General features: G+C 53.7%; 48 protein-coding genes and 2 pseudogenes (2 of these 50 running past the window's edge). 37 read left to right on the top strand and 13 right to left on the bottom strand.

All coding sequences use genetic code 11. The features are described from left to right. The 4 genes from NFS35_RS07540 to NFS35_RS07525 form a co-directional block, all read right to left on the bottom strand. Positions 1–76: the start of a hypothetical protein gene (locus NFS35_RS07540; protein ID WP_251206512.1), read on the bottom strand. The gene continues 731 nt to the left of window position 1, outside the view; only the first 76 of its 807 coding nucleotides appear in the window; the start codon lies at positions 74–76; its stop codon lies beyond the left edge, outside the window. A 145-nt stretch (positions 77–221) separates the two neighbouring features. Then, positions 222–401, bottom strand: coding sequence for a CbrC family protein (locus NFS35_RS07535; RefSeq protein WP_251206511.1), 180 nt, complete (start codon positions 399–401; stop codon positions 222–224). Between the two features lie 449 nt (positions 402–850). Continuing rightward, positions 851–1,882, bottom strand: a complete 1,032-nt coding sequence (locus tag NFS35_RS07530) for a sensor histidine kinase (RefSeq protein ID WP_251206510.1) — start codon at positions 1,880–1,882, stop codon at positions 851–853. Continuing rightward, positions 1,879–2,562 carry a response regulator transcription factor gene (locus tag NFS35_RS07525; protein WP_251206509.1) on the bottom strand — a complete coding sequence of 228 codons (684 nt, stop codon included), beginning with the start codon at positions 2,560–2,562 and terminating at the stop codon, positions 1,879–1,881. Before NFS35_RS07525 ends, NFS35_RS07530 begins: the two co-directional genes overlap by 4 nt. Positions 2,563–2,864: 302 nt before the next feature. Between NFS35_RS07525 and NFS35_RS07520 the strand changes: the two genes are divergently transcribed. From NFS35_RS07520 to NFS35_RS07480, 9 genes and pseudogenes are all read left to right on the top strand, one after another. Further along, on the top strand, positions 2,865–3,578 hold the full coding sequence (locus tag NFS35_RS07520; RefSeq protein WP_251206508.1) for a response regulator transcription factor: 714 nt from the start codon (positions 2,865–2,867) through the stop codon (positions 3,576–3,578). Positions 3,579–3,662: 84 nt separating this feature from the next. Next, complete coding sequence (locus NFS35_RS07515) at positions 3,663–4,898, top strand: sensor histidine kinase (protein WP_251206507.1); 1,236 nt, start codon at positions 3,663–3,665, stop codon at positions 4,896–4,898. A gap of 187 nt (positions 4,899–5,085) precedes the next feature. Further along, positions 5,086–5,766, top strand: coding sequence for an ABC transporter ATP-binding protein (locus NFS35_RS07510; RefSeq protein ID WP_251206506.1), 681 nt, complete (start codon positions 5,086–5,088; stop codon positions 5,764–5,766). Continuing rightward, positions 5,763–8,087 carry an ABC transporter permease gene (locus tag NFS35_RS07505; protein WP_251206505.1) on the top strand — a complete coding sequence of 775 codons (2,325 nt, stop codon included), beginning with the start codon at positions 5,763–5,765 and terminating at the stop codon, positions 8,085–8,087. The genes NFS35_RS07510 and NFS35_RS07505 overlap by 4 nt, the downstream gene beginning before the upstream one ends. Before the next feature lie 219 nt (positions 8,088–8,306). After that, positions 8,307–8,654, top strand: coding sequence for a cyclic-di-AMP receptor (locus NFS35_RS07500; protein ID WP_251206504.1), 348 nt, complete (start codon positions 8,307–8,309; stop codon positions 8,652–8,654). Between the two features lie 215 nt (positions 8,655–8,869). Further along, positions 8,870–8,953 (top strand): annotated as a pseudogene (locus NFS35_RS07495) (LacI family DNA-binding transcriptional regulator); the annotation flags it as partial. Positions 8,954–9,012: 59 nt separating this feature from the next. Then, positions 9,013–9,657 (top strand): carbohydrate ABC transporter permease, encoded by a 645-nt coding sequence (locus NFS35_RS07490; RefSeq protein ID WP_251206503.1) that lies wholly within the window; start codon positions 9,013–9,015, stop codon positions 9,655–9,657. A gap of 93 nt (positions 9,658–9,750) precedes the next feature. Then, on the top strand, positions 9,751–11,637 hold the full coding sequence (locus tag NFS35_RS07485) for an alpha-amylase family protein (protein ID WP_251206502.1): 1,887 nt from the start codon (positions 9,751–9,753) through the stop codon (positions 11,635–11,637). A gap of 157 nt (positions 11,638–11,794) precedes the next feature. After that, positions 11,795–13,174 (top strand): MATE family efflux transporter, encoded by a 1,380-nt coding sequence (locus tag NFS35_RS07480; RefSeq protein ID WP_251206501.1) that lies wholly within the window; start codon positions 11,795–11,797, stop codon positions 13,172–13,174. Positions 13,175–13,181: 7 nt separating this feature from the next. Here NFS35_RS07480 and NFS35_RS07475 read toward each other — a convergent pair whose 3' ends face one another. Next, a complete protein-coding gene (locus tag NFS35_RS07475; protein WP_251206500.1) occupies positions 13,182–15,746 on the bottom strand; it encodes a response regulator in 2,565 nt (854 codons plus the stop codon). A 189-nt stretch (positions 15,747–15,935) separates the two neighbouring features. On the opposite strand from NFS35_RS07475, the gene NFS35_RS07470 reads away from it, so the two are divergent. The 4 genes from NFS35_RS07470 to NFS35_RS07455 all read left to right on the top strand — a co-directional run bounded on the left by NFS35_RS07470 (position 15,936) and on the right by NFS35_RS07455 (position 18,122). Beyond that, on the top strand, positions 15,936–16,532 hold the full coding sequence (locus NFS35_RS07470) for a response regulator transcription factor (protein ID WP_251206499.1): 597 nt from the start codon (positions 15,936–15,938) through the stop codon (positions 16,530–16,532). A gap of 87 nt (positions 16,533–16,619) precedes the next feature. Continuing rightward, complete coding sequence (locus tag NFS35_RS07465) at positions 16,620–17,021, top strand: hypothetical protein (protein ID WP_251206498.1); 402 nt, start codon at positions 16,620–16,622, stop codon at positions 17,019–17,021. A gap of 13 nt (positions 17,022–17,034) precedes the next feature. Further along, positions 17,035–17,301, top strand: a complete 267-nt coding sequence (locus tag NFS35_RS07460; RefSeq protein ID WP_251206497.1) for a hypothetical protein — start codon at positions 17,035–17,037, stop codon at positions 17,299–17,301. A gap of 5 nt (positions 17,302–17,306) precedes the next feature. Further along, the gene (locus NFS35_RS07455) at positions 17,307–18,122 is read left to right on the top strand and encodes a CotH kinase family protein (RefSeq protein ID WP_251206496.1); all 816 of its coding nucleotides are present in this window, start codon (positions 17,307–17,309) and stop codon (positions 18,120–18,122) included. Here the strand turns inward: NFS35_RS07455 and aspS are convergent. Further along, positions 18,119–19,453: an aspartate--tRNA(Asn) ligase gene (aspS, locus tag NFS35_RS07450; protein ID WP_251206495.1), complete on the bottom strand. Its 1,335-nt coding sequence runs from the start codon at positions 19,451–19,453 to the stop codon at positions 18,119–18,121. The genes NFS35_RS07455 and aspS overlap by 4 nt on opposite strands. 282 nt (positions 19,454–19,735) lie before the next feature. Here aspS and NFS35_RS29875 point away from each other — a divergent pair. Together NFS35_RS29875 and NFS35_RS07445 are read left to right on the top strand one after the other, a co-directional pair. Further along, a pseudogene (locus tag NFS35_RS29875) lies at positions 19,736–20,623 on the top strand (glycosyltransferase family 39 protein); the annotation flags it as partial. A gap of 6 nt (positions 20,624–20,629) precedes the next feature. Further along, positions 20,630–21,628 carry a hypothetical protein gene (locus NFS35_RS07445; protein WP_251206494.1) on the top strand — a complete coding sequence of 333 codons (999 nt, stop codon included), beginning with the start codon at positions 20,630–20,632 and terminating at the stop codon, positions 21,626–21,628. A gap of 36 nt (positions 21,629–21,664) precedes the next feature. Here NFS35_RS07445 and NFS35_RS07440 read toward each other — a convergent pair whose 3' ends face one another. The 4 genes from NFS35_RS07440 to NFS35_RS07425 all read right to left on the bottom strand — a co-directional run bounded on the left by NFS35_RS07440 (position 21,665) and on the right by NFS35_RS07425 (position 26,603). Next, positions 21,665–23,887, bottom strand: a complete 2,223-nt coding sequence (locus NFS35_RS07440; protein ID WP_251206547.1) for an ABC transporter permease — start codon at positions 23,885–23,887, stop codon at positions 21,665–21,667. Positions 23,888–23,907: 20 nt separating this feature from the next. Beyond that, entirely contained in the window at positions 23,908–24,588 is a 681-nt protein-coding gene (locus NFS35_RS07435) for an ABC transporter ATP-binding protein (RefSeq protein ID WP_251206493.1), read from the bottom strand. A gap of 111 nt (positions 24,589–24,699) precedes the next feature. Next, positions 24,700–25,935 carry a sensor histidine kinase gene (locus tag NFS35_RS07430; RefSeq protein WP_251206492.1) on the bottom strand — a complete coding sequence of 412 codons (1,236 nt, stop codon included), beginning with the start codon at positions 25,933–25,935 and terminating at the stop codon, positions 24,700–24,702. After that, positions 25,932–26,603 (bottom strand): response regulator transcription factor, encoded by a 672-nt coding sequence (locus NFS35_RS07425; RefSeq protein ID WP_251206491.1) that lies wholly within the window; start codon positions 26,601–26,603, stop codon positions 25,932–25,934. Before NFS35_RS07425 ends, NFS35_RS07430 begins: the two co-directional genes overlap by 4 nt. A gap of 357 nt (positions 26,604–26,960) precedes the next feature. Between NFS35_RS07425 and NFS35_RS07420 the strand changes: the two genes are divergently transcribed. From NFS35_RS07420 to NFS35_RS07390, 7 genes are all read left to right on the top strand, one after another. After that, positions 26,961–28,880 carry an alpha-amylase family glycosyl hydrolase gene (locus NFS35_RS07420; RefSeq protein ID WP_251206490.1) on the top strand — a complete coding sequence of 640 codons (1,920 nt, stop codon included), beginning with the start codon at positions 26,961–26,963 and terminating at the stop codon, positions 28,878–28,880. A gap of 191 nt (positions 28,881–29,071) precedes the next feature. After that, a complete protein-coding gene (locus tag NFS35_RS07415) occupies positions 29,072–30,463 on the top strand; it encodes a FecR domain-containing protein (protein ID WP_251206489.1) in 1,392 nt (463 codons plus the stop codon). 232 nt (positions 30,464–30,695) lie between these two features. Next, positions 30,696–31,256: a carbonic anhydrase gene (locus NFS35_RS07410; RefSeq protein ID WP_251206488.1), complete on the top strand. Its 561-nt coding sequence runs from the start codon at positions 30,696–30,698 to the stop codon at positions 31,254–31,256. A 326-nt stretch (positions 31,257–31,582) separates the two neighbouring features. After that, complete coding sequence (locus NFS35_RS07405) at positions 31,583–33,775, top strand: extracellular solute-binding protein (RefSeq protein WP_251206487.1); 2,193 nt, start codon at positions 31,583–31,585, stop codon at positions 33,773–33,775. A 393-nt stretch (positions 33,776–34,168) separates the two neighbouring features. Continuing rightward, a complete protein-coding gene (locus NFS35_RS07400; RefSeq protein WP_251206486.1) occupies positions 34,169–35,056 on the top strand; it encodes an arsenic efflux protein in 888 nt (295 codons plus the stop codon). Between the two features lie 81 nt (positions 35,057–35,137). Next, on the top strand, positions 35,138–35,725 hold the full coding sequence (locus tag NFS35_RS07395; RefSeq protein ID WP_251206485.1) for a Fur family transcriptional regulator: 588 nt from the start codon (positions 35,138–35,140) through the stop codon (positions 35,723–35,725). Between the two features lie 188 nt (positions 35,726–35,913). Continuing rightward, the gene (locus tag NFS35_RS07390) at positions 35,914–36,960 is read left to right on the top strand and encodes a helix-turn-helix domain-containing protein (RefSeq protein ID WP_251206484.1); all 1,047 of its coding nucleotides are present in this window, start codon (positions 35,914–35,916) and stop codon (positions 36,958–36,960) included. Positions 36,961–37,233: 273 nt separating this feature from the next. Here the strand turns inward: NFS35_RS07390 and NFS35_RS07385 are convergent, their stop codons facing one another. Together NFS35_RS07385 and NFS35_RS28965 are read right to left on the bottom strand one after the other, a co-directional pair. Next, on the bottom strand, positions 37,234–39,072 hold the full coding sequence (locus NFS35_RS07385) for a sensor histidine kinase (protein WP_251206483.1): 1,839 nt from the start codon (positions 39,070–39,072) through the stop codon (positions 37,234–37,236). Next, positions 39,069–40,712, bottom strand: a complete 1,644-nt coding sequence (locus tag NFS35_RS28965) for a helix-turn-helix domain-containing protein (RefSeq protein ID WP_275564666.1) — start codon at positions 40,710–40,712, stop codon at positions 39,069–39,071. The genes NFS35_RS07385 and NFS35_RS28965 overlap by 4 nt, the downstream gene beginning before the upstream one ends. 315 nt (positions 40,713–41,027) lie before the next feature. Between NFS35_RS28965 and NFS35_RS07370 the strand changes: the two genes are divergently transcribed. From NFS35_RS07370 to NFS35_RS07330, 9 genes are all read left to right on the top strand, one after another. Continuing rightward, on the top strand, positions 41,028–41,945 hold the full coding sequence (locus NFS35_RS07370; RefSeq protein ID WP_251206482.1) for an ABC transporter permease subunit: 918 nt from the start codon (positions 41,028–41,030) through the stop codon (positions 41,943–41,945). Between the two features lie 11 nt (positions 41,946–41,956). Further along, positions 41,957–42,853, top strand: a complete 897-nt coding sequence (locus NFS35_RS07365; protein ID WP_251206481.1) for a carbohydrate ABC transporter permease — start codon at positions 41,957–41,959, stop codon at positions 42,851–42,853. 59 nt (positions 42,854–42,912) lie between these two features. Further along, positions 42,913–44,670, top strand: coding sequence for a type 2 periplasmic-binding domain-containing protein (locus NFS35_RS07360; protein WP_251206480.1), 1,758 nt, complete (start codon positions 42,913–42,915; stop codon positions 44,668–44,670). 182 nt (positions 44,671–44,852) lie between these two features. Continuing rightward, positions 44,853–47,636: a glycosyl hydrolase gene (locus NFS35_RS07355; protein ID WP_251206479.1), complete on the top strand. Its 2,784-nt coding sequence runs from the start codon at positions 44,853–44,855 to the stop codon at positions 47,634–47,636. Positions 47,637–47,651: 15 nt separating this feature from the next. Then, positions 47,652–48,536, top strand: coding sequence for an acyltransferase domain-containing protein (locus NFS35_RS07350; protein ID WP_251206478.1), 885 nt, complete (start codon positions 47,652–47,654; stop codon positions 48,534–48,536). A 167-nt stretch (positions 48,537–48,703) separates the two neighbouring features. Beyond that, positions 48,704–49,807: a Gfo/Idh/MocA family protein gene (locus tag NFS35_RS07345; RefSeq protein WP_251206477.1), complete on the top strand. Its 1,104-nt coding sequence runs from the start codon at positions 48,704–48,706 to the stop codon at positions 49,805–49,807. 143 nt (positions 49,808–49,950) lie between these two features. Then, positions 49,951–51,231, top strand: a complete 1,281-nt coding sequence (locus tag NFS35_RS07340; protein WP_251206476.1) for a Gfo/Idh/MocA family protein — start codon at positions 49,951–49,953, stop codon at positions 51,229–51,231. Between the two features lie 107 nt (positions 51,232–51,338). Then, positions 51,339–51,539, top strand: coding sequence for a hypothetical protein (locus NFS35_RS07335; protein WP_251206475.1), 201 nt, complete (start codon positions 51,339–51,341; stop codon positions 51,537–51,539). Positions 51,540–51,658: 119 nt separating this feature from the next. Beyond that, positions 51,659–52,861: a C39 family peptidase gene (locus NFS35_RS07330; protein WP_251206474.1), complete on the top strand. Its 1,203-nt coding sequence runs from the start codon at positions 51,659–51,661 to the stop codon at positions 52,859–52,861. Between the two features lie 139 nt (positions 52,862–53,000). Here NFS35_RS07330 and NFS35_RS07325 read toward each other — a convergent pair whose 3' ends face one another. Further along, positions 53,001–53,489 carry a hypothetical protein gene (locus NFS35_RS07325; protein ID WP_251206473.1) on the bottom strand — a complete coding sequence of 163 codons (489 nt, stop codon included), beginning with the start codon at positions 53,487–53,489 and terminating at the stop codon, positions 53,001–53,003. Positions 53,490–53,726: 237 nt separating this feature from the next. Between NFS35_RS07325 and NFS35_RS07320 the strand changes: the two genes are divergently transcribed. The 6 genes from NFS35_RS07320 to NFS35_RS07295 form a co-directional block, all read left to right on the top strand. After that, positions 53,727–54,299: a YbjN domain-containing protein gene (locus NFS35_RS07320; protein WP_251206472.1), complete on the top strand. Its 573-nt coding sequence runs from the start codon at positions 53,727–53,729 to the stop codon at positions 54,297–54,299. 14 nt (positions 54,300–54,313) lie between these two features. Next, positions 54,314–55,054: an endonuclease/exonuclease/phosphatase family protein gene (locus NFS35_RS07315; RefSeq protein ID WP_251206471.1), complete on the top strand. Its 741-nt coding sequence runs from the start codon at positions 54,314–54,316 to the stop codon at positions 55,052–55,054. After that, positions 55,051–55,248 carry a hypothetical protein gene (locus NFS35_RS07310; protein ID WP_251206470.1) on the top strand — a complete coding sequence of 66 codons (198 nt, stop codon included), beginning with the start codon at positions 55,051–55,053 and terminating at the stop codon, positions 55,246–55,248. Before NFS35_RS07315 ends, NFS35_RS07310 begins: the two co-directional genes overlap by 4 nt. Before the next feature lie 224 nt (positions 55,249–55,472). After that, positions 55,473–56,501 carry a lactonase family protein gene (locus tag NFS35_RS07305; protein WP_251206469.1) on the top strand — a complete coding sequence of 343 codons (1,029 nt, stop codon included), beginning with the start codon at positions 55,473–55,475 and terminating at the stop codon, positions 56,499–56,501. Between the two features lie 122 nt (positions 56,502–56,623). Then, positions 56,624–57,109 (top strand): cytidylate kinase-like family protein, encoded by a 486-nt coding sequence (locus NFS35_RS07300; RefSeq protein WP_251206468.1) that lies wholly within the window; start codon positions 56,624–56,626, stop codon positions 57,107–57,109. Positions 57,110–57,244: 135 nt separating this feature from the next. Next, positions 57,245–57,671 carry the 5' portion of a Na+/H+ antiporter subunit E gene (locus NFS35_RS07295; RefSeq protein WP_251206467.1) on the top strand. The gene runs 89 nt beyond the window's last position, so the window shows 427 of its 516 coding nt (coding positions 1–427); it begins with the start codon at positions 57,245–57,247; the stop codon falls past the right edge of the window.

The raw sequence follows: 57,671 nt of genomic DNA, 5'->3' as shown, positions 1-57,671 counted from the left end.
ACCTTCTCGTCATAAAATCAATATGTTCCTCTATGATTTGCGCAATTTCTTCCCGTCCGTTTTGATTTTGTTCCATAATTCTATTCCTCCACAATCAGCATTTGTCCACCATACCGCTATCATAACGGCCAATTGTCACAGAAATGTCACAAGCGCAAGTTTTCTTAAAAATTTTACCCAGGAGAGCATTTGTCAAGGTGGATTTCACCCAAAAGATGAAATCACCCGAAAAACTGGGGGCACAGGTAATTCACTTCATCCTTAGAATAGAAAGGCCCTGCGTAGATGACAGAGGTCTCCTGGCCGCAGCAGGGGCAGAAAACCGGCTCGTCCATCCTGCAAAAAGTCCCAGTGGAGAATGGATCAGGGTGGTATTTGAAAAAAGGCAGGTCTGCGCTCATAGAAATCTCCTTTCAGCCTTACAAATCCCAGTTTGTCGTTGCTTTATTATATATCCGTTTTTCCAAAAATGAAAGCGATTTCTTATACTTCCTGTTTATTAATTATTAAAACGAAACTTGAACAGGGCAGCGGCAAGTACCTCATTGGTGAAGATAGCTGTCTGACCACCTCTTTCAACGAGGGACGACACAGCGCCGCCAGCAAAGCGGCAAAGGTACATTCAGGCAACTTATTACATCGCACACAAAAAGGTGTGGTATAATTTTTTTGAAAAACTTTTGGATTTGATGTAGTATTTGCCGCTGAAACCGTAGTATACAGTGGAATCCGAAGTTGAAGCCAGAGAGTCAGCCCGTATCATCCGACGATATTCTTGTAGTGGTAGATTCCATAAAGTAAAAGAACCATGACCAAAGGGCAGCCGAGAAAATCGGTTGCCCTTTTCCATTCATCCATGAGGCAGAAATACGGAAAAAGTTGAGCCATCCCCCACCTTCGAAGCAACCTTGATGTAGCCCCCCTGCATGGTGACAATCTCGCGGGCAAGGTACAGTCCTATGCCGATGCCCTCAATGTCGTGTACTTCTTCTTCCCGGTAAAAGCGTTTGAAGATCATTCCCTGTCTGCCCTCAGCTATCCCTTTGCCGCTGTCAGTTATATCTACTTTTACATAGAACTCCCAACTTTGAACAGAAACCTGAATATCTCCGCCTGCCGAGGTGTACTTCACCGCATTGTCCAGAATGTTGAACAGGGCTTCACTTGTCCATTTCCTGTCGTGGGCCAGCACTATATCTGCCGGACAAGCTACGTTGACATGAATATTCTTCCTTTCAGCGTTCAGCAGAATGCCGCCCAACGCTGCCGCCAGAGTATCATAAAGAGGCTGCATCTTTCTATCCAGTGAAATGATGCCGGTTTCCAGACGAGAGGTTTTTATCATAGCCTGCATGAGAAAGTCCAGCTTTTCGAGCTGGCCGCTGGATGCCATTAAAAACTCCTGCCGTTTTTCCTCTGGCATAGGCTGTTCCAGCAGCGTGGCATTCACCATCTGGAGATTGGCAATGGGCGTTTTTACCTGATGGGATATGTCGGAAATCAATTCCTGCAGGTTGGCACGTTCTTTTGCTATGCTCTCCTGGTTCTCCCGCAGGACTTCATACAGGCGCGTCAGCCGGTGATTGATTTTGTAAAACAGATTTTCTTGCTCATAGTTTTGCGGCGGTGCAGCCGATCCATTCAGCATATCATCCATTGTCCGACACAGGTTGTCCGAGAATAAAACCAGTTTGTGGCGGAGAAAGGCCACAAAAGCGACAACACCGGCAAACACCAGCACAACGAACAGTAACCCCAGCCACACGACCGCCAAATTTTTTGTTAAGAGAAACGCTGCAACGATAGCAGCAATAGAGATTATGCCTAAAAAAGTAGCGCAAAGCGCACAGGCACGGTTGATGGAAAGTCTGCTGGCATTCACTTTTTCAGCCCTCCAATCCACATATAGCCCATGCCATAGACAGTTTTGATATATTGCAGGTCGTTTATCTCAATCTTTCCCCGGATACGGCTGATTGCAACGGTCAAAGCGTGCTCATCCACAAAGTTTTCGTCTGCATCCCACAGTCTTTCAAGAAGCACCTGTCTTGTCAAAACAATCTGCGGATTTCTCACCAACACCTTAAGCAAGCGATATTCCATTGGCGTGAAAATAATTGAATCTCCTGCGAGAGTGGCGGTCAGTTCTGAAAAATTGATGGACAGCGTACCGTCCGTATAGCAGTCGCCGCCTGTCTGCTTCCGGACGCGGCCCATCAGCGCCGAAACCTTTTTGCGGAATACACTGATAGGGAACGGCTTTGTTACATAATCATCTGCACCCAACTCAAATCCTTTCAGCATATCGCGCTCCATGTCGTTTGCTGTCAGAAAGATTACCGCAGTATCAGGACGGCGCTCCTTGATCATCTCACATAAATCAAACCCGTTTCCGTCAGGCAGGCTGACATCCAAAACAATCAAATCATAGTCCTGTGTCTCGCAGAAAGATACTGCCGCTGTCTTTGTCATAGCGGCATCCACAGTATAACCGACTGCGGAAAGATTGTAGCAAAGTGTATTGTTCAAAAGACGATCGTCCTCAACTACTAAGAGCCGCATAGCTTCACTTCCTTTCTCCTCATAAGATAACATAAAAATGTCACAGAAATCTCACTGCGTAAAAAATTTTCTTAAAAATCAGATTTTTATACTTAAATGAAGAAAGACGAAAACCCTTTCGCTGCATCAGATAAGCATTTCGCAGAAACGGTGTTGTTTTGCTGCTTAGGGTAGGTTATAATAAATTATTTATTTATGGCAGCGGCATAAGCTTCTGCTCTGGCACTGCAACTTCGCAACCGAAAAAGAGTCTGTAAAGGCTGCCGCATAGAAATTGCGGGGCATCCGGGGGATGGTTAGAAATGAAAGACAAAAAGATATTATATGTAGAGGATGATTTAAGCCTGATAGAGGGCCTGAAATATACTTTGGAGAAGAATGACTTCCTGGTGGACAATGCCCGTACCGTAGAGGAGGCGTATCGATTCTTCCAGGCAGGCCGGTATGACCTTTTGCTGCTGGATGTGACGCTGCCGGACGGGACGGGCTTTGATATCTGTAGGGAAGTGCGGAGGACTTCCGCCGTCCCGATGATTTTCCTGACCGCTTCGGATGAGGAAATCAGCATCGTAAAGGGACTGGACATGGGCGGGGACGACTATATTACAAAGCCCTTTCGACTGGGGGAGGTCCTTTCGAGAATCAACGCATTGCTGCGCCGCTCCACGCAGTTTTCGAAAAGCGACATGATTTTGGCATCCAATGGAATCAGGATAGATATGTCGGAGCGTATCTGCTGGAAAGGGGAGGCAGAAGTGCCTCTGACATTGGTGGAATACAAGCTGCTCTGCCTGTTTCTGCAGAATCCGGATCGAATCCTGCCGCGGGAGCTGATCTTAGACCGCCTTTGGGATGGGAACGGCAGCTATGTGGATGACAATACCCTTTCTGTCTATATCCGCAGGCTGCGGAGGAAAATCGAAGACGATCCCAATGCCCCCGCGAAGCTCCTGACAGAAATCGGGTTCGGATATAAATGGGCAGGGGAGGAGCGCGAGACGGAATCGGGCATCTGAGCTGAAAGGCAGCTAAAGCCCCATGACAGGTGGTCTGGAGATTCCAATTGTATAACACATTCTTCAGGAGGGATAACAGACAGTATGAAAAGAATGGGAAAAGAGACAAGGAAAATGCTGTGCTGGCTTCTTGCCATCTGCCTGGCCGGGGCTGCGGGTTCAGCCATCCTCTTATCACACATGGCGAAAGAGTTCCAGAGAGCAATGGTGGAGCATGATTATGAAACAGCGGGATATCTGGTGAACCACCCGGACATAAATGTGGCATCCGCGTTTACGAAAGACAAAACGGACTCTGACCTGGAGGCCGGAAAGCAGGCCCTGCAGGGGGCAGGTTACCATGAAGACACTGATTCCGGACTGATTCCCGCTGTCCGCTCTTATCGGAAGCGTACCGCCGTTATGCTTGGCGGTATGCTTTCTATCGTTTTTTCGTCTGTTTTCCTGACAGTCTGTATTTATATCCGGAGACAGGGAAAGGTGATCGCAGAGGCGGATATGGTGATTACCCGGTTCCTGGAGGGAGATACGGACCAGCGCATCGACAGTGAGGAGACCGGGGACTGGTACAGCCTGTTCCACAGGGTCAATGAGCTTGCCACCATCCTTTCCGCCCAGGCGGAGCATGAGAAGCAGACGCGCGTCTTTTTGCAGGATATGATCTCGGATGTGTCCCACCAGCTTAAGACGCCCCTGGCCGCGCTTAAGATGTATGATGAGATCATGGCCCAGGAGGGCGCGGACAGGAAGACGATTCAGGAGTTTAGCCGGAAATCCATGCGGGAGATACGCCGGGTGGAGGATGTGGTCTACACGCTGCTGAAAATAGCCAGATTGGACGCGGGCACGGTCAGAATGGAAAAGGCGGATGAAAATATCGAAATGCTCCTGCGGGATGTGACGGAGCGCTTCGAGACCCTGGCCGCCCGGGAATCAAAAGAAATCCTGCTGTCCGGGGACAGCGATGCTTATTTTTATTGCGATGCCCTCTGGATGTCGGAGGCCCTGGGAAATCTGGTGAAGAATGCGCTGGAACATACCCGGCGGGGCGGGAAAGTGGTGGTCAGCTGGGAGCGGACACCTCTGCTTACAAATATTGTGGTGGAGGACAATGGGAAAGGAATCCACCCGGAGGATATCCATAATATCTTCAAGCGGTTTTACCGGAGCCGCTATTCCCAGGATACCCACGGAATCGGCCTGGGGCTGCCGCTGGCAAAGTCGATTGCGGAGGCCCACCAGGGGACGATATCCGTAACCAGCAGGGTCGGCCTGGGCAGCAGATTTGTACTGAGCTTTTTCCATCCTGCAAAAGAGTAAATCTTACAACATAGTAAGATGAAATTCATGTGAAAGTAAGACACATGGGATATAGTGTAAGAAGAATCTCCAAGATGCCAAAACGCGCCGTCTGGGAAATTCCGGGTCTCACATGGAAGCGCCGCGAGAGAAGCGGCTCTTCCCGCATGAATAAAATGCCCGCCGGAGCGGGCGGATAGGAGCAGGTATGAACATTCTTGAAGTACAGAATCTGTGTAAAATTTACGGAAAGGGAGAAGCGGAAGTCCGGGCTCTGGACAAGGTCTCGTTTACCGTGAGCAAAGGGGAATTCATCGCGATAGTAGGCGAATCAGGCTCCGGGAAGAGCACGCTTCTAAATGTGGTGGGAGCCCTGGACAATCCCACCTCCGGGAAAGTGCTGATTGACGGAAAGGACATTTTTTCCATGCCCGAAAAGAAGCTTACAGTATTCCGCCGCCAGAATATCGGGTTTATCTTCCAGTCCTTTAACCTGATTCCGGAATTGAATGTAGAGCAGAACATCACATTCCCTCTGCTGCTGGATTACCAGAAGCCGGACCAGAGGTACGTGGAGGAGCTTCTGGGGATCCTGGGCTTAAAGGAGCGCAGAAAGCACCTCCCAAGTGAGCTTTCCGGCGGCCAGCAGCAGAGGGTGGCAATCGGGAGGGCGCTGGCCGCCCGGCCCGCGATTATCATGGCGGATGAGCCTACCGGAAACCTGGATTCCAGGAACAGCCAGGAGGTCATCGCTCTGCTGAAATCCATGTCGGCAAAATACAGGCAGACAATACTGATGATCACCCACAATGAGAACCACGCGGACGCGTCGGACAGGGTGCTGCGCATGACGGACGGCAGATTAAAGGATTTGGGGGTGGCGAGATGAAAAGCTATCTTGGACTGATACCCCGGTATGAAAGAATCCACCGCAAAAACAACCGGATCTCCGTACTGTGCATCACGCTCTCCGTGTGCCTTGTGATGGCGATCTTCAGCATGGCGGACATGGCGGTGCGCTCCCAGAAGAACTATTTTATCAAGACAAACGGTGAATACCACGCCGCCCTCCATGCCGTGGGGGAAGAGACGGCAGAGCTGGTGTCGGCAAGGATCGACGTGGCCTTGTCGGGATGGGTCTACCAGGGCAGCGCGGGGACGCTGGAGGGTAAGGCCGTCAGTTTCGTGGGGGCAAATGAAGAGACCATGGACGCGCTGACCGAAATGGACATGATTGACGGCACATATCCGGCACTGCCGGACGAGGCGCTGCTGAATGAAAACGCCATGAGGCAGCTGGGGCTGTCCATTGGCGATGAAGTGACGGTGACGGTTCCGGGCGGCGCGCAAAAGCAGTACCGGATCACCGGCGTCCTTGCGGACATGGGTTCCATGCTGAAAGCGGATATCTGCGGAATGGCGTTGAGCGAAGAGGGCTTCCTTGCCATTGCGGATGAAAATGCGTCAGAGGGCACCACCTACCGCATCCAGTTCAAGGACGAGGCCCGCGTCCGGGAAGCCATAAAGGAGATCAGGGAGCAGTATGGCCTGTCGGACAGCCAGATTTCAGAGAATACTGCTTTACTGGGCCTGATGGGGCAAAGCGAGAGCAATATCATGCAGGCCCTCTACCTGATCGCCGGGATTCTTGCCTTCCTCGTCCTGGTTGCGGGAACGGTCATGATCTCCGCAAGTTTTCATACCAATGTGCTGGAGCGGACGAAAGATTACGGGCTGCTGCGCTGCCTTGGGGCCTCGCGGCAGCAGGTAAGGCATTTTGTGGTCCTCCAGGGGCTGGGGCAGAGCGCCAGGGGCGTTCCGCTGGGCCTGCTTGCCGGACAGATTGTGACATGGGCGGCCTGCCTGCTGCTGAAATCCATCAGCGGAGAGAGGTTTTCAGAGGTTCCGCTGTTTGAGTTCAGCATCGCCAGCATTCTTGCGGGAGTTGCGTCGGGCTTCCTGATTGTCCTCCTTGCGGCCCTTTCCCCCGCCAAAAAGGCTTCCAGGGTCTCGCCTGTGACGGCGGTCAGCGGCAGCTCGCAGCTTGTGCAGAATAAGCGCGCCACAGATACGAAGCTGTTCCGTGTTGAGACAGGCATGGGCGTGTTCCACGCCCTGTCGGGAAAAAAGAACCTGTTCCTGATGACCTGCTCCTTTGCCATCAGCATCATGCTGTTCCTGGCTTTCCAGGTGATGGTGGTCTTCCTGGATCAGGGGATGCCCGCGCTGTCCCCGTCTGCGGGAGACGTATCCGTCACGGCCCCTGCAGGGCTGGAGGCTTCCCTGATAGAGGAAATCAAAGCGATTGAGGGCGTAGACCGTGCCTTTGGAAGAATGGAATACGGCGGATTATCCGTCTCCTCGGATGCCGGGAGCGGCACGGTTACTCTGGTCAGCTATGAAGAAAATCAGTTCAAATGGGCCCGGGAGGCATTGAACGAGGGGGAGATTGAGGCTGTTTCGGCCGGGGCCGGGGACGTCCTGGTCTCCTATCGGGACGGCATGGACTGGAAAGTGGGGGATGTTGTGACGCTTCATGCGCCTGTGGGGGAGAAGCAGGTGAGAATCGCGGGAATCCTCTCTTCCGCCAACGTCTCCGGCGAGGCCGGGAGCCTGGGCTATATGATAGGCTCGGAACGGCTGTTTACTGAGAGCATCGGAACGGCGGGGTACAGGGCCGTCGATATACAGCTTGCAGGCAGCGGCGGCGACGCGGCGGTATCGGCGATACGGAACCTGCTTCCGCCGGAGAGCTTCCTGTCCGATAAGAGGCTGTCGAATTCGGAAGCTCAGAGCTCCTATTATACGGGCGCCGTGTTCATTTACGGATTCTTGATTATCATTGCACTGATTACCGTATTCAATATCTTCAACAGCATGAATGCCAGCGTGGCGGCCAGGACAAGGCAGTACGGCGTGATGCGCTCTATCGGCATGGGGGCCGGGCAGCTCTGCAAAATGATTGCCGCGGAAGCGGCCACCTATGCGATATTGGGATGTATCGCCGGATGCGTCCTGGGCCTGCCGCTGAATAAGATGATGTTCCGGTTCCTGATCGCCGATAAATGGGGGACAGCCTGGCAGCTTCCGGCCGGGTCATTGCTGCTGATTGTCATATTATGTTTCGGGTCTGCGGCGCTGGCCATCATGCGGCCGATCAGAAATCTCCGGAAACTGTCGATTGTGGATACCATAAAACTCCGGCAGTAACGGGCGGATGCTGGCAAATTTACGGAAATGTCAGGGGATGTGCGGAAAGTTTAGGAATATATGGTATATTTATGGCGATGAAACAGGAGGAAGGAGTATCTGTCTGTCAAAAATTCTGATTTCTTTTTTCGGCCGGAAGTGTTAAAATGGAAATATGAGATATAGTCCGGCGCTGCGGGACAGCTTCAGTGACAAATTCATGTGTGAGGAGGGAAGAATATGAAACTGATTTATGCTATCGTGGAGAGAGACAATGTGGAGCGCGTGACAGACGCCTTGAACAGCAAGGGATATCAGGCCACTGTAATTTCTTCGACCGGAGGTTTCCTGAAGAAAGGAAATTCCACGCTCATGATCTGTACAGAGGACGAAAAGCTGCAGGAAGTGGTGAAAGTCATAAAGGCTGTATGCGGAGAGAGAATCTCGGTGGACGTGGATGTGCCTTATAACGCCATGGCGCAGGGGATGCAGCACGCGCCGGTATGGGTTGGAGGCATCCGACAGACTATTGAGGTAGGCGGAGCGGTCATCATGGCGGTAGATGCCTGCTATTATGAAAAAATCTGACTATTCCGTTCATTTTTTTATGATAAAGCACTTTTCTTTATGCCGATAAAGGGAAGTGCTTTTGTCATGGGCAAAGGTGACATAAAACCTGTGAGAAGAACGTATAAAATGTTGATTTACGAATACAGGGAAGTATGGTATACTGGTAAACAGATAACAACCGATTATCATACTGATGGACCGATAGAGAAACGAATGGGAAGGGAAGTGACAAAATGGCGACATTAAAGGATGTTGCAAAGGAGGCAGGCCTTACGGTGGGAACAGTGTCCCGGGTACTGAACAACAGAGGCTACATCTGGCATTGGCAGGCTCCCATGGCTTTACGCTGAAGAACTTCCCGGAGGCCATGGAGAAGATGAATTTCTGGAGATCCTTTGGGAACTCTATGGTCATTACGGTGACCTCCACCATTTTCACGATTTTGCTGGCTTCCATGACGGCCTATGTGATTGTGCGCAATAAGTGGAAAGCCTGCGGCGCGCTGTTCGGTATGATGATCGCTTCCATGGTCATCCCGTTCCAGATGCTGATGATTCCGTTGGTATCCCTCTATGGGGGGGTATTCGGAATCCTGAACCACAGAGCGACCTTGATATTCATGCATGTGGGATTTTCCCTCTCCATGGCGACATTCATGTTCCACGGGGCGATTCACACCAATGTGCCCATAGCGCTGGAGGAGGCGGCCACCATCGACGGCTGCACCCGCTGGCAGACCTACTGGCAGATTGTGTTCCCGCTGTTAAAGCCCACGATTGCCACAGTGGCCATCATTGACGCCATGGCATTCTGGAATGACTATCTGCTGCCCGGCCTGGTACTGGGAAGAAAGGAACTGTATACCATTCCGATTGCCACCCAGATATTCTACGGAACCTACTCCACGGATATCGGCCTGGTGATGGCGGCCCTGCTGCTGGCAATGCTGCCGATTCTGATCCTGTATATGTTCCTGCAGCGCTACATAGTGGAAGGCGTGACTTCCGGCGCGGTAAAATAAAAGCTCGGAGGGCTGTTGCATGATGGAAAGACACAGGAATGCAACGGCCCTTTTGCAGCAGCTGATTTCGATAAAAATGCAAGAGGTGAAGCTATGAGAGAAACAAGTGCTTATAAAAGGCGGTTTGCAAGACATCATGACGAGCTGAGATGGCTTTACATGGAACTGTACAATAACGGGGATATGTTCGCCGAGCTGTGCGGCAATATGGAGCGATTCTGCCAGGAGCGCGGCAGGAAGCTGAAATCCATGGATTCCGACAGGGAGAGCCGTCCCGACTGGTACAAGAGCAACGACATGCTGGGCATGATGTTCTATATTGACAATTTCGCGGGGAACATGAAAGGCGTGGCCTCCAGGCTGGACTATATTGAACAGTGCAATGTGAATTACATTCACCTGATGCCTTTCCTGGATACCACGAAAGGCAAATCCGACGGCGGATACGCGGTGTCGGATTTCAGGAAAGTGCAGGAGAATCTGGGATCCATGGAGGATCTGGACAATCTCACGGCGGCCTGCCACAAAAAGGGAATCAATGTGTGCATGGATTTCGTCATGAATCACACCTCTGAGGATCATGAGTGGGCGAAAAAGGCCCGCCAGGGGGACGGGGAATATATGAGCCGCTATTTCTTCTTCTGCAATGATGAGATTCCTTCCCTGTACGAGAGGACAGTGCCTCAGGTATTCCCCACCACGGCTCCGGGGAACTTCACATGGCTGCCAGACTGCGGCCACTATGTGATGACCACCTTTTATCCCTACCAGTGGGATCTGAACTACCGCAACCCCAGAGTGTTCAACGAGATGATGTACAATTTCCTGTATCTGGCAAACCAGGGGATAGATATCATCCGCATCGACGCGGTGCCCTATATCTGGAAAGAGCTGAATACCAGCTGCCGGAATCTGCCCCAGGTGCACACGATTGTGCGCATGATGCGCATGATTGGCGAAATCGTCTGCCCGGGCATCCTGCTGCTGGGGGAAGTGGTGATGGAGCCGGAGAAAGTGGTGCCTTATTTCGGCACGGTGGAGAAGCCGGAATGCCATATGCTCTACAATGTGACCACCATGGCCACCACCTGGCACACGGTGGCTACCAGGGACGTGCGGCTTTTGAAGCGGCAGCTGGATATCGTGAATTCCCTGCCGAAAGAGTATGTATTCCTGAACTATCTGCGCTGCCATGACGATATCGGATGGGGGCTGGATTACGGCACATTGAAAGGGGAGGGCCTTGAGGAGCGCTCCCACAAGAAATACCTGAATGATTATTTCCAGGGTTATGCGGGAGGAAGCAACAGCAGAGGAGAGCTGTACAATGCGGATCCCGTCACGGGGGACGCCAGGTTCTGCGGGACTACCGCGTCCATGTGCGGAATCGAGAAAGCAGGATTCGAGCAGGATAAGGACGCCATGGCGAGGGCCATCGATGAGGATGTGATGCTGCATGCCTACATGTTCATGCAGTCCGGCATCCCGGTGCTCTACGGCGGGGACGAAATAGGCCAGGTCAACGATTATACCTACAAGGATGACCCGGACAAGGCGGCGGATTCCAGGTATATCCACCGGGGCGCCATGAACTGGGAGCTGGCAAAGAACAGGGAGGATTCCGATACAGTGGAGGGAAAGCTGTTCGGAAGGCTGAAAGCTTTAGAGGAGATCCGGAAACGGGAGAAAGTATTCGTATCGGGAGCGGACACCTGGACTATTGAGACCTGGGAGAAAGCGGTTTTGTGCATGGGCAGATACTATGAGGGGGAGAAGCTGATCGGCCTGTTCAACTTCAGCGGATATGAGAAGACCGCATGGATCCATGAGGCGGACGGCGTGTATGTGGACCTTGTGACAGGCGGGGAAGTACGGCCGGAGGAGGTCAGGGTACCGGCGTATGGGTTCTATTATCTGAAGAAGACTGACGGCCGGGCCAAAGAGCAGAAAGCTGAAATCGCTCTTGACAATGCTGTCTGAGTATACTATAACTAGGTTAGTGCTGTCAATCTGACAACAGAGATACCTCAATAGGGTAAGGAACGATTGGGGCGGATTTTTCCGTCCCATTTTTATGCGCAGGATTGCAAGGCATGGGAAAATGACCGGAAATGCAGAGAGGAGTCCACAGAAGAATATGGCAGAAACCGCTAAGACAAGAGAAGAGAGGATGGCGACGGAGTCCATCGGCAGGCTGATGGCAAGCATGACCCTGCCTGCCATTCTGGCTCAGATCATCAACATTTTATACAGCATCATTGACCGGATCTACATCGGCCACATGGAGGGCGTAGGAGCCAACGCGCTGACAGGGGTGGGTGTCACTTTCTGCATCACCGTGTTCATCTCGGCCTTTTCCGCTTTTATCAGCAATGGGGCGGCGCCGTTAGCAGCTATCTGGCTGGGGAAAGGGGACAGGGAGCGGGCGGAGAAGATTCTGGGAAACAGCGTCAGCTTCCTGCTGCTGTGCACGGTTGTGCTGATGGCATTCTTCTACCTGTTCCAGAGGCCGCTGCTCTTCATGTTCGGCGCCAGCGGTGCCACCATCGGCTATGCCACGGATTACCTGTCCATCTATCTGGCGGGGACGCTCTTCGTGGAGATGGCCCTGGGGCTGAACGCTTTCATCATCTGCCAGAGCCAGCCGCGGACGGCCATGCTCTCCGTGCTGATTGGAGCGGTGGCGAATATCATTTTGGATCCGATATTCATCTTCGGGCTGCGTATGGGGGTGAGGGGCGCGGCAGTGGCCACTGTGATTTCCCAGGGACTCAGCGCCGCCTGGGTGGTGTCTTTTCTGATGGGAAAAAAGTCCTCCCTGAAAATCCGCAGAAGCTGTATGCGGCTGGAGGGAAAAGTGCTGGGCAGCGTATTTTCGCTGGGGATTTCGCCCTTTATCATGAATGCCACGGAAAGTTTCATCAGTATCGTGCTGAACCATGGCCTGCAGGCCTATGGCGGCGATCTGCACGTGGGATCCCTGACCATCATGCAGAGCATCATGCAGTTGTTTTCCGCGCCCATCAACGGATTTACCCAGGGTATGACGCCCATCGTCAGCTACAATTACGGAGCACAGAATTTCGACAGGGTCAGGAAGCTGTACCGCTGGATGATAGGGATGTGCTTCGGGTTCCGGCTCCTGACCACGGCTACCAGCATGATATTCCCACGGTTCTACGCGGGATTCTTCACCAATGAGGCCGAACTGGTGGCGCTGACGGGGGAGGTCATGCCGGTATTTATGGCAGGCATGCTTGTCTTCGGCCTGCAGAACGGTATACAGCCCACCTTTCTGGCGCTGGGGCAGGCGAAGATTTCGCTCTTTATCGCCGTGCTGCGGAAGATTATCCTGCTGATTCCGCTGGCCATCATCCTGCCGCGCTTCCTGGGCGTGATGGGCGTCTATTACGCGGAGCCGGTTTCGGATGCCATCTCGGCTGCCACAGCCACCACTTTGTTCGCGCTGAATATCCGGAAGATACTGTCTAAGGAAGCGCTGGCAAAGATACAGTAGGGTGGCTTTATAGAATATGTTTCTTCAGCAGAGAGATCACTTCTTCAAAATTAATCGGTTTCGCGGTATGCGCATTCATGCCGCAGTCCAGACATTGCTTGATGTCCTCCGAGAAGGCATCCGCAGTCATGGCGATGATGGGGATAGTCCCGGCGTCCGGATGGCTGGAAGCGCGGATGCCTTTGGTGGCTTCGTAGCCATTCATCACGGGCATTCGGACATCCATCAGGATGACGTCGTAATAGCCCGGAGCGGATGCCTGGAATTTCTCCAGACAGATTTTCCCATTCTCCGCCCATTCCACCTCCATGCCGATATCTGACAGCAGCGCCTGGAGGATTTCCCAGTTCAGGTCATTGTCCTCGGCCACCAGTACATGCTTTCCGGAGAAGTCCGCGTAGTCGTCGGGCATGTCCGGGTTCTCTTCGATGTCCATATATTTTTTCAATCCATAGAATAAAGTGGACTTGAACAGCGGCTTTGCGATAAAGCCATTGATTCCGGCCTCCTTGGCATCTGCCTCAAAGTCGCTCCAGTCATAGGCGGAAATCAGGATAATCGGCATCTCCTCGCCTACGATCCGGCGAATCTGCTTGGCTACGTAAAGCCCGTCCATACCAGGGAGCTTCCAGTCCAGCATGACAATCTGATAGTCGTCCCGCGACTGATGGTGCTTTGCAACCATGGTCAGCGCTTTCTCCCCGCTCAGCGTCCAGTCGGCCTGGATGCCGATGGACTCCAGGGCGTCCACTGCCGTCCGGCACAGGGTCTCATCGTCATCCACCACCAGCATTTTCCATGGAGGAAGAACCATATCGATTTCCGAAGCAGTCGCCCTTTCAAGGTCCAGGATGACATGGAATTCCGTTCCCTTGCCCAGCTGGCTTTTAACGGTGATGGTGCCGTCCATAGCATCTATGATGTGCTTCGTGATCGCCATTCCGAGCCCGGCGCCCTCCGTTTTGTGTACCCGCAGAGTGTCCACTCTGGAATAGGAGTCGAAGACATGGCTCTGGAATTCCTCGGACATTCCCATACCGTTATCCGTAACGGTGATATGGGTCCGGACATAATCGGCGCCTTTCTGGGGAGGCGTATCTTCCTGATACAGGGACAGCTGTATGGTCCCGCCCTCCTGTGTGTATTTGATGGCATTGGACAGGAGATTGAGCAGGACCTGATTCAGGCGCACGCTGTCGCAGTAGACATCTTCCGCCGTAATCTTGTCTATGTGCACATTGAAATGCTGGCTCTTTCCCTTTATCTGCGTCTGCACGATGCCTACGACTCCCTCGATGACCTCCTGCAGGGAGACGAGCTCCGCCGTCAGGGTCATCTTGCCGCTTTCGATTTTGGACATGTCCAGCACATCATTGATCAATCCCAGCAGATGCTTGCCGGACAGGGTGATTTTCTTCAGGCAGTTCATCACCTGCTCCTTGTCGTCGACATGGGCTGTGGCGATGGCCGTCATGCCCACGATTGCATTCATAGGCGTACGGATATCGTGGCTCATATTGGAGAGGAACGAGCTCTTTGCCTTGGTGGCGGCCAGAGCTTCCTGCCGCGCCTCTTCCAGCTCTTTCAGCTGTCTGCAGGTCGTCCTGTAGTAAATAAAGAAAATGATCAGCAACACCACGAAAATGACAGAGCAGACCAACAGCGTGGCGAGAGTCCGGTTCCGGTCCAGGTCTTCCACGGTTTCATTTAAAGGCCCGAAAGGCAGAATCGTAATCAGATGCCACTCCGAATAGGGGAGCATGGTACAGTATATCTGCTGGTTGCTCTCGTCGAAATCCAGTACCGTGGCATAGTTTTCCTTTTTTTCCATTGCCTCGGAAAGCTCCTGGATATAGGAGCCTATCTTTTCGGGGTCGCCATCCGGAAAACGCGCGTACAGGCTTTCGAAATAGTCCTCGTATTCCGAGCCCATGTCGCTTATGATAAAGCTGCCGTCTTTTCGAATGATGCTGGAGAATATCAACGCGTTCTCCTCATCCGTTCCCAGCATGGCGCTGATGTAATCTATGGGCACCGCGACGACCAGGGCCAGGCTTTTTTCTCCGTTGCTCATGGGATACTCCGCATTGAGACCGAACATGACTACTTCGTTGCCCAGAGAGTCATAGCCCACGGCCACCTTTTTCTCATGATGAGCCAGGGATTCCCGGAAAGACTCCGGATCGGCAAGGCGGAGAAAGCTTCCGTCCAGCATCTCGATTGTCCCGTCCGTGGAATAAAGAGCCACATAATTAAAGTTTCTCACATCAGCCCTGTGAACCAGTTCCTCATACAATTCGTCTGTGCCGGATATATCCGCCGGGATGGTATCCACTATGCCCTCGGCCTGTTCCAGCTTCAGGTCGATCAGCGTGCGGAAATGCGCGGTAATATGGTTGTTGATGCCGGCCATATACAGATTCCCCACTGTGTGGATGGATTCCTCGCTTTCTTTGCTCATAAAGCGGCCCAGGCAGACAAAGGCCCCGATACTGACCAGCAGAAGCACAGTGAAGCTTCCGATTAGAAAATGTGTCGCGTGGTGTTCTGGTTTGAGGCTACGAATTTTCATGAGTGACCTTCCTTTTTGGCAGTTCCGTTTCTTTCTTGTTTCTTAATGTATTATAACAACTTCTATAGCGCAATTCAAGACTGATTCATCAGCGTTATATCAAGAAAGTCTGATTTGCTTTCTTTTTGTCCCGGGATATGCTATACTGACGGGAAAAAGATGATTGGCAGGGGATGAGAGGTATTTCTGATGCGCGTTTTGATTGCGGAGGATGAGGTCGAACTTGCAAAGGCCCTGAAATTCCTGTTGGAAAAGAATAAATTTACTGTGGACATGGTCCATGACGGCGCCGAAGCGCTGGCCCGCATCCGGAAGAGCGGCGCCGCGGTTCCGGTGCTGATGCTGACGGCTAAGGCGGAAATCGAGGACCGGGTGGCGGGGCTGGAAGCAGGGGCGGATGATTACCTGCCCAAGCCTTTCGCCAGCAGGGAATTCATCGCCAGGGTGAAAGCCCTTTCCCGCAGGAACGGGGGATACTCGGAGACGATCCTCTCTTTCGGGGATGTGGAGCTGGATTGCAATCGGTACACGCTGGGCTGCGGCAGCCTTTCGGTACGGCTGAACAATAAGGAGTTTCAGCTGGCGGAACTGTTTTTCCGGCATCCCCATTACGTATTCTCCACGAATCATCTGATGGACAGGATATGGGGACAGGATTCCGAGGCGGGAATCGATGTGGTCTGGACTTACATCGGATTTGTCCGCAGGAAGCTGCGGGAAATTGCCTGCAGCGTGGAAATCAGGACAGTCCGCGGCGCCGGCTACTCACTGGAGGAAAGTGTATAGAGAAGTCCTGGATTACACACGGAAGAATGCCGAAAGAGGGAATTTTTCCCGGCTGTACAGCACATAGCGGGCGGCGTGGAGGTTCAAATGTTAAAGAAGATGCAGCGGCGTTTTATTCTGGCGGCCATGGCGGCTTTCGGGACGGTCATGGTGGTCTGGCTTGTGGGAATCAATCTTGTGAATTATTACCGGACTACTTCCATGCGGGATGAGATGGCGGAAGAGCTTTTGCGGCGGGAGCAGAGGGCTTTCCGCAGGCCGGGGGCTGCGCTGCCCCCCATGGCGGATATGCCGGGGGGAGGGCCGGAGGCGGAGTTCACCACGCGTTTTTTTGCTGCCCATTGTGACCCGGCGGGGCATATCATATTCATATCGAGGGACCATATTTCCTCCATCGATGAGGAGCTGGCCGGGGAATATACGGAGACAGTCCTGTTAAAAGGAAAGGGGCTATTACGGGGACTACCGGTATCTGATCCGGGAGGATGAGACGGGGATTACGGTGTTGTTCCTGAATGTGGCGGATTCCCTGCAGGCCATGCGCACTTTGCTCTTTGTGTCCCTGGGCACAGGCATCGGCAGCCTGATTGTGGTCTTCGGGCTGATTGTGTTCTTTTCCCGGTATGCAATCCGTCCTTTTGCGGAAAATATCGAGCGGCAGAAGCGGTTCATCACAGATGCAGGACATGAGCTGAAGACGCCGATCACTTCCATTGCCGCCAGCGCTGATGTAGCCGCTATGGAGCATGAGGGGGATGAAATGTACTGAAATATATGGCGGTGCATGCCTTTTCAGTAAATCTGGACAGCCTGTCCGGCAACATGGCCCATAATTACTATCTGTATGAGTATAACGGGAAGCTGAATATTATCCCGTGGGATTATAATCTGTCCTTTGGCGGCATGGGAGGGAGCAGGGACGCGTCCGGGACGATCAATGATGCCATTGACACTCCTTTTCAGGGAACGGCGTTTTTTGATGCCTTGCTGGAGGACGAGGGGTATCTTGAGGAATATCATGAATATCTGCGGAAGCTGACGGAAGAATATGTCTCCGGCGGGAGATTTTCGCAGGTTTATCAGCGTATTCGGAGCCAGATTGATACATTGGTGGAAACCGACCCTGCGGCATTCTATTCCGGTGAAGAATATGGGGCAGCGGCGGAAATGCTGTACGAGACTGTGATATTGAGGGCGGAGAGCATCCGGGGACAGCTGGACGGCAGGATACCCTCTACAGACGCTGGACAGCAGGCGGATGCCTCTAACCTGGTTGACGCGTCGTCTATCGATATTGAGGTCATGGGGGCATTTGACAGAGGCGGAGGCGGTTTCCCGGGTCAGGGCGGCGAAGGCCATTTTGGCAGAGGCGGTGGAAAGCCGGGCGACACCGAAAATGCAGGCGCAGAGGCTGCAATCGGCGGGGAGGCTAGTCCGCCGGAGGGAATGGAAAGACCTGACGGTGACGCCGCATTCGGAGAGGAGTTCAGTCCGCCGGAGGGAATGGAGAGACCTGACGGTGACGCCGCTTCCGCAGGAGATTTTCAGCTGCCGGAGAGGGCAGGCAGAAAAAATAAGAGGCTTTGTTAAGGATTCAGACGGTTGGGCCCCCGGAAGAGGAACATGGCATCTTTGATGCCCAGGTTCAGCAGAAGCATGGTCAGCCGGTCTATGCCGATGCCGAACCCGCCGTGGGGCGGGCAGCCGTATTTGAAGAATTCCAGATAAAATCTCACATCCTCCTCAAGCCCTTTTTCCGCGGCCTGCTTTTTCAGGACATCGTAACGGTGCTCTCTCTGGGCTCCGGTGGTGATCTCCACGCCCCGCCAGATCAGGTCGTAGCCCATGGGGACGCCATTCTCGTCGCGCATGTGATAGAATGCCCTCTTTTCCGCATCAAAGCCTGTCACAAAGAGGAATTCGTGCCCATAGGTCTGCCGGACCCATCTGTAGCTGAGTTGCTCCGCCCATGTAGTCAGGTCGCCTTTCTCGGATTCGTCTACGGTATAGCCGTATTTTTTCTCCAGTTCTTCGTATAGATCGGCCAGGTCGATGATGGGGAAGGGAAGGGTGGGGACGATGACATCGGTGCCGAAGGTCTCCTTGATCCGGCTGCCGAACCTTTGGCTGATCTCCCCCAGCATGTGGGTCAACAGCTTCGCCTCCATGTCCATGACGTCCTGGTAGGAATCGATGTAGCTGAATTCCAGGTCGAAGCCCGTGAATTCGGTGGTGTGGCGGTTGGTATTGGATTTCTCCGCACGGAATACAGGGCCTACCTCAAAAATGCGTTCAAAGCCGCTGGCCATGGCCATCTGCTTATAGAACTGGGGGCTCTGGGCCAGGTAGGCGTTCCGGTCGAAATATTTGACCTCGAACACATCGGCCCCGCTTTCGCTGGCAGCGCCGATCAGCTTGGGCGTATGGATTTCCAGGAAATTCTGGTTCAGCAGAAACTGGCGCATGGAGTTCACCATGGCGGTCTGGATCTGGAACATCAGCTGGTTCTCATCGGTCCTTAGATCGATCCAGCGATAATCGATTCTCTGGTCGATGCTGGAGCGCTCTACCGCCTTTTTCTTCTTCGTGGCCGGGATGGCTTTCCGGGCGATGGGAAGGGCTTCCGCCACAGATTCGATCCGGATGCTTTCCGGAATCACTTCTACGCCGCCTAGCTTGACGTAATCATTGGACGCCACGTTTCCGATGACAGAGATGACGGAGTCCTCTGTCAACCGGGAAACGGCATCACATAGTTCGGGACGGGCCTCCTTTTCTATGGTAATCTGTATCTTTCCCGTGATGTCCTTTAAAACGATGAACGCCATGTATTTGCTGTCCCGCAGATTGTCCACGAAGCCCTGCACCAGAACCCTGTGCCCTGCGGCGGAGATGGCATCCGAAATGTATGTTCTTTCCATGTCTTTTTCCTCCTTAAGTTTCTCAATTGTAGCAGACTCCACAGGGTTTTGCAAGGTTTAAGTGCCTTTGCCGAGATTGCGCCTGTGCATTGATTGTCATTCATTGACCGGCCAATATGGTGCGTGCTGACCAGATGCTTATCAATAGCTGCGATGGAAAGTTTTCGGACTGCTTTTTGCGGCTAAAGCTGTTTACAAAATTTCCCGATTATGTTACTGTAGGCACAGTATGAGCATTATGGCTGTTGCCTGCAAGTCTTAGAAAATGGAGAGGGTATAAATATGTTATCGTCCTTTTTATTGCTGTATGCTAATTTGTGCGGAGAAGAGGAGCGTACCTATGCTTATATACGGGCCAGCACTCTTTGGACCTTATATCTGTTCGTTGTCACACAGCTGCTGTCCCTGCCCGGCCAGCTGCGCCCTGTGCCGCTGTTCTGTGTATGGTTTGGAACTGCCGTAGTGCTGCTTGGACTACTGATATATCGTAAAAAATACAGAAACCTGCTGCCGCATTTGGCTGAATTCACATTAGTCCGGGCAGAAATAGGGATATTGGCAGTTTTCGGGGGGACAGTACTGGTTTTTTCCCTGATTACAGTTCCCTATAACTGGGATTCCATGACCTATCATTTGCCGCGTATTGCCCACTGGGCACAGAACGGGTCTGTGGCGCACTATGCCACACATATTCTGCGTCAGATTTCCAGCCCTGTCTTGGCGGAATTTGTCAATCTGCATGTCTATGTGCTGACTGGCCAATCTGACATCTTATTAAATCTGCTGCAATGTGCCAGCTATTTGACAAGTGTCTGTATGATATACCAGATTACCCGAAAACTTCATGGTTCTCAGGGATTTAGCCTTTTGGCATCGCTGCTGTATATGGCTATGCCTATCGCCGTGTCAGAGGCGCTGACGACACAGACGGATCACTTTGCCGCCTTGTGGCTATTGTATTTTGTATATCTGCTGTTGGATTTCACGAGTCCTCAGAAAATCGTTTTTGATGGCCCCACAGTCCGTAAGGTTTGCACCATGGGATTTTGCGTCAGCCTGGGATATCTGGCTAAGCCTTCTGTATGCATTGCCATGGCCCTGTTTGTGCTGTGGCTGTTGCTGCACTGTATCTTGAGGAAAGATTCCCTGGTTTGCCTCTGTCGGCTTCTGGCCTGTGTGATTCCTGCAATTTTATTGCCGTTGATACCAGAGACATTGCGTAACCTGCAGACTTTTTCCGCTATTTCTGATTCTGGTGTAGGACGCCGCCAACTCATTGGAACGTTGCATCCATTGTATGTGATTGTAAATTTTTTGAAAAATTTTACTTTCAATCTGCCCAGCCGTTATCTGCCCGATAGTTCCAGTCTGATTCTGCGTCTAGTGCGCAAGATTGCGTTCCTGTTGCATGTGGATTTAAACGATGTTTCCATAGCTGAGGACGGAAGAGAATTTTTCGTACATGGAGCCGCGGAGTATGGCCATGATATGGCAGTGAATCCTTTGATTGTGTACTTGTTGGTGTTCTGCATACTTCTGGGCATATGGGCATGCCGCCGGTATTCTGTAAAAAGGATTGTATTGGGCTATTCTTTTATAGCTGCAATATGTTTTATGGTATTTTGTGCCGTTCTGCGCTGGGAGCCCTTTGTCAGCCGCTATATGCTTTCTTATCTGGCGCTGTTGTGTCCGCTGATTGCGATACAGCTTCAGAACCGGTTGCCGCGGATTCCGCGATATGCATTGGCCGCTGTGGTGATTTTGCTTTGTGTTGCAGACCTGTCATACCAGAGCATATACCACTGGACTATGGTGACAAAAAGGGAGGCCGGCCAACGCCCCGAGGGCTATTTCGCCAATCGTTTTGAGGAATACGAACCTTATGCCGCTGTGTGTGCAGCCATTGATGATGGCGGTTATAATTCGGTAGGTCTGTCCATGGGGGGTGATGATTATGAATACCCATTATGGCGAATGCTGCCGGATGAGGTTATGCGTATAGAACATGTGGGCGTCACCAATCAGTCCGCTGGTTACGCTGATGGTTCATTCCAACCGGATTGCATTGTGTGGTTGGGAACAGAGCCTGATGCTCCTTATGAATACAATGGGAAAACATATGAAAAATGCAGGGAGTGTGGGGAGGGGCATTATCTGCTGTACTCCTCCCCATAATACCTGTCTGTAACAACAGGAATAGTCATGGCCTTCTCACATCATCGTATCATCCCGCAGGACCTGCGCCAGATTGATTCGGCGCACCTGCCGCCAGCCAAGAAAATAGGCCAGCGCCACCGTCCCCCAGATGGCCAGCAGGAAAACAGTAATCGGAAAGAAAGGGGTCTGGGCGAGAAATTCCCCTGCGTCCACATAGCTTGCCCTCAGCATGAACCAGACGGCAAAGACTGCCGGCGGGAGAGTGAACAGCACCGGACGGCAGGCCAGAACCGAAGCCTCTATCAGGAACATTTTCCGGATGCTCTCCGGCGTCAGGCCCACGGACATATATCTGGCGAATTCTCTTTTCCGCTGACGGACAAAGCCCATGGTATTGGAAAATACATTGCCGATGCCGATGATGGCAAGCAGGACGCAGAAGCCGCCCAGGATAGCCTTGAAGCCCGCCATCTGGAGGTCATTGGTTTCCTGTTTCTGGATCCGGTTCTCGCTTTCAAGGGAGTATTTCGGGCTCAGGAGCCGGCTGATTTCGTCCTGCAGGGCATTCAGGTCGGCCAGGGATGCATTTTCGGCGGCAAGGACACAGATAAGGACATCCTCTTCCGTTCCTCCTATCTGTCCCCTGATTTCTTCCCACAGAGAGACAGGAAGGAAATGTACCAGTTCATAGTAGTCAAGGGTCGCGTATTCCTCCCGCAGGGCAGGCGTTTCCTCTGTATAGGACACAATGGGAACCTCTGCCTTAATTTCTGTATTACCATATTGCCTTAAAATGCTGACGGCGCTTTCGGCCCCGCCGGATGCTTTCAGATAGGGCATATAATCCGGATGCCGAAAGTCCGGATTGGTCACATCGCGGATCTGATTGAGCACCACTGCCCCGTCAAGCCGTGGCGAGGCGCCGATCTGCCCGCAGTAGGATAGAAAGCTGGCGTCATCCAGGATGACAATGGGGGCGTTCACCAGCCAGCCGGCATCTGTCTGAGATACATAGTTGCCAGCGGCATGGGAAAATCCGCCGAAAGATTTCATATCCTCGCTGATTTCGTCTTCGGTGACCAGCCTTTTTGCCGCGGCCCTTTGATAGACGATGGCATTCTCCGCGCCGGGAAGTTCCTGTATTTCGGCTGTTTCCGCAAAAGAGTCCAGGGCTGCGTCCTTTATTGTCACATAGATATCCCAGACATTCAGGTATCTCTCAAAATAGGTCTCTCTTGTGCTGATTTCGGAGAGCGAGAAAAAGCACTGCATCATCGTAAAGGCCAGGAAAGAGAACACAAGGGACAGGGACGCGGTCCGCAGGGCTTTCCGCTGTGCTTTCAGCGCGTTTCCGGCCAGTTCTCCCGGGGTGCCGAACAAACAGGAGAGGATGGGGGATTTCTTCCTGCGCTTCAGATGCAGCTCATCCACGTTTTTGATTGCCTCCAGAGGGGTCAGCCTGCTTAATTTCCTGGCCGGGAGCCAGGCGGAAATCCATATGGTGAGGACAGTCACCAACAGGGTCAGCCCCAGGACAAGAGGATGATAGCCAAAGTCCGATTCATGCCGTCCCGGCACATTGCTCCCCAGCAGAATATTTGACAGATTCACAAGCGCCATGCTCAGCAGGATTCCCAGCAAATTGCCGATTATCACAGGCAGGGCGCACAGCGCGGCCGCCTCCTGCAAAAGACAGGCCCGTATCTGCCTGGGCGTAGCGCCGATGCTGGAGAAGATGCCGAACTGGTGGATTCTGGCATTCATGGTCACAGCGAAAGAATTGTGTATGATGACGATCAGCGAAAACGAGGCAAAAGCCGTTATCAGCAGAAACAGGGGAAACAGCATCCGCGGCGCAGGGTCTGAAGGGTCGCGCACCAGATACATGGCCAGGAGCGAGTGGTGGTAAGTGACCGCATCCGGCGAGACTCCCACTGCCTGGGCAATCCGGGGCATATCTTCCAGGACGGAGGATATATCGGTAAAATAAATATCAATAACCGTCCCTCCGCCGTTTCCTGCCTGGTTTGCCACAACCTCTTTCACATTGGCAAAATTCTGTATGGCATCGATTGCCTCCGGATTCAGCTCTCCGGCGATCCGGCTGTGCCACCCTCCCTCTTCCAGCTCCAGCCGCTCGATTTCATATTTCCACATATTATAGAATGACCCGCACAGCAGGGACAGAAGCAATGCAGAGATAAATGCCGCTATGGTGACGGCCAGGCCTGACGTCCGGTTGTTCCTGACATAGCCGGAGGAATAATCTTTCCACATATTCAATTGAGACATCGATTTCACCTCCGCTTTTCGTCGCTGACGATGTGCCCATCGTTCAGGGTGATGATGCGCTCTGCCTCCAGAGCCACCTTTTCGTCATGGGTGATCAGAATGATGGTCTGTTCCAGATTGCGGTTAGAGAGCTTCAGCATGTCGATGATCTCCCTGGAATTCTTCTGGTCCAGGTTTCCCGTGGGCTCGTCCGCTAAAAGCAGCGCCGGACGGTAGATCAGAGAGCGCGCGATGGCCACCCTCTGCTGCTGGCCGCCCGAGAGCTGGTTGGGCAGGGCATCGAGCTTCTCGGAGAGGCCCAGGGAGCCCACCACTTTGTCAAAGTACTCCTGATTGGGCTTTTTCTTGTCGAGAGCCAGGGGCATCAGGATATTCTTCCGCACGGTGAGGGTGGGGATCAGGTTGTAGAATTGGTACACCAGACCTACCTTTCTGCGGCGGAAAATCGCTGCCTGGGTGGGATTTAGGCCCGCAAGGTCAGTGCCGTCTATGGTCACCTTTCCGCTCGTGGGCTTGTCCACGGTGCCCAGGATATGCAGCAGGGTGGACTTGCCTGAGCCGGAGGCCCCTATGATTGCCACGAATTCCCCCTTGCTTACCGACAGATCGATTCCGTCCAGCGCGGCTACCTGGTTGCCGCGGTCTCCGTAAGTCTTTCGGACGCTTTCACATTTTAAGATTTCCATTTTCTGTTGTCTCCTTTCCTGCAATAGTAGCGTTATTGCAGTGCTATTGCCAGGGGAATGCCCCCTGGCTGACCGGGTCATAAATACAGTATAGCAAACGAAAGTTACAGCTCAGTGACGGTAGAAGCGAATTTCAAAACGGGCGCCGCCGCCCGGCATGTTTTCGGCCTGTATGGTTCCGTTCTGGCGCTCGATGATTTCTTTTGACAGGGCAAGCCCGATGCCGATGCCGCCCTCCCCGGCGTTCCGGCCTCTGTAGAATCGTTTAAAAAGATATGGGATATCGTCTTTCTGGAAACCGTCCCCCTCATCCCAGATCAGGATTTCCGTGTACAGAGGATTCTGGGCATAGGAGCAGTGGATGGTTCCGCCTTTTGCATGCTCCATGCAGTTTTTCATCAGATTCATGACTGCCTCCATGGTCCAGTCCAGATCGGCGGTGACGGCCATCTCTCCCAGTTCCGGGATATGGATGGAGGTCCCGGAACCGGCGAACAGTTCCCGCAGATTGTCCGCGGCCAGGACCAGCAGGGTAAAGACATCCACTTCCGTCTTCTGAAAAGGCAATGTGCCTGCATCGATTCGTGACAGGACAAGCAGGGCCTCTTCCAGGCGGGTCAGCCGCAGGAGCTGTTTTTCCACCTGGGCCAGCTGGCTGTCATGGGGCGACTGGCGCATCATCTGGACAGACAGGGAGATGGCGGTGATGGGGGTCTTGATCTGATGGGCGATATTGGACAGGTTTTCCGCGAAGGCGTTCTTTGCCTGGACTGCATCGTCCCTGGTCTGGTAGAGAAAGGTCACGGTCTTGTAGATTTCATCCTCCAGCTTGGAAAATTCATCCTCTCCGGAGGCGGAAAGCACCGGGGCATTCCCGATATTGACCTCTTCCAGATAGGCCGCGAGAGCCTGGATGCGGGCAGCCTCTTTTTTGTTCCGATAGAGAAAGGTAAGGAGAAAGAGCAGGATTCCCGCCAGAAGCCCTGCCAATGGGAATAAGAAATTCCGCGGGGAACGCGTATCTGTAAAGTCCCCGGCACGGTATCCGAGTTCGGACAGAAAATCCTTTTGCGCTATGCCATTGCTGTCTGCCGCATTGCTGCCCGCAGAGTCGTTGTCCGCAGCGCCTCCGCCCCCGGTCCGGGCGGTGTATTCTTTTAAAGCGGAAGCGATTATTTTTTCGGACTCCGGCGCCTGTGCCAGCATTTCCCCGCAGACGGCGTCCAGCATCTCGAACTGCAGCCTGCCGTAGTGGCGGGAGAGGAGCGCGGCCGTCAGGGCACAGGAAACCAGACTGACGCAGAGCATGAACCCGAAAGTGAGTAAGAAGTCTTTTCTGCCGCTCATATGGTATCCTCCATGCGGTATCCCACGCTCCTGACCGTCTTCAGGCAGGCCGGCTGGGAGAGCTTGTCCCGCAGCCGCTTCATGGTCACGGTCAGAGTGTTGTCATTTACGTAATTGCCGTTCATGTCCCACACCTGTTCCAGGATTTTCTCTCTGGTGACGGTTCTTCCCTTGTTCTGTATTAAGTATAAAAGAAGTTGGTATTCCAAAATGCTCAGGCCGATTTCCTCTCCCTGGCAGGAGACAGTCATGCGGCTGCGGTCGATGACGATGCCGCCGCAGGAGAGATATTGCCCGGCTGTGTCTCTGGTCCTGCGCAGCAGGGCCAGGATACGGGAATACAGCACCTCCAGCTCAAAGGGCTTCACCACATAATCGTCCGCGCCGCTTTTGAAGCCGGAGACGATATCCGCGCTGTCTCCCCGGACAGTGAGGAATATCACCGGCAGCTCTTTCCAGCGGCTGCGGATCCACTGGCACAGCCTGTCCCCGCGGCCGTCCGGCATGTTCCAGTCGAGCAGCACCAGCGTGGGCACATTGGCCTGCAGAGTCTGCCTTGCCTGGGCAAGAGTGGCGCATACGGTCACGCGAAAGCCTTTCTGCGCCAGATATTGCTTTACAGTATCCGCGATATCTGGATTGTCCTCCACATAACATAATTCAATCATTTCCGGTTTCCGCCTTATCTCATTATCTGTTTATGATTTACACTGAAAATTACTGGAATTTGCCAAGTGACCCGGCTTGGACATCGCGGCAAATTTCTTCTTCCATGAGTATATTATAACAGAAAATGATTACAGTTTGATGACAGATTTTGTAACCCTGCGCTGAAACGTGCCAGAGATTGACGTATTTTAGATAAAAGATTAACATAAATTCATCCTGCATGCCGGCGGATTGCCGTGAAGAGTTGACTATTTCGAGAATTCGGATTATACTGGAAAAGGAAATACGAAAATGCGGCAATGGCCGCAGAAAGCATCAGCTGCCGCAAACGGCAGCTGAATAGGAGGAAACGCGACATGGCATGGTACGACGAGGCAATATTTTACCATATCTACCCCCTGGGGCTTACAGGGGCACCGAAAGAAAATTCATATGCAGAGCCGGTGCGCCGGCTGAACACCCTGATTCCCTGGATAGCGCACATAAAGGAAATCGGCTGCAACGCAATCTATATCGGGCCCCTGTTCGAGTCCGTGGGGCACGGATATGAGACCACGGATTACAAAAAGCTGGACAGCCGCCTGGGCACCAACGAGGATCTGACGAACTATGTGGCGGAGTGCCACAGGCAGGGCATCCGGGTCATCCTGGACGGCGTGTTCAACCACACCGGGAGGGACTTCTTCGCTTTTAAGGACATCCGGGAGAAACGGGAGAATTCCCCGTATAAGGACTGGTACCGCAATGTGAACTTCTGGGGGAACAACCAGTACAACGACGGCTTTTCCTATGAGAACTGGGGCGGCTACGACCTGCTGGCCAAGCTGAATCAGCAGAATCCCGCGGTGAGGGACTATATCTGCGATGTAGTGCGGTTCTGGGTCAGCGAGTTCGACATCGACGGCATAAGGCTGGACGCGGCGGATGTGCTGGATTTCGATTATATGAAAGCGCTGCGCCGTGTGGCAGACGAGGTGAAGCCGGAGTTCTGGCTCATGGGCGAGGTCATCCACGGGGACTATACCCGCTGGGTCAACGAGGGGACGCTGCACTCCGTCACCAATTACCATCTGCACAAGGCCCTGTACTCCGGGCACAACGACCACAATTACTTCGAGATTGCCCATACGGTGAAGCGTCTCTACGGCATGGGAGGGAACCGGCCAGACGGGCTGAAGCTGTACAATTTCGTGGACAACCATGACGTGGAGCGGATCTACACGAAGCTGAGCAACAAGGCCCATTTCGCGCCGGTACATGTGCTGCTGTACACGCTGCCCGGCGTGCCTTCTGTCTATTATGGCTCGGAATTCGGAATAGAGGGTAAAAAGGAACGATATTCCGATGATTCCCTGCGCCCTGCGCTCTCCCTGGCGGATTTCGGCGACGCTCTGGAGAAGAACGCCTGCACCCGCCTGATTGCGGCGCTGGGCAAGGCGCGGCAGAAGATAAAGGCGCTTTCCTACGGGGACTATCAGGAGCTGCTGCTGACCAACCGCCAGTACGCTTTCTCCAGGAACTGTAATGGAGAGTCCGTCCTGGTCACGGTGAACAATGACGACAGCGACTATGTGATGACCCTGCCTGCGGGGAACACGGCGGAATATATCGGCGCGCTCAGCGGCCAGCGGGTGAGCGTGGCAGGAGGCCATATCGCCGTGAACGTAAAGGCAAATTCCGGGGAGATCTGGGTGCCGGAAAACGGGGAGTGGACAGAGGATCTGCCCCAGGGCGCTTCCGATAAAGAAGCGGGGGAGACTGCCGCTCAAAGCCCTGGGCAGCCCGGGGCCGGAGAGACGGCTCAGGATGCCGGACAGAAGGTATCCGGCGGGGAAGCGGCGAAAGAATCCACCGCGGTAAACGAGGCTCAGCAGAACAGCGCCGGCACAGAAAGGGCCGCATGGGAAGCCGGGGGGAAAGCATCCGGCAAAGAGGGTGTCCTCGGGGAAACAGCGCAGAAATCGTCCGGCGCAGGGGAAAATACCCGGGATGGGGCCTGCGGCGGGAAAGCCGAAGCGACAGAGCCGTCCGGGGCAGCAGAATCCGCCCTGGCAGGCGCGGCAGGGCAGGAGACGGCACACGGCCCTGCGGACGGAAAAGCCGCCGCGGAAGAGGCCGTGAAGAAAGTGTTCGAGGAGGGAAAAATCGCCGGACTGCAGGAGGCGATCCTGGCCATCATGGAAAAGAACGGGCCCATTACCGATCAGATGCGCAGGGACGTGACGGAGAACGTGTACCATGACTCCCTGATAGCCTGGGTGAAGAGCTTCCGCTGAGAAATGCGGCGGGAGCCGGACCTGGCATAACAGGCCGGACTCCCGCGGTTTCAGGAAGCGGAATCAGGTGCAAGTCAGAAAGGTTCCTGGAAAAACAGGGGAATCGGCAGGAACGGCTTCCGAAAATCCGCACGATAAGCGGCCTGGAGACTCCGGGAGGATACACGAATGCAAAGGAGTAATAAACAGAAATGAAATATCACAACAATGTCTTTTTCCGCGCCGTCACAGCCCTGCTGGCAGCAGCCTTTCTGCTTTCCTGCACGGCCTGCGGCGGGACGGCGGCGACCACCATTGAGCTTTTAAGGACACAGGGCGAAGTGGCCGTGGCGGACAAGGATGGCAAGGGCGTCTCGATTATCGAGGGCCTGAAGCTCTACAGCGGATATCAGGTAGACACCCGCTCCGAGAGCTATGCCTGGATCAACCTTGACGATACGAAGCTGGCCAAGATGGACGCGCAAAGCCAGGTGGAAATTCAAAAAGAGGGCAAATATCTGGAAGTCCTGGTTCATTCCGGCAGTCTCTTCTTCAATGTGGCCGAGCCCCTTGAAGAAGACGAATCCATGGACATCCGGAATTCTACGATGGTAGTCGGCATCCGGGGCACCTGCGGCTTTGTGGAATCGCCGGATGCGCAGCATATGAATGTCTATCTTCTGGAGGGAAAGGTGGAATGTACGATTTCCAGTCCGGAGGGCGAGATCCTGCAGACAGCTACGATAAAGGCCGGGGAGACGGCGCAGCTTGTCTATGCCGGGGAAGACAGCTCCATCACAGTCTCGTCCTTTACCATTGATGATGTTCCGGAGTATGTGGCGGAAGAGATTGCAGATGCGGGCAATGCCGAAATAGATGCCCTGATAGAGGAGCTGGAGCGGCAGAAAGAGGAGTTGCTGGAGCAGCAGCAGAAAGAAGAAGAAAATGCCAGAATCCTGGACCGCCAGCGCCGGGAAGCGCTTCTGGAAGCGCTGAATACATACAGCCCTGAAGAAGCCATGTACGCCGCGCTTGGGGATCTGAACGGGGACGGCACAGAGGATTTGCTGATATTTGGAAAGGGCATTTTTGAAGAATCTGGACGTACACGCTATGATTTCACCTTTACGGCCCTAATCTGGGATGGCACCGAAGTGCAGCGTATACCATTGGAGCAAGGCGGTACGAGTGATTTGGGATATGCTGCCGTTGGAGTAGCGGTATACCGGGAGAGGACAACAGGTGCACTCTATGTCCGCCACAATTTGGGCATGGTTGGATGGAGTGAGAGCAATTTTGAAAACGCAGTGGACTATGTGAGTTTTGTCTATCCCGATGATCCTTTTGCCAGCGGAGAAATGGGTAGAGAGCCGACTGCGGAAGAGGCTGCCGAAATGGAAAGAAGAATCAGACAGGTAGATCAGGAGATAGACACTCGTTTCGAGGTGTTCGATCCTCTGGAATTCCCGATAGAAAATAATCAGCCTAGAGTGGATTACTGGGCCTGGGAGTCTTATTGGAATAGGGGTCGCACAGATATGCCGGGCTATCCGCCGTTCCATGCCTCCGTAGAAGAGGTCAGGCAGAGTCTATCTGCCCCATAGGACACCCGCCGCTATCCGGCTGTAACCAATGCCGGCAAAACCCTGTCCCGAAAGCGGTGTGCCGCCCTGGGACTGCCGCCAGGCCTGTGGGCGCCCAAATGCAGATTTTCCGCGTTTCGGGCGCAGCGGCTGGCGCCTTGCCTGAACCGTGAGCCCTGTCTGAACCGTTGCGAAATGCTTTGACAACCATCAGGCAGAATGTTATAATTTTAACAAAAAGGAGGATTGTACCATGTCACATCAAGCTAATATTTCCGCAGAGGAAGCGCTGAAGAAGCTGCAGGGCGGAAATGAAAAATACCTGACCTCTTCCACAGGCACAGGGGACATCTCCCCCGCGATTCGTAAGGATACCTGTGAGAACGGCCAGCACCCCTACGCCATTGTAGTCACCTGTTCGGACTCCCGCGTGATTCCCGAGAGCATCTTCTCCGCGGGCATCGGCGAGCTGTTCACCATTCGGGTAGCCGGAAATGTCATGGACGACAACCAGCTGGGCAGCGTGGAGTACGCGGCGGATCATCTGGGCTGCAACCTGGTGGTGGTTCTGGGCCACACCCACTGCGGCGCGGTAGGCGCAGCCATCGGCGGGGGCGCGGGGGGCTTCATCAAGTCCATCACGGATGAGATCATGGCCGCCATCGGAGGCGAGAAGGACGATTACAAGGCCTGCTGCCTGAACGTGGACAACAGCGTGAAGAAGATTCAGGAGAATATCCGCATCTCCGGCCTGAAAGCCATAGGCGCCGTCTACCATATCGAGGACGGCCGTGTGGAATTTAAAGAGCAGTAAAATCAAGGCGGCCGTTTGAACTGCCGCGGCAGAACAGAAAAGTTGAAAGAGGAGCATGCCCGGGATGTGACAGCGGGCATGCTTTTTTTATACTGCTTAACAGTTAAAATTTCCGGGTAACCCGACGCCTCGTGGGAGAGGCGGAAGGGAGAGAGCCGGAACCGGATAGCCCCAGGGAAGAGCTGATCCGGCAGGAAGACGGTGACCCGCAGCAGCCTTAATATATTATCAACCCATTCTTAACCGACAGTTAAGATTTGCCTGCGGCAGACGGCTTATAATAAACAGGCAGCATATCAAGAGAGCTGTGGAAAGAGGGAATGGGCATGAGACATGTGAAAGGAATTGCGGCGCTTTTGAGCCTGGCGGTACTGGCAGGGACGCTTACCGGATGCGGGAAAAAGGACACAGGGGGAAGCGTCATGACAGAACAGCAAAAAGGCCGCTGGACGGAGGCCGGGGAAGAGCTGCCGGAGGAACTGGCATCCTGGGAACTGAGGCAGATAAATGCCATAGACGGTGAGATACATCTGCTGGCATCGAAAGAGGAAGAGGGAAAAACGGTCTTCTCGGAATGGGTGCGGCAGGAGGGAGGCTTTGCGGACAGGACACAGGACTGGCTGGCCTGTCTGGAGCTGGACTGCGGGGAAAACATGAATGTCACTTTGCTCCAGGGAGGCAGCGGCACGCAGTATCTTCTGGCCACCTGCGCAGCAGAGGGGGAGGATTCCTACAGGAGCCGTCTGTGGAAGGGCGAGGGCGCCCAGGCCAGGGATATCACGCCCGCGCAGTGGACGGTTCTGAATGAGGAGTGGGGCGCGTACGAGAGCGTCCGGGGCATTGCGGCGCTGGAGGACGGCACGCTGTTCGCCCTCTCTTACACCTCCACGGCCGTCCTGTCGGGAGAGGACGGACATATACTGGAGAGCGGGCAGTTGTCCGCGCAATATAATGACGCCCTGGCGTCGGACGGCAAAAATATCTATCTGTGCACCGGTGAGAATACGGACATGCAGATAGAGAAGCGGGAAAACGGCAAAGGAAGCAGCGGCGCCACAATTGATTCACCCACTGCCAGCGCTTTCGGAACCGTGCTCTGCGCCGCAGATGACGGCGCCCTGATCGCTGCAGACAGGGACGGCATATTCCGCTGCGGCGCGGGGGAGGATGCCTGGGAGAAGCTGCTGGACGGCCTGGAGACAGATTTTGCCATGACAGACTGCTGGTGCATGGGCCTGGCCATGTCAAAGGAGGGGGACATTTATGCGCTGTTCCGGGAATCCGGAGGCGGCGCCAGGCTGAACCGGTACGCCTATGATCCGGATGCGGTGGTGGAGGTAAAGGAGGAGCTGAAGCTGTACACGGTTTTCGAGAGCCCTTTGCTGCAGCAGGCGGCTGTCCTGTACCATAAGGAGCATCCGGAGATCCGTATTACCATTCAATATGCCTATTCCGCCTATGAGGATGAGAGTGTGGACTACAATACTGTCTACCAGGGGCTCAATACCCTGCTCATGGGCGAGGACGCGCCGGACATCCTGGTGCTGGACGGGCTGGACATGGATTCATTCATTGATAAGGGACTGCTTGTGGACATCGGCACAGTGGTGGCGCCCATGGAGGAGAAAGGAGAGCTTCTGTCCGGAATTACGGGCTCTTATGTGCGGGAGGACGGACACAGATATACCGTGCCTCTGCAGTTCGGCTTCAACATGGCCATGGGCAGGGACATCGGGGAGGCGGACATGGCTTCGCTGGAGTCCCTGGCACAGTTCCTGTCAGGGACGCAGGACAGTTATCTGGGCCCGCAGACGGTAGACGAGCTGGTGGATAAGTTCTATCCCTATTTCTGCGGGGACATTGTAAAAGGGAAACGGCTGGATACGGAGACCCTGGCCGGAAAGCTGGAATGCCTGAAGCGCATCGCGGACAACTGCGGCATCACGGACCGCAGGGACAAGGGGGAGCATGCCTATAATATGTGGGATCTGGCCTCCGGGGCGAAGATGGCGTTTGAAAGGGCTACCGGCTTTAAGAACTGCATGTTCCCCATAGCCATGGTGGATTATATCAGGGGGAGTTTCACCGCCTATGAGAACAGCTTCATACCGCTGCTGCAGACAGGGATATGCGCGAAGAGTCCTTATCAGGACACGGCTATGGATTTTCTGGGGCTGGCCCTGTCGGAGCGGATTCAGGATACGGATCACTATCTGGGATTTCCGGTGAACCTGGCCTCCCTGGAGAAGCAGGCCCGTGAAGACCGCTCGGAGTCCCAGGCATATACCTCCATAGAGGCAGAGGGCAGCGAGGTGGAGTTTGCCATCAAATGCTACTCCGACGAGATGGCGGACGCGCTGGTGGCCATATGCAAAGGCCTGGATAAGCCCATGGCGGAGGACGCGAAGATACGGGAGGTGCTGATCGAAGCGCTGGGCGCGTATCTGGAGGGCTCCCAGACCACTGAGGCCACGGTTCTGAAGATAGAGGACGGGCTGAAGATGTATCTGGCGGAGTGAGGACATAGATGTAGGCGTCTACCGGTGCGGCAGGGGCGCTCTATGGCCGGAAGCCGCAGGCACAGTGGCCTTGCGCAGGCGTGACCTGACCGGATGGGAAACCCGGTGGCGGGCGCGACAGCCCGGGCAGGCCGCTGAACTGTCGCCCGACTGCTCCGGGGATGAAAAAGATATGCGGCAGGTATTGACAAAAGACGGAAAAATGTGTTATAGTCCCAGATGCAAATGAGTCGCATTTGCATCTGGGACTTTGCGGTTTGGCTGTAAAGCCCGGATAGATATATGCAGCTATCGGAAAAGATTGTTCTTTCGGCAATGGGCCGGACGGCCATGACTGCAGCCGGATGATTGATTCTGCCCAATGGCTGTCTTTGAACAGAAAGGATGTGTGCAATGCTGCATTTAATAGAAGACGCTCTCATAGACAGCACGAAGCTTGTCCCTTTTTTATTCCTGACCTACCTTGTGATGGAGTACCTGGAGCACAGGACAGGGGAGCATGCCAGGAAGCTCATCAGGCGGCCCGGAGCGGTGGACGCGGGGCGCTCCCCCCGCAGGCGTTCTGCCCGGAGCCTTGCCGCGCCAGTCATCGGCGGGCTGCTGGGGGCATTGCCCCAGTGCGGTTTCTCCGCGGCGGCGTCGAACCTGTATGCCGGGCGGGTCATTACCCTGGGCACCCTGATGGCGATTTATCTGTCCACTTCCGATGAGATGCTGCCCATTTTGGTTTCCGAGCAGGCCCCTGCGGGCATGATTCTGAAGATTCTGGCGGGCAAGGCCGTCATCGGCATGGCGGCGGGGCTTGCCGTGGATTTGCTGTGCCGGAAAGGGGACGGGAATCAGGAGGGCATCCGCGACATCTGTGAGCAGGAGCACTGCCACTGTGAGAAAGGGATTCTGCGCTCCGCCCTGTCCCATACGGTGAAAATCGCGTTTTTCATCCTGGCGGTGAATTTAGGGCTGAATCTGGTCCTGCATTACCTGGGGGAGGACGCCCTGGGGAATCTGATTCTGAACAGGCCCATTGCCGGCCCTGTGCTGGCGGGGCTGGTGGGCCTGATACCGAACTGCGCCGGGTCTGTGGCGATCACGCAGCTGTATCTGGCGGGCACCATGGGGCTGGGGGCCGCCATGGCAGGGCTGCTGGCGGGCTCCGGCGTAGGGGTGCTGGTTCTGTTCCGGGTCAACCACGACCGGCGGGAGAACCTGAAGATACTGGGGCTGCTGTACGCAATCGGCGTGGCGGCGGGGATTGCCATGGAATGGATCGGAATCGCGTGAAGCCGATTCGTCCCGTGCAGGGATTCTGCCAGGCACGGCTTCTGCGCCGTCTGCCCGGCGGGCTGTAAATGCGCCAGGCGGGTGAAGGAGCAGTCCGGCAGGATTCTGGCAGCTGGTTTGGCGGCACGGATTGCGGAAAAGGAGCAGGAGGAGACGGCCATGAACAGGAAATGGAAGATTCCCGCTGAGGGAATGCCCTATGCGGACTGCGGAAAGGAGATATCCTATCCCCGGGGATTAAAGTGGACGAAACAGAGAAAGAGTGTGTACAAAGTGCTCTGGGAGACGGCGGAGCCCCTTAGCGCCATACAGATCTATCAGCGTATGTCAGCCCGTGAGGATGACGGGGCCCAGGCAGAATATGCCGTCTCTACGGTCTACCGTATCCTGGCGGCTTTTGAGGAGAAGGGCCTGGTGGAGAAAAGCACCTGGATGGAGGACGGAACCGCGGTCTACAGCCTGAACCGGGGAGGCCATACCCACTATGCGGTGTGCCTGAACTGCCGCAATCGGATACCTCTGCGGAACTGCCCTTTCAGCCATGTCCGCCTGGAGGAGGGGCTGGGAGGCTTTACGGTCACAGGGCATAAGCTGGAGTTATACGGGTACTGTAAGGCATGCGGGAAAAGCGCCCCGGGGCATCCCTGCGAGGACGACTCACACGGCTAGCGCAGGCGGTGCCATAGCATGATGATTTTCCTCCATAATCAGGAAGCATGTTGAGCCCCGGTTAATTTATATGAACGATATTTAACGTATGCTCAGTTGCAGTCCTGGCTCCCATCTGATAGGATAAAGACAGCAAAGGCCGATGCGGATGAAAAAAGAGGGATTCACAGCGAAAAGGAGATCATGCTATGGAGATAGGTCAGGTAATACGGAAATACCGGAAAGAAAAGAACATGACCCAGGAGGAGATGGCCAGGAGGCTGGGAGTGACGGCTCCCGCGGTGAACAAGTGGGAGAACGGCGCGTCCGCCCCGGACATCGCCCTGCTCGCCCCCATCGCCAGGCTGCTGGGCATCACCACGGATGCGCTGCTGAGCTTTAGAGAGGAGCTGACGGAGGAGGAAATCCGCCGGTTCGTCCAGGAGGCGGACGAGAGGCTGCAGAGGGAGAGCTATGAGGAGAGCTTTGCCTGGGCCAGGGGCGTGCTGGAGCAGTATCCCAACTGCGACAGCCTGACCTGGCAGCTGGCGCTCCTGCTGGACGCGCATCGCCTGATGAAAGAGATTCCGGCGGAGGCGGCAGAGCAGTATGACGCTTATATCAGCTCCTGGTATGCCCGGGCGCTGGAGAGCAAGGATGAGGACATCAGGCTCCATGGCGCGGCGGGTCTGTACGGATTCTATTTCAGGAAAGAAGAATATGACAGGGCGGAGGAATATCTTGCGTACTATTCCGGCCAGGATCCGGAGCGGAAGAGGCGGCAGGGCGATATCTGCAGCAGGACAGGGCGCATCCGGGAAGCCATGAAGATATACGAGGAGCTTGTGTTCTCGGGATACCATAATCTGCAGATCGCCCTCCAGAGCATCTGCCAGCTGGCAATGCGGGAAAATGACATGGAGAGGGTCCGCTTTATCGTGGAGAAGCAGACAGCTTTGGCCCGTCTGCTGGAGATAGGCCAGTACCAGGAGGCCTGCCTGGAGATAGATCTGGCGGTTTACAGGAAAGACGCGGAGGCCACTTTGCGGATCGCGCATAAGCTCCTGTCAGGCATAGAGGATCTCGCCAGCTACAGCCGGTCGCCGCTATATGAGCATATGGAGTTCAGGGAGCCGCGGGAGGAATTCGGGAAAAAGATCAAAGAGACATTGATAAAGGGTCTTCTGGATGAGGAGAAGTTCGAATACATGAAAGGGGAGGCGCGCTGGCAGGAGCTGCTGGAAACGCTGCGGTAGGACAGAATATTGTATCAAACCGTTTACGCGGCGGCACATCCCGAGAACGAATGAGCGGCATCAAATAATGCTTGCAGTTAAAAGCCGGCCCAAAGAACAGGGCCCATATGCGGGAGACGAACAGGGCAGAGCAGAAATGGATGGCTGTTCTGCATGATGAACCGGACGACCTGCCAGAGGAGGGAATCATAGAACAGGCCGCCGGGCTTCATGCGGAAATCATAGATTGCAGACCGGAAGAGCCGGTATCCTTATTGACAAGGGAAAATGCATTCACGCTGTGGTGGGGCCAGGGGGAAAGGGCGGAGCCGGCAGACGGATATCCACCGTGGTCCCTTCCCCCGGCGCGCTCTGGATCCGCAGGCCATACCGGGGGCCATAATTCAGCGTGAGCCTCCGGTTGACATTGGAGAGACCGATATGTCTGCTGTCGGTGCCGGTATTCTCCCTCGGCTCCAGTGAAGATTGAACCTGCCGGAGCGTCTCCGCATCCATGCCGCCGCCGTCATCCGTAACGCTGATCGTGAGCGCGTCCCCCTCTGTCCGTGCCGTGACGCAGACTGTCAGCACCGGTCCATCAGGGATATAACCATGCCGGACGCAGTTTTCTACGATGGGCTGCAGGGTCAGCGGCGGAATCGGGACGCTTTCCAGTTCCGGGGCCAGCGAAATGTCCAGGCAGACCTGGCTGCCGAACTGGTGGCTCAGAATCAGCAGATATTTTTTCAGATAATGGATTTCCTTTCCCAGCGGAATGGGGCCGATATTCTCCCGGAAGACAGGAAGGAGGATTTCCGCCAGCGCCGCGATGCATTCCTCCAGGTCATTCGCATGGTAGGAGAGAGCCATCCACTTGAACGTGTTCAGCACATTGAAGATGAAATGGGGGTTTATCTGCGCCCGCAAGGCGAGGATTTCCTGGACATGGAGGGCCTTCTCCGCTTTCCGGTTTTCCTCGTCCATCCTTGCCAGGGCCTGGGACATAAGGTTGAAATGCCGGATTACATTCCCCAGCTCATTGCGCAGGGGAGACTCGATCTGTACGCCCAGCCTGCCGGACTCCAGTTCTCCCATTTTCTGGCAGAGGGCATCGAGGGGTTTCAGGCAGCGATAGATCCAGTACCGCATGAAAGCCAGGGCTATGACGCCGCACAGGACGAACGCCAGAACGAAGACGATTTCCAGAGCGGCGGCATCCTGGCGGTTTTCGCTGTCCGAGATGTATTTTACAATGGTAAGCCCGCTGTCTTTGCAGCGCATATAGACGGCCTGTCCGGTGGTGCCATGGAGGGATGCGGAGAACTGCCCCATTGCATTGTTCCCCTCCGCCAGTGGCGAGAGATCTGGTCCCGCTTCGTCTAAAGCATCTGTGGTATAGAGAAGAGACAGATCCCTGTCCAGCAGAAATGCGAAGCTGTCCTCTCCGAAGCAGGATCGGAGAAGGGAGTCGAGCATCTGTGTGTTGAGGTTGATGATCACGACTCGCTTGCGGCGGTTCCGATAGGAACTGCCGGAAGCGCAGCCTACGGTAATCAGTGGGAGGTTCTCCGCCGAGGGATTGAGATATCCATGGAATTCGTTGATTTCATGCCCCGCGGTGAAGAGAATCTGATAGACAGAGCTGCAGATTTCCTTATAGAAATCGGACTGCATGATCGGAACCGTCTCCCTGGTATCGGATGTGATGGAGTTGGTGATTATGGTGCTGATGAATGCATTGTCATTGATATAGAGAAATACGGAATCAATATATCGGTTGCTCCGCGCCATGCCTGTCATCAGGGTATGGATGTTGCTCACATGGGAGAAGTATTCATAGTCCATGTGGGTGCTGTGTTCGCTGGCGATGGCGAGGACATCCTGGTCGTACAGCAGGAGGTTTACATTGGAGCACAGGCTGTCATAAATCAGGGAGATTTGTTCCTGCGCATTTTGCAGCTGGATAAAGGCGGCATCTTTGTCGCGCTCGGAGAGGATGGACATGGTGTGGCGCCAGATGTAATGCAGCCCCAGCACCATCACTACCAGCAGGATTGCAGCCGTGCCCAGGGATATCTGCCAGGCCAGGGACATTTTCCGTTTCAGGAATAGCTCGCGCATATGAAGTTTCATGTCGCATCCTCCTCCCTTGCCGGTTCATTGGCGGAGCCTGTCTGGCCTTTTTTGACCGGCTGCTGCCTGTCCCCGGAAAACGTTCCGCCGTATCTTGCCGCAGGCATCCATTGCCTCGTTCCGCTGTCCTGCCGCTGGGCCGATGACCGATATTCGTTTGGCGTCACCTTGGCGTGATGCTTGAACAGCCGGTAAAAATAGATGTCCTGGGCAAATCCCAGCGAGGCGGCAATCTCGTTTACAGACTGATCCGTACTGCGCAGCAGCAGCTTCGCGCGCTCGATGCGCACGGAATTGATATAGCTGATGGGGCTCTGGTTCATCACCCGGCGGAACAGCGTGCTTAAGTAGGCCGGGTTCAGGTGGATATGTTCCGCAATCTCATTGAGCGACAGCGGGTGGTCCAGATTGTCATGGATGTAATGGAGCGCTTCTTTCACGCAGTCCGGCATCTGCCTGGAGAAAGAGGACAGGTTCAGGACGTCTGTGGCGTACTCTTCAAAACAGGCGATGGATTCCCTGAGCGTCTCGCTTTCCGAAATCCTGCGGGTACAGGCGACACAGTTTTCCTCCAGAGAATCCCTGGCGCTGTCCGTCTGCATGGACAGCCATACGGCCACAGCCGACAAAGCTTCCTGAAAGGAGCCGGAATCCGGATAGCTCCGGGAGGTGACCTGCCGGATGCGGGACTCGTAACTGTCCACAAATTTTTGGGGCACATGGAAAAAGGCGTTCGGGAGGGCCAGCAGCCGGATGGCGATATCCTCCGGGACAAGGAAGCCCTCCTGGCCGACATAAAGGGAGGGGCATGCGCCGGTGAAATAGCATAGATCCAGCCCCTTCCCTGCCTGTCGCACCGCCTCAGCCAGACTGCCCGGCCCTTGTGCCCATCCGCTCATGCCGGCCCGCATCCCGCCGCTGCCGCCGGCGGACAGCTCCGCGCACAGGCGTGGCAGGGCGATGGACAGACGCTCCGCGTTTTCCTGGTTCAACAGAAAGGCGCAGCATCCAGGTGAGATGCGCAGGATTTCTGCGTCCGCGCCGGAGCATGCCTTGATTGTCCGCTGCAGGATTTCGTGGTCAGGCAGCAGGGAATCTTTCCGGGGCAGGCATAGAAGCAGTATGGCATAGTTCTCCTCTGGAGAGATGCCGGCTGTGAGCAGGGCAGCTACGGCATCCTCCGGCGAAAGGGCTCCCCCGTGCTTCAGAATCTGTATCGCTTTTTCAGCGGAACTGGTATCTTGCGAAAGCCGTTCCTTGTCCAGGTCCCTGGTGGTGTTTTGGAGGATTTTCTGGATGTCACGGCAGCTGGCAGTCGCTTTCAGGAAATAATGGGACACCCCCATATTCAGCGCCTGCTGGGCCTGGGCGAAATCATCGATGCAGGTCATGATGATAATGCGCGTTTTCGCGTCCTCCTCCCGCTCCCGGATGTTCCGGATCAGCGTGAGCCCGTCCATGACGGGCATACTCAAATCGGTCAGGATGATATCCGGGCGTTCACGGAGATACACCTCGTAAGCTTCCCTGCCGTTCGCCGCCTCATATACCCTGTCGATGCCGGCCCCAGTCCAGTCCAGCATATCGCGCATGCTGTGGAGGGCAAACAGTTCGTCTTCTACAATCAAAGCTGAATACATATAATTCACCGCCATTCTTCTGTAACCGTTCTTCTATGTAAGCGTACTCATGGAAACATCCCGCTTTCTCCTTCCGGCAGCAGCTGATTTTCGACTTGCCTGCTTTCTGAGAGCGCTCCTGTATTCTGATTATATCAAAAGGATTTTACCAAAACAATATACATTTTATTAGTTTCGCCTAAAGAATGGTTAGCTATTTTGGAACTGGTTGTAAAAATAAACAATATTATAGAGAAAATAGTAAAAACTGTGCATTATATGAATGGGGCGAAAGTGCTAAAATAAATGCATATCAAAGAAAGGCGGTGTGAAAGGATGCCCAAAAAGGAGACTGTGAACAAGAAAAGTCAAAAAAAGGAATGGATTTTGTTCTGGATGATTCTGCCCTGGATACTCTATGTCTTTGTCTTTCACTATATGCCGATTGCAGGCTGGGCTTATGCCTTTGTGGATTACAAGCTGGGGAAATCGCCTCTGCAGAGCGAGTTCGTGGGGCTGAAGAATTTCCGGATGCTGTTCTCCAACATCAGCCGGCTGCCCCGCGCCCTGCGCAATACGGTCATTCCCAATACGATTGGCCTGGCGATTTCCTGGCTTCCGGTGGCCTTTGCCATCTTCCTGAATGAACTGCGGTCCACACGGTACCGCCGCATCATTCAGACCGTGACCACCATTCCGAATTTCATCAGCTGGGTAATGATTTACGGGCTGATGGTGGGGCTGTTTTCCACGGATGGGATGCTGAACATTCTTTTCCTCCGCAAAGGGATTATTTCCGAGCCGTTCAATCTGCTCAACAACATAAACATTTCATGGACGCTTCAGGCGGTGATGGGTACGTGGAAAGGGATTGGATTTTCGGCAATCATCTACCTGGCGGCCATCTCCGGCATTGACCAGGAACTGTATGACGCGGCCATGACGGACGGGGCGGGGCGGTTCCGGCGAATCTGGCATGTGACGATTCCGGGTGTGCTGCCTACCTTTCTGGTGCAGACAGTGCTGGGAATCAGCGGTTTCCTGAGCGGCGGAATGGACTACCCTCTGGTGTTCGGGACTCCCCTGACCAACCCCAAGCTGGAGAATATCGGCTTATACAGCTATAACCTGTTCAGGGATGCGAGCTATTCATACGGCATCGCCCTGGGGATTATGAATTCTGTCGTCTCCATTGTGCTGATTTGCCTGGCTAATACTGCAGCCAAGAAGGTTCGCGGCGAGTCTGTCGTATAGGAGGTGACGCTATGGAAAGAAAGAAGAAAAGGGCGCAGAAGAAGCATATGTTTAAGGCGAAGCCTTTTGACTGGATTAATGCAGCGCTGATGTTCCTGTTCGCTTTTACCTGTATCTATCCTTTCTATTACATATTTGTTTATTCGCTAAGCGACCCTTTAAAGGCGACGGCAGGCGTGTACTTCTGGCCGGTGGACTTTACCCTGGACAACTACCGGAAAGTGCTGACCCTGAAAGGCATCCCGCGCGCCGCTCTGGTCTCTGTGAGCATCACGGTAATCTGTACCCTGGAACAGATGTTCATCAGCGGGTTTCTGGGATATCTGCTTTCCCGCGAGCGGATGCCCTTCCGCAAGGCTGTCTACCGCTTCTTTGTGGGCACCATGTTTGTCGGAGGCGGCCTGATTCCGGAGTTTCTGCTGAGGAAGTACCTGGGTCTGTACGATACATATTTGATTTATATCATGCCGGGCGTAAGCGCGTACTATGTGATTCTGGCGAAAACCTTTATCGAGAGCATTCCGGGTTCCCTGGAGGAGTCCGCGAAATTGGACGGGGCCAGCTACTGGAACATCCTTGTCCGCATCATCATTCCTCTCTCCAAGCCAATCCTGGCAACGATTGGCGTGTTCACGGCAGTGGGGGTATGGAGCGACTATTCCACGACGCTGATTTATACCATGAACAAGGATTTGCGGACCTTGCAGTATATTTTGTACCAGTATCTGAAAAATGCCTCCACCATTCTGCTGGAGCAGGGGAGCAAGACAAATATGAGACGGCAGCTGACGCCCATGTCCATCAAGATGACGCTGCTGGTGGTGACGGTTGTTCCGATTCTGTGCGTCTACCCCTATATGCAGAAGTATTTTACTAAGGGCATCATGCTGGGATCCGTAAAAGGATGAAATTTTGTTTAATGATTTACAGATTAACAATATATTTACTTAAAAAGGAGGATGAGTTTATGAGGAAATCAATCAAAAAGATTTGGGCTGTCGCGTTGGCGGCGACAATGACAGTGGGTCTGGCAGCCTGCGGCAATGACAGTCAGGGGGAATCATCCAAAGCAGAGCAGCAGGAGAGTATGGCATCGTCTGGCGAGAGTATGGAGAACGGGGATGCCGGGAATGCCGGGGAGACACAGGACCGGGAGCCCATCACGATTACCGTGGCGACGATACTTCCCCAGCAGTGGAACGATTATCCGGACAACTCAGTGGCTAAATATATCTATGATAAGTTCGGGATTACTATTGAGGTGGTGGATATCTCGGAGCGGAAAGAGGCGCTGATGGCTTCCGGAGACCTTCCGGACATCTTTATCATCGAGGCCAATGAGGTGGTTCCGCTCATCGAGTCCGGCTTTATCCTGCCGTTGGACGACCTGATTGAAAAATATAATGCCGCTCAGTATCTTTTCCCGCCCACCAAGATAGAGGAAGTGATGGACTTCCAGCGCAGGGAAGTTTTCCACAGCGACCAAATCTACGGAATCATGGGCTATAGTGAGGCCGGACCGGACGCCAGTCTGGGGACACAGCAATGGGGGCTGAATGTGGATTGGGAGAGATATGCTGAAGTAGGTTATCCGGAGCTTAATGCCGATGTGGATGAGGTTTACCAGCTCCTGGTGGATATGGTGGCAGTGAAGCCTGCCACGGACGATGGACTTCCGGTCTATGCCATTGCCTATCCCACCATCGAGATGCGGGGACAGTCCCTCTACCACACGTATTCCCTGGGGTATTATCCCCTCACGCCTTATATGGCTGTTGACTGTAAGACAGAGGAGATGATTGCGCTCTATACCGATCCGGAATCCCCCAACTGGCAGTATAACCATATGTACTGGAAGCTGAACCAGGACGGTCTGCTTGACCCGGATTCTTTCCTGCAGGATTTCGACTCTGACTCCCTGAAGGCGGTGAACGGGCAGTATGTATCCACTCTCTATCATGACATCACAGGGAACGCCACCGCGCAGAAAGCGGTCAATGGCGTCGCAGGGGGCTTCCAGATGCTCCCTTTGAAAGGCTGCACCACAGATATGACATTTGAGGAATCCGAGGCTAACAAGGGATTGGGTATCGGCAATCTGCGCTGTATCTCTTCCAAGACTAAGTATCCCGACCGCATCATGGAATTCATGACATGGCTGTTTTCTCCAGAGGGAGGCCGCATCGTCACGAGCGGCTTAGAAGGGGAAACCTGGAATTATGTGGATGGAGTGCCTACCCTGACAGAAGAAGCCTGCATAGCCCATCAGGAAATGAATGATTTCTACTATGATTCCGGCATCGGGTTCGGATGGAATGGAAGCGGAGGGGGAAGCCCGGACGGATATCGCACTAATTTGTTCGATGAGCAGAGTTTCCTCCTGAAATATGCGTCAGCAATGGAAAAGGACGTGGCTGCGCACTATGGAATGAGCATGATGGAAAAGATTATGAAGATGCACGAGAATGGCGAGCTCTATGACCACGATTTCCTCTATGCGCCCGCCCAGGCTGCCGCGAATACGCTGCCGACTGACCTCCAGATGATTCTTAACGAGGTGGATGTGGTAATGGATGAGGGGATGATGGCATGTGTTCTTGCCAAGGACGAGGCAACATACTTTAAGATGCGCGACGATCTCATTGCGAAAGTGACCGAAATGGGCATGGATAAGGTAAATGAATGGTATTTGACTACTTATGAGGCCGCAGCCAGCGAACAGTAAGGCGAAGCAGCGGATGCCCGGCCTGTCGTGGGACGGAAGTAGGGGCGGGCGCATTGTTCGGGATGCGTCCGCCCGTTTTCATCGGGCGGGGCCAATGAGGCCCTTTGCCGGGGAAGCTTAAGTGGTAAGGTAAAATTCCGGGTTCGGATTATCCGGGTCAGAGGAAAGGAGGCGGACGGACTATGGCGTCAGCGGTGGAAGAAATTCGTCAGGGACGGGAGGGAAGCTATCTGTTGCCTTTTTTCTGGCAGCATGGAGCTGAGGAACCGGTCTTGCGGGAACTGATGGGGAAGATTCAGGAAGCGAATATCCAGGAGGTATGCGTGGAGTCCCGTCCTCATCCGGATTTTGGCGGGCCCGGATGGTGGAGGGATCTGGATATCATACTGGAGGAAGCGCAGAGGAGGAATATGCGCGTCTGGGTGCTGGACGATGTGAGTTTTCCCTCCGGACACGCGGGAGGGCTGATTGCCCGCAAGTATCCGCAGCACAGGAGGCGGGTGCTGGATTATGTGGCAATCGATGCCCTGGGGCCGGATGAGCATGCCTCTTTTCTGATTGATTCCCTGCTGCGCGATCCGGAGACGGATCGGTTGGAGGCGGTGGTGGCCGGACGCAGACTGGATTCCGGCGCTGAGTGGGAGCGCGCGCGGACGGACGTGACCGATTTGGTGGATTTGACTGACTGTGTGAAGGACGGCAGAGTCTACTGGCCGGTTCCGGAAGGACTGTACAGCATCATTGTAGTATATTCCCATCTGCCGGCTGGTGGATCGGCCTTGCTGAACCCGATATCCAAAGAGGCGGTGGCCTGTCAGATTGAGGGCTGTTACCAGCCCCATTATGAGCATTATGGACATCTGTTCGGAGGCGTGTTCGCGGGATTTTTCTCAGATGAGCCCCAGTTTGCCTGCGGCGGGTGGAGTTCCCTTCCGGGAAAAGATATTCCCTTGCCCTGGAGCGATGAGCTGAGAGAGGCTCTGCGGGAGAGACTGGGGGAGGACTACCGGAGACTGCTCCCGGCCTTATGGCTGGGCGGGGATGCGGCCAGACCGCCTGCATCCGGCTGTAGCCCGGAGGTGTGTGGGGCTGGCCATGCATCGGACAGCAGCTTGGAGGCGCAGGTAATCCGATATGCGTATATGGATGAAGCCTCGCGTCTTTTCTCGGAGTGCTTTTGCCAGACAATCTCGGACTGGTGCCATGCTCACGGTGTGGAGTACATCGGCCATCAGGTGGAGGACAACAATTCCCACAGCCGCTTGGGGTCTGGAGCAGGCCATTTCTTCCGGGCGCAGAAAGGGCAGGACATGGCGGGGGCGGATATCGTCATGCACCAGATTCATCCGGGCTACGCCGGTATCAGCCGACACTGGCACAGCGCCCATTCGCTGACAGACGGAGAGTTTTTCCACTATGGGCTGATTAAGCTGGCATCCTCCCTTGCCCATATAGATCCATCGAAAAAGGGGCGCGCCCTGTGCGAGAATTTCGGCGCTTACGGATGGATGGAGGGCGTACGGCTGATGAAATGGCTCGCAGATCACTGTCTGGTCCGGGGAATCAACCGCTTTACCCCTCACGCCTTCACGGACAGTCCCTTTCCGGAATGGGACAGCCCTCCCCATTTTTACGCCCAGGGGAACAATCCCCAGTACCGCTTTATGGGGCATCTGTTCCGCTATATGAACCGGATGTGCCATCTGCTGGACGGAGGAGAACACATCGCTTCTGTGCTGGTGCTTTACCAGGCGGACGCCGAGTGGTGGGGCGGAGCGATGCTCTCCCAGAGGCCTATGCGGCGGCTGATGCAGCGCCAGATTGACCTGGATGTTGTGCCCTGCGATGCTTTCCGGGATGAGAGCCATGCCAGGGACGGCTGTATCCGGTTCGGGCAGGAGCGGTATGGGGCTCTGGTGATTCCCGGCGCGGAGGCGCTGCCCGGATATTTCCTGCAAAGGCTCGAGGAAATTTCCAGCGCCGGAGTGCCTGTCTGCTATGTGGGAAAGAAGCCGTCGCGGACTACGGAGGGGGAGGCCGTCATGGAACTGCCCGGGGAGACAATCTCTCTGGATGGGTTGGCGCCCCGGATTCTGGAGTCGGGACTGGCGGATGTACAGGTTACGCCCGTCTGTCCGAATCTGCGGGTATATCATTACCGTAAGGAAGAGGAACATTACTTTTTCCTCTTTAATGAGGAAAAGAGGAGCAGTGTCGACTTTTGCTTAAAGCTGCCGGTAAACGGCCCTGTTTTCCGCTTTGATGTGATGAACAACCGTCTGTTCCGGCAGGACAGCCGCGAAGGATATGTCTCCCTGTCCCTGGAGGCGGGGGAGGCGGTGCTTCTGACAACGGTCTGCGGCATGGACTTCTCTTGCCCGGATGAGCCGAGGCCTGATGGAGCCGACAGTTCTGCGGGGGCTGACAGCCTTGCGGGGGTCAATGGGGTTTCCGGGGATGCGGGAGCCTGGGTGACAGGGGCGGAAGAGCCGTTCCGGGATGGCCGACGGCAGAGGCTCTCCCTGCGCTGGCGGATTTCCCTGGCGGATGTGCGGAACTATCCGAAGGCTGTGCTTTATAAGGATGACGCCCCGCTTTTGGATATCAACGGACCGGACGAGCTGCCATCATTTTCCGGCACTGTCCGCTATGAGGCGGATTTCCAAACAGACTGTGCGAATGGCGGCGAGAGCGGTTTCCGGACGGCAGGCAGTGTCCGGGCGCAGATTCGTCTTTCACAGGTATATGAGATTGCGGAGGTATGGCTGAACGGAGAGTATGCGGGTTACGCGCTGGGTGCGCCTTACCGTTTCGATGTAACAGGGCTGCTCCGCCCGGGGACGAATCATCTGGTGATTGAAGTTACCAATACGCTGGCAAAACATGTGGCTGACTACAGCTCCGCCATCGTTCCACAGGAGCCGGGCGGTCTGCTGGCGGATCCGGAACTTATCTATTGTGATTGAAAAAGGAGGCCAATCGTGAAAACCTACCTAAAAGATTTTATGGAAAGATTTGCCTATCCGGAGGAAGCGAAGAATGTCCTGTCCCAGGCATATGACCGGATTGATGCTGATGTGTCGTGCCGGGAGGCGTTTCAGGGGCTTTTGCAGAGCTATGAAAAGGATATCAGTCTTAAGATGAGGCCGCTTCTCAAGCAGATGACCGAGATAGCCGCCGGGGCGGGCGTTCAGGAGTACACGGGGCATCTGCTGCTCTGTATCTGCATGTCCAGGCATCTGCTGGAGTGTTACCGCGAGGCCGGCATAGACGAGCAGATTTGGTTCACCAGTATGAGCGACTTGAAGTGGAAGCTGATGGAGTGCTGGCTGGTGCGCGGTATATGGGGCACGTTCGTGGGAGAGTGGTTCGAAGGTTTCTTCCAGATGGACAGGTTCGGCTTCCTGAAGCTGCAGTTTGAACCCAGAGTCCTGGATTTTCGTTATGAGAAGGACGGCCTTGTCCTGGAGCCGGGCACTCCCATGGCTATCGTCCACATTCCCCGCACGGGGGAGAGGCTGGACAGAGAAAGCATGGAGCGCTCCTATGACCTGGCGGCGGACTTTTTCAAAGAACGGTACCGGTTCGACCCGATGGTCTTCGTATGTTCATCTTGGCTCCTGTATCCTGACAATCTGGAGGTGCTTTCGCCGGATTCGAATCTGTACGCTTTTATCACTACATTCGATTTGGTGAAATCCTGGGAGTCGGATGATTATTACGATGCCTGGAGGCTGTTCGACAAGGAGTATACGGGCGACGTGGATCAGCTGCCACAGGATACCTCGCTGCGGCGCGCCTATGCGGACTGGATTCGCAGGGGCAAGAAATTCGGGGGTGCGACTGGGGTATATATCTATAAATAAAGGCGCTGGCAACGCAGGGAGATTCTTTTTTCATGATAGGATAGGCTCTCAGAATCTCAGGGAACAGAACCAGGCATTGAGGCAGAAAAAGTGCCTGGAAAAGAGCCGCATTACAAGAGGACAGAGGATTCCGGGATTTGCTTCATTAAAATTAGGAGGAAAACATTATGAGTGATAAATTGAAGATTGGTATCATCGGATGCGGCGGCATCGCGGAGGGAAAGCACCTTCCGTCTCTCGCCCACCAGAGCAGCCGGGCAGAGATGGTGGCGTTCTGCGATCTGATTCCGGAACGCGCCGAGAAGGCCGCAAAGCAGTATGGGACACCGGATGCCCGGGTGTACACCGATTACAGGGAGCTGCTGGCGGAGAAGGAGATTGAGGTCGTCCATGTGCTGACGCCCAACGTCTCCCACTGTGAGCTGACTGTGGCCGCTTTGGAGGCCGGCAAGCACGTCATGTGCGAGAAGCCCATGGCTGCCACCACGTCGGACGCACAGAAGATGCTGGATGCGCAGAAGAAGAGCGGGAAGCTCCTGACCATCGGCTATCAGAACCGTTACCGCCAGGACAGCCAGGTGCTCAAGAAGATGTGCGAAGCCGGCCGGCTGGGTGAAATTTATTATGCCAGGGCACAGGCCATCCGCCGCCGGGGCGTTCCCACATGGGGCGTATTCCCGAATAAGGCGCTGCAGGGCGGTGGGCCGCTGATTGACATTGGTACCCATACCCTGGACCTGACTCTCTGGATGATGGATAATTATGAGCCTTATAGCGTGATGGGGGCGAGTTTTGAGAAGCTGGGCCGTCTGTTAAAGCCCGGCGAGCAGGGCAATGGCTTTACGCCCTGGGACAATGAGGATTACCAGGTGGAGGATTCGGCGTTCGGCTTTGTCACGATGAAGAACGGAGCGGTAATCGTGGTAGAGACGTCCTGGGCGCTGAACATCCTGGATGTAGGCGAGGCGAAGACCACGCTGTGCGGAACCAAGGCCGGCGCGGATATGAACGACGGGCTGCGCATCAATCATATCGTCTTTGACAAGCAGACGGTCACAAAGCCGGAGACGACGACACCGTCGGGCGTGGCTTTCTTTGAGGGTGCAGCGGTGATGAACGAGTCGGACTTCGAGTGCACTGTCTGGCTGGATGCCGTACAGGGGAAGGGCGAACTGCTGGTGAAGCCGGAGCAGGCTTTTGTGGTCACGAGAATCCTGGACGCGATCTATGAATCCGCCCGCACTGGAAAGGCGGTATATTTTAAGGAATGAGGAGGATGGGATTCCGTCGCCGACTACGCGCCCGCCAAGCGATTTCATGGTGCTTGCGGGCAGTGGAATCAAAGAGAAGCTTTCGTATTTCCGGATGACAAGGCAGCTATTATGCCGCACAAGAACAGGGAGAGATATTTGCAATGAAAAAATTAAAAGTAATTCTAATCGGAGCAGGAAACCGGGGAAAGGGTTATACAAAAACCATGCTGGACATGCCGGACAAATATGAAGTGGTGGCGGTGGCCGAGCCCAACGAGAGTTTCCGCGAATTTATCCGGGAACGGCATGCCATTTTGCCTGAAATGTGCTTCGAGAGCTGGGAGCCGCTTCTGCAGCTTGGAAAGATTGCGGATCTGGCAATGATTACCACTATGGATCGGGATCATTACGCGCCTACGATGGCGGCCATCGCGCAGAAGTACGACATCCTGCTGGAGAAGCCGGTATCGACGGTTCCGGAGGAATGCCGCCGGATTGCGCTGGCGGCCCGGGAGAATGGAGTTCGCATCGTGGTGTGCCATGTGCTTCGCTTCACGCGGCTGTTCCAGTGCCTGAAGCAGCTGGTGGACAGCGGCAGGGTGGGGCGGATCATCTCCGTCAATCATGAGGAATGCGTGGGCAACGTCCACCAGAGCCACAGCTTTGTGCGGGGGAACTGGGGCAACAGCACCCGCAGCTCCTGTATGCTGTTGCAGAAATCCTGTCATGACACGGACATCCTGCGATGGCTCATCGGAAAACCGTGCATTGAAGTACAGTCTTTCGGTGACCTTACTTATTTCAAGGAGGAGAACGCGCCTGCAGGTGCTCCCGAATACTGTATCGACGGGTGCCCGGAGGGGGATCATTGTCCTTATAACGCAGTGAAGCTCTACCTGGAGGACAAGGGGAGCGACTGGCGGGTTACAGCTACCCGTGTGGAAAATCCTTCCGACGAGCTGGTGGCGCAGGCGCTGCATACCAACCAGTTCGGGAAATGCATCTTCCACTGCGACAACGACGTGGTGGACCACCAGACCGTCAATATGCTCTTCGAGGGGAATGTGACAGCCACCTTTACCATGAGCGCCTTCACCAAAGGCGGCCGCGCGACCCACATCATGGGGACGAAAGGCGAGATTCATGCGGACGAGAACAATAAGCTGGTGGAATTCTTTGACCTTGAGACCAGGAAGACCGAGTTCATCGACCCCAACGCGGAGGGCGAGTTAAGCGGTGGCCACAACGGCGGGGACGAGGGGATCATTGAGACGTTGTACGATTATCTCTGCGGAACCTATACCGGCTCGGCCATTTCCACCATTGAGGAATCCTGCGAGGGCCATCTGATTGTGTTCGCCGCGGAGGAATCCAGAAGGACAGACAGCGTGGTGGATTTCCGGGAATACGTGAAAAGCCTGGAGCCTGCAGGCCCTGTATAAATCCCCTGAAACTGGCAAGACTTTTATAAAATCAAAAGTCTGAGTCAAAGAGCATGGCCGTTGGGCGGAACCGATGGCCATGCAGAGGAAAGGGGAGATGGACGGCAATGATATCATTTCTGGAGATGGTGCAGCAATATCCGATCGGAGCAAAGATAAACCTGCCCGGGGAAGGCAGGGAGACCGGGACGCAACAGGAAATCGTAGGCTACGAATACTATAACGGGACTGGATATCTGGTCTTCGGCAATGCGGAAAAGCTGAATGTGGACCAGCTTGCCGGCGAAAGGCGGCCAAAGCTTTATTAAATCTTAATATTTACACAATAGAAAAGTAAAAAACAAATCCTTTCTGTTTCCTATAATGAATGCTGGATAAGAGAAATTTTGAAGCGGTTTCTGTTATGGGAAAGCAGGAGGGATTTTTTATGACCGGAAGCATTACAGCGATGGAAAGGGATACAATGCACAGAAAGACGGCGGGACAATACAGGGAACAGCCCGGTGCAGGACGGCGCTATGAGAGACGTCCGGAAGGGACGAAAAGATATGAAAGACCGTCCCGGGGGATGGGAGGATACGAAAGACAGCCCGGAGCCGGGGGACAATATGAAAGACAGCCCGCACAGGTGAGACGATATCAGTATGAGGGACAAAGCGCAAGGGGATACGCAGAAAGAAGAATAGATAGACGGAATAACGTCATCCGCGAGGATGGCAGACGACAGACTGCCAGACAGGAAAATGCCAGGCGGCAAAACAATGGGCAAAGGAACCGGACAGAAGCAGGCTCCCGGACGACTGCCGCACAAAAAGCTATGCGCGAAAGGCGCAGAAAGAGAAGACGGGCCATCCGCCTGTTGAAATTTGCGGTAGGACTCGCGCTGCTTTTCGGAATCCTTACAGTGGTCAAAGACGGAATCAGTCTGGCAGCGGGGGGGCTGCCTGGTATGGATGAAGCCGGGAAAGCGAAACAGAGCATTTTTGCCGAAGAGGGAACCGGTCAAACCACCTGCGCGGACAAATATGCGGAAAAGCTTTCGGAACTGCTGGAAAAAAACCAGGAGACCGCGGACTATGTGAAATCCTATCCGGACCGGGAAAAGTATATGAACCAGCCCGTAGATTTGACGCAGGAGCTCCAAAGCGGCGACGTGCCCCTCCTGATGCAGTGGGACAAGCGATGGGGCTACAATGCCTACGGCGACAATATGATCGGGCTTGCGGGCTGCGGGCCGGTCTGCCTGACCATGGCCTATCTGCATTTTACCGGGGACATCTCCATGACGCCCAGAGAGATGGCTGCCTTTGCGGATGACAATGGGTACTGCGTGGAGGAGGGGACCAAATGGACGCTGTGGACAGAGGGCGTGGGGAAACTGGGGCTTTCCGGTGAGGAGCTGCCCCTGGACCAGAGCGTCATGGAGCGGGCGCTGGATGCCGGAAATCTGGTTGTCTGCAGCATGGGCCCGGGGGACTTTACCACGGACGGACATTTCATCCTGATCCGGGGCTATGATGCCAACGGCTTTTATGTAAATGACCCCAACCGCAACAGCAACAGCAGCAGGCAGTGGGATTTCGACACGCTGCGGGGCCAGATTCGGAATCTGTGGGCGCTGGGCCGGTGATTTGTGCCGTGACTTGCGGTTACAATTCATGGCCTGGCCGATAAAGAAAAACCTCACAGACACTGACTGTGGGGTTTTTGCATGGTTAATAGGAGGTAGCCTCTCCGTTCGGATTTCCTTTTGTTTTGATCCTGTGCGGTCAGAGGGCGGATTGCCGGTTTTTATATTCGATGATTAACTTTCTTATTTTAGCAGCAGTTTCCTCAACCAATCCTTCTTCCTTTGGTAAATAATCTTTTTTAAAAAATATGGAAATAATTTCAGAAACTATTTGAGTATCAGGTATGTGTATAATTTGGGCATCCTGTACGTTCAATAAAGCTGTATTAAATATTTGGCCATTGACGACATGATTCTTGACAAGTGAGTACAGTTTTTCATTATGAATCACTGCGCGCGTGAGTGTAGACATCGTTCTTGTCGGACTGATTATTGTGTCACGGCTCCGTAATTTTATCACAAGAGTATAGTCGTCTATTCTTTTTTCGACAGAGAAAGTGCGTTTATTTTTGCGAGATACAGTTGTCAAACAGGCCTCATGTGCGCACTGGGATATCAGCTCTTCCATTTCATTCGTTATCGGCATAGATGAATCTGCCATTTTAAGTGTTATGAAATAATCAATCATTTTTCCCCTCTTTTCGGAAGTATTCGAAAAAACTTCATCACTTATAAAATAAATTGAAATCTGATAAGGAATTATTTTTGTTTCTCACATTACTATAACACTTTTGCGGAAAGAAATCAAGATAAAAATACGGATAGCATTATATCTAAAATACTATTGACACTTTCGTGAAACTGTGATAAAGTAATTCCAGAGAAACGTTTTTCTGGAATTATAAAAACCGAAGGAGGATTATCTATGACCAACATACAGGCAAAAGCGAAAATTGGACAATACCTGAAGGAGCATTTTATAAGGCACCAGGAAGATGAGGACGACGGTATAAGCCGATACACCATACTGTACAAGGGCTGCGAGAACTGTCCGGACAAGGTACTCGAGGCCTGTATCTGGTTCTATCCGGATGTCATGGAATGCCGGGTATACTATAACTGTAATGGGGCACAGTGGTGCAGGGAAAGTGGGCATCGTGGCGAATTGATGCGGCTGCTGAATTTCTGCAATGCCAGAGTGTGGATCTGTATGGACGATGGGGAAGGCGGCGCCCTTTACCGCCCCGGCTACCTTTATACGCCGCGGTTCTACATTACGGAGGACGATTGCTTCGATATCACGCTCACAACCATGATTCCTCTGGATTTTTATGAAATGGCACCGTTGGAAACGGAGGATTATATCACCGCCGCCTGCCCGGAACTGATGGACAGGCTGAGCATACCTGTCTTTTCTGTTCTTCTCGGAAAAGCAAGCGCAGAACAGGCGATAGGGAGAGTGAAGGAAGAGCTTTTTGGCGAAAGCGGACAGGCGTGAGATTGGAGGGTCATATGATGAGGATATTTACATTAAATATAAACGGATTGCGTGGTTTGGAGAAAATGGGTTATGTTTTGCCGGAGGAAGAATTTGAGACAAATTTGAGATGTTTAAAGGAGCTGATTGACGAAAGCATCAATGATACTGAAAGCATCATTATTTTACAGGAGGTGCCGCATAAAATTTGGGACAGAATATATAGAACATGGCATGAAAATGCTTTTTACGAGAGATTTATAAGCTATTTTGAAGAAAATGATTACAGGGTTTTTAGGCCTAAGCATCTGATTGATTCAAGGCAGTGTACCGTTGCGCTTAGCAAAAAGGACAGTTTGTGGAAGTATATCGACCGGGAAATCATATCATATGAGAAAGGATACCCTTATGGGAACAGAATGGTTGAACTTCAATATGGTGATTTGACTTTATTAGGTCTGCATATGAAACCGAATGATGAGATGTGGAATATGATTTTTAATAGTTATAAAGAAAGAAAACATACGATTTTAGCAGGTGATTTCAATGCGTATGAATGTAGAGGAGAAATGAGGGATAAACCGCAACAGTTAAGAGGTTGTCAATACATTACATTGATTCCATGTAACGTTATCACTGATTTTAGAGATAAATCATCTATTGATAATTTCTTTATAAGTTCAGCTTATGAAATTACGAATGGAATAGATATTAAAGTAGCTAAACTTGAAAAGTTCAAGACAGATCATGCATTATGTATGTTTGAGATAAAATGATAATAATCAAACAGGAAAGACCGGGGGCAGATATGATTGACCAGATTCACAAAGCGGTCTACTTCCAGATGACGTTCAATGAGCAGATGTCATGGCCGGGGGAGGAGGTAGAGCATATCATAAAAGATAACGAAACCTGTCATATAAAACAGAAAATACAGCAGCAGGGCAGGCCGGCCATACCAGCGCGATAAAGTGTATAAGAACACAGATTTACCCTATGGTGGGATTAGGAGGGGAAACGGGGCCTGGTTCCGTTGCCTTATGAGGGCCCGGGTGCCTTGACTTGCGATGGGTGATTTGCGACGCCGGGTCAGGGATATTGCGGATATGCCGGAAAGATGTTACAATGGCTATATTCCTGTGAGGAACGGGCGGTCTTGTGCATAAAGGCAATCCCTGTAAGGAGGCGTTTCGGATGAGATATGAATTTTGGGCAGGTTCCTATGGAACCGCAGAGGAAGAAACTATCGCAAGGTTTTCTTTAGATGCTGAAACCGGACAGATAACGAAACTCTATGGATATCGCGGGGCGGAAAATCCCTCCTGGATCGGCATGAATGCTGCGAAGACAATGTTGTATTCTGTAGAAGAGCTGATGCCGGAGGGCAGGATTCTGGCTTTCAGAATCGGAGAGCAGGGACTGGAACCTGCGGCCGGTCTGTCCACAAAAGGAGCAGACCCCTGCCATATCTGTCTGGACGAAAAAGAGAAGCACCTTTTCGCGGCAAACTACACCAGCGGGTCCCTGGCCGTTTACAGGCTGAACCAGGGCGGAGCGCCTGTTCAGATGACGGAATTCCTCCGGTATACAGGCAGCGGCAGCGACCCTGTCAGGCAGGAGGGGCCGCATATCCATTTTACCGAAGTCATGGGGGAACAGGTCTTTGCGGTGGATTTGGGGACGGATACGGTATTCGTATATCTCCTGGATGCGGCTGCGGGAACCCTGACAGATACGGGAAAGGCGCTCCGGCTTCCGGCCGGTGCAGGGCCAAGGCATCTTGCGTTCCATCCGGAGATTCCCGGGATTGTCTATGTGGCCTGCGAGCTGGGCAGCAGCGTGGCCCTCTTTCGGGAAAAGGGAGGGGAATATGTGCTGGAGGCAGCTGTGTCCACGCTGCCGGAATCTTATTCCGGGGAAAATACAGTGGCGGCTATCCGGATCCGGAAGGATTGCCTGTTTGTCAGCAACCGGGGACATGACAGCATAGCGGTCTTTTCGATACAGGAAGACGGCAGCCTTTCATTGCAGCAGATTGTCCCTGCGGGCGGGAGGATTCCGAGAGACTTTGCCATTATGGGAGAATATGTGGTAATCGCCAATCAGGGTTCTGATAAGATTACGGTGCTCCGGATGAATCCGGAGACAGGGCTGCTGGAACAGACAGGCATCTGTGCTTCCATGCTCCGTCCTGCCTGCATCTGCCCCGTTTCATCCAGGTGATTTATACTGCTTAAATAGTAAAATGCCATAACTTGGCTTTGCTGCAGGCTTGTAACAAAGCGCGAAATGTGGTATAATGAGTCCATACGTGACAGGAAGCGGCCGAATGGGGAGGAACGAGTATGAATCTGGTGATTACCATGAGTCGGAGGTTTGGAACCGGTGCCAGCGCGATTGCGGCGGAATTGTCCGGGAAGCTGGGCATTCCGGTGTATGACAAGGCATACATAGAGCATGAGCTGGAGGGCCACAGCTATGCGGATGAGACAGAGCTGATAAAGGAGCTTGCGTCCCATCCCTGCATCATTTTAGGGCGCTGCGCCTCGGAAATCCTGCGGGATCAAGGGAATGTGTTCAATATTTATGTCTGTGCCGACAAGGAGGATCGGATTCGGCGCGTCATGGGTCTGAAATCCCTGTCCTACGAAGAGGCGAAAGCCATGCTGGAGGAGAACGACAGGGCTCGCAGCGAGTACTATTACAGACATACCGGAAGGGTCTGGGGGGATGTGAACAACTATCACATGATACTGGACACCTCCCAGTTCGGGATAGAGAACTGCGCAAATATCCTGATTAAATATTTTGAGCGGATTGAAGTCATATAGCGGAAACAGTGCGAAAAGCATGCAAAAAAGCAGCCCGAGGGTTGCTTTTTTTATTATGGAAACAAAGCAGTTATCAAAAACTCTTTACTTTGGGACAGATTGTGCTAAAATAAAACACTTGTAAGGAGGTATCTTATGTTTTTGATTTATTTTCTGCTTTGGGTCATTTTTAATGGCAGATTTACCCTGGAGATAGGTCTGTTCGGCCTGGCGATTGCGGGCGCGCTGCTGGCTTTTTCCTGTAAATTTGTGGATTACAGCCTGGAAAAAGAACTGAGAGTATACAAAAATATCTTCCTGTTTCTGAAATACTGCCGTCTGCTGGTCACGGAAATCGTCAAGGCCAATCTGAATGCAATCCGCATGATATTGACCCAAAGGGAAGAGATAGAGCCTGCCCTGGTGAGTTTTCGCACGGAGTTGAAATCCCAGGCGGGAAAAGCCATGCTGGCCAATGCCATCACGCTGACGCCGGGGACCATCACGGTCACGCTGGAGGGTTCAGAGTATACCGTCCACTGCCTGGACGAGTCCATGGCAGTGGGCATTCAGGACAGTGAGT

Source organism: Acetatifactor aquisgranensis, assembly GCF_943193215.1.
Classification (GTDB): Bacteria; Bacillota; Clostridia; order Lachnospirales; family Lachnospiraceae; genus Acetatifactor; species Acetatifactor aquisgranensis.
This window is presented reverse-complemented; position numbering and strand designations above follow the sequence as displayed.

Bases quoted from the DNA above. Each gene is read 5' to 3' on its own strand.
- NFS35_RS07520 (WP_251206508.1), top strand. From the start codon at position 2,865: ATGAAAGACAAAAAGATATTATATGTAGAGGATGATTTAAGCCTGATA.
- NFS35_RS07535 (WP_251206511.1), bottom strand. From the start codon at position 401: ATGAGCGCAGACCTGCCTTTTTTCAAATACCACCCTGATCCATTCTCC.
- NFS35_RS28965 (WP_275564666.1), bottom strand. From the start codon at position 40,712: ATGTATTCAGCTTTGATTGTAGAAGACGAACTGTTTGCCCTCCACAGC.
- NFS35_RS07470 (WP_251206499.1), top strand. From the start codon at position 15,936: ATGCGCGTTTTGATTGCGGAGGATGAGGTCGAACTTGCAAAGGCCCTG.
- NFS35_RS07365 (WP_251206481.1), top strand. From the start codon at position 41,957: ATGGAAAGAAAGAAGAAAAGGGCGCAGAAGAAGCATATGTTTAAGGCG.
- NFS35_RS07335 (WP_251206475.1), top strand. From the start codon at position 51,339: ATGATATCATTTCTGGAGATGGTGCAGCAATATCCGATCGGAGCAAAG.
- NFS35_RS07475 (WP_251206500.1), bottom strand. From the start codon at position 15,746: ATGAAAATTCGTAGCCTCAAACCAGAACACCACGCGACACATTTTCTA.
- NFS35_RS07515 (WP_251206507.1), top strand. From the start codon at position 3,663: ATGAAAAGAATGGGAAAAGAGACAAGGAAAATGCTGTGCTGGCTTCTT.
- aspS (WP_251206495.1), bottom strand. From the start codon at position 19,453: ATGGAAAGAACATACATTTCGGATGCCATCTCCGCCGCAGGGCACAGG.
- NFS35_RS07455 (WP_251206496.1), top strand. From the start codon at position 17,307: ATGGCGGTGCATGCCTTTTCAGTAAATCTGGACAGCCTGTCCGGCAAC.
- NFS35_RS07405 (WP_251206487.1), top strand. From the start codon at position 31,583: ATGAGACATGTGAAAGGAATTGCGGCGCTTTTGAGCCTGGCGGTACTG.
- NFS35_RS07440 (WP_251206547.1), bottom strand. From the start codon at position 23,887: ATGTGGAAAGATTATTCCTCCGGCTATGTCAGGAACAACCGGACGTCA.
- NFS35_RS07330 (WP_251206474.1), top strand. From the start codon at position 51,659: ATGACCGGAAGCATTACAGCGATGGAAAGGGATACAATGCACAGAAAG.
- NFS35_RS07370 (WP_251206482.1), top strand. From the start codon at position 41,028: ATGCCCAAAAAGGAGACTGTGAACAAGAAAAGTCAAAAAAAGGAATGG.
- NFS35_RS07410 (WP_251206488.1), top strand. From the start codon at position 30,696: ATGTCACATCAAGCTAATATTTCCGCAGAGGAAGCGCTGAAGAAGCTG.
- NFS35_RS07415 (WP_251206489.1), top strand. From the start codon at position 29,072: ATGAAATATCACAACAATGTCTTTTTCCGCGCCGTCACAGCCCTGCTG.
- NFS35_RS07480 (WP_251206501.1), top strand. From the start codon at position 11,795: ATGGCAGAAACCGCTAAGACAAGAGAAGAGAGGATGGCGACGGAGTCC.
- NFS35_RS07490 (WP_251206503.1), top strand. From the start codon at position 9,013: ATGAATTTCTGGAGATCCTTTGGGAACTCTATGGTCATTACGGTGACC.
- NFS35_RS07360 (WP_251206480.1), top strand. From the start codon at position 42,913: ATGAGGAAATCAATCAAAAAGATTTGGGCTGTCGCGTTGGCGGCGACA.
- NFS35_RS07505 (WP_251206505.1), top strand. From the start codon at position 5,763: ATGAAAAGCTATCTTGGACTGATACCCCGGTATGAAAGAATCCACCGC.
- NFS35_RS07305 (WP_251206469.1), top strand. From the start codon at position 55,473: ATGAGATATGAATTTTGGGCAGGTTCCTATGGAACCGCAGAGGAAGAA.
- NFS35_RS07525 (WP_251206509.1), bottom strand. From the start codon at position 2,562: ATGCGGCTCTTAGTAGTTGAGGACGATCGTCTTTTGAACAATACACTT.
- NFS35_RS07300 (WP_251206468.1), top strand. From the start codon at position 56,624: ATGAATCTGGTGATTACCATGAGTCGGAGGTTTGGAACCGGTGCCAGC.
- NFS35_RS07390 (WP_251206484.1), top strand. From the start codon at position 35,914: ATGGAGATAGGTCAGGTAATACGGAAATACCGGAAAGAAAAGAACATG.
- NFS35_RS07500 (WP_251206504.1), top strand. From the start codon at position 8,307: ATGAAACTGATTTATGCTATCGTGGAGAGAGACAATGTGGAGCGCGTG.
- NFS35_RS07425 (WP_251206491.1), bottom strand. From the start codon at position 26,603: ATGATTGAATTATGTTATGTGGAGGACAATCCAGATATCGCGGATACT.
- NFS35_RS07340 (WP_251206476.1), top strand. From the start codon at position 49,951: ATGAAAAAATTAAAAGTAATTCTAATCGGAGCAGGAAACCGGGGAAAG.
- NFS35_RS07355 (WP_251206479.1), top strand. From the start codon at position 44,853: ATGGCGTCAGCGGTGGAAGAAATTCGTCAGGGACGGGAGGGAAGCTAT.
- NFS35_RS07465 (WP_251206498.1), top strand. From the start codon at position 16,620: ATGTTAAAGAAGATGCAGCGGCGTTTTATTCTGGCGGCCATGGCGGCT.
- NFS35_RS07310 (WP_251206470.1), top strand. From the start codon at position 55,051: ATGATAATAATCAAACAGGAAAGACCGGGGGCAGATATGATTGACCAG.
- NFS35_RS07385 (WP_251206483.1), bottom strand. From the start codon at position 39,072: ATGAAACTTCATATGCGCGAGCTATTCCTGAAACGGAAAATGTCCCTG.
- NFS35_RS07400 (WP_251206486.1), top strand. From the start codon at position 34,169: ATGCTGCATTTAATAGAAGACGCTCTCATAGACAGCACGAAGCTTGTC.
- NFS35_RS07435 (WP_251206493.1), bottom strand. From the start codon at position 24,588: ATGGAAATCTTAAAATGTGAAAGCGTCCGAAAGACTTACGGAGACCGC.
- NFS35_RS07320 (WP_251206472.1), top strand. From the start codon at position 53,727: ATGACCAACATACAGGCAAAAGCGAAAATTGGACAATACCTGAAGGAG.
- NFS35_RS07485 (WP_251206502.1), top strand. From the start codon at position 9,751: ATGAGAGAAACAAGTGCTTATAAAAGGCGGTTTGCAAGACATCATGAC.
- NFS35_RS07430 (WP_251206492.1), bottom strand. From the start codon at position 25,935: ATGAGCGGCAGAAAAGACTTCTTACTCACTTTCGGGTTCATGCTCTGC.
- NFS35_RS07345 (WP_251206477.1), top strand. From the start codon at position 48,704: ATGAGTGATAAATTGAAGATTGGTATCATCGGATGCGGCGGCATCGCG.
- NFS35_RS07325 (WP_251206473.1), bottom strand. From the start codon at position 53,489: ATGATTGATTATTTCATAACACTTAAAATGGCAGATTCATCTATGCCG.
- NFS35_RS07510 (WP_251206506.1), top strand. From the start codon at position 5,086: ATGAACATTCTTGAAGTACAGAATCTGTGTAAAATTTACGGAAAGGGA.
- NFS35_RS07420 (WP_251206490.1), top strand. From the start codon at position 26,961: ATGGCATGGTACGACGAGGCAATATTTTACCATATCTACCCCCTGGGG.
- NFS35_RS07315 (WP_251206471.1), top strand. From the start codon at position 54,314: ATGATGAGGATATTTACATTAAATATAAACGGATTGCGTGGTTTGGAG.